The organism is Fictibacillus sp. UD, from assembly GCF_043558025.1.
GTDB lineage: Bacteria > Bacillota > Bacilli > Bacillales > Fictibacillaceae > Fictibacillus.
On sequence record NZ_JARUHH010000016.1, the window covers coordinates 1 to 56,394 of the forward strand.

A 56,394-nucleotide genomic window follows, 5' to 3' on the forward strand; every position below is an offset into this window, starting at 1 on the left:
GATTCCAAAGATTTACGAGCGATTCCAAAGATTTACGAGCGATTCCAAAGATTTACGAGCGATTCCAAAGATTTACGAGCGATTCCAAAGATTTACGCTCGTTCACGAAGATTTATGCTCGCTCCCAAAGATTAAGCTCAACAACTATCTTCCACCTTTTCATCCAAAAGAAAAAAGAAGCCCTCAAGCTTCTTTTATCATCATCGCCAATGTTATCTTCGCTTGATGCTTATTCGTTCCTGTCGTTCCCAAGCTTTTAAATAAGGATACGGATCGAATGCCCACTCGGTATATCCGTTATCGCGGTACATCCCAAAATGCAGATGAGGCGGGAATTTACCTGACGTTCCAGGAGGCCCATACCCAGTACTTCCTACATATCCGAGCACCATGCCAGGTTCAACGATTGTTCCTTTTTCAATGCTCTTGTTGAAGCTGCCTAAATGGGCGTAATAGTGATACACATTGTTGATATCTCGGACCCCAATTCTCCAGCCGCCAAAACGGTTCCAGCCTTTTACTTCTACGATTCCGTAAGAAACGGCTTTAACTGGCACGCCGTAATCTGCAAAAATATCTGTTCCTTCATGAATACGCAATCCGCCAAAACCGCGGCGGTCACCCCATGTACTTCGATAGCTGTAGTTCGATCGTAAAGGCACGATAAAGCTGTGTTTATCTAAAGAAACTGTACCGTATGTCTCATAGATCTTCGCGTTTTCCATAATAATATCAACGGCTTTATCTCGTTTATAATAGCTCCATAGTCCGATTCTGAAATTCTCCGTATCATGACCGTGTTTTTGAATGATATCAGCAAAAGTAAATAAAATATCTTCATCGTTGTTTCGGTCAGCTATCCCATCATTATTTCCATCTTTTCCAATACCGCCAAACATTGAAATCCGCTCAGGGTTCGTATCATCCATAGTTGGGTTAATTGGCCCAGACCATTGTAGGGGAGAAAAGTAAATGCCCACAAGACCTTTTCTAGCAGGCAGGTCTCTTCTTGCTTTTCTTACACTTCGTTCATATTGGTCAACCCCGGCAAAATAGTGCCATGGAATAAGTGTAACGGATTCCATTTTTTTGTAGAGGCTGAGTCTATCTACATCTTCTTTTGTAAATCGCTCTGCGGCCGCACTCCTGCTTTCCGGAAGAAAGGTTATTAGAAGGGCTGCCAGAGTGAGGAACAGGACTGTTTTCCTCATACGTCCCAATCCACTCCTTTCTTTCATTTACCTATAGTTTGTTGAAGTTAGGAAAAAACATGAAGGAAAAATGTTGGAAAAAACTCATGTTTGGAGTTTTGGCCTGTCGTATGGTAGAGTATTGATGGGACAATAATGTTTAATTAGAAACTAAATAACAAACGTTCATTATAGTGAAGACCAAGAAAATTTGGGGTGATGATGATGGCAAAGAAAGAAGAATATGTACGTAAACCCGAGTGGTTAAAAATAAAGCTAAACACGAATGAAAATTATAAAGAACTTAAGAAAATGATGCGTGAAAAAAAGCTACATACCGTTTGTGAAGAAGCGAAATGCCCGAACATTCACGAATGCTGGGCTGTTCGTAAGACCGCTACTTTCATGATATTAGGCGACATCTGTACACGCGCATGTCGTTTTTGTGCAGTGAAAACAGGATTGCCAACAGAACTGGATCTGCAAGAACCAGAACGTGTTGCTGAATCTGTTGAACAAATGGGACTAAAACACGTAGTTATTACAGCTGTAGCACGTGATGATCTTAAAGATGGGGGAGCTCATGTATTCGCTGAGACGGTTCGTGCAGTTCGTGCCCGAAACCCATTCTGTTCGATTGAAGTTCTTCCTTCTGACATGTTAGGTGACTTTGATGCACTAAAAACACTAATGGATGCAAAACCGGATATTATGAACCACAACATCGAAACAGTGAGACGACTTTCTCCAAGAGTTCGTGCACGTGCTACGTACGACAGAACGATGGAGTTCTTAAGACGTGCAAAAGAAATGAATGCAAATATTCCAACAAAATCCAGCCTTATGATTGGACTTGGAGAAACATGGGAAGAGATCATTGAAACGATGGATGATCTTCGCGCAAACAACGTAGACATCATGACCATCGGACAATATTTGCAGCCGACGAAAAAACATCTAAAAGTACAAAAGTACTATACACCTGATGAATTTAAAGAACTGCGTGATATCGCTTTCTCTAAAGGATTTAAGCACTGTGAGTCAGGACCGCTTGTGCGATCTTCTTACCATGCAGATGAGCAAGTTAATGCAGCTGCACAAAACAGCTAAATAAAAAAGAAACCAGAAGCAAACGAACTGCTTCTGGTTTTTATTTTCCTTCCATTTCACTGCGCATATTATTGGTTTCCCCGTTCATCTCACCATTTTCATTTTCCCCATAGTTCCATTTCTTGCCTTGAGGGGCTTTTTTCATTTGTTGAATCAAACGGTCCATAATACCTTCTATTTGTTCCGTATCATTATTTAATGATTGGTACTGCTCGATCTTATCAATCATGCCTTTTTCATCAGACACGTATACGTGGAAGTACCGTGGTACAACCGAGAAGGCAGTCATCTTCACTTGGTCTGCAGCAGCGTTTCGGTCCTTGTTCGTTGTTTTGTAGCCGATTAGAACCTCTTCGTCTGTAACTAATGTGCCGACATCTTTAATATCAGGCAATTGAAGAACCATATCTGAAATCATATCTGCAAGCTTTTGACGATTTAAGTATGGAACGCCGTTTCCTGATTTTACTTTATCCCCGGACATATGGCGCATATATCCAAAATCCCCATAATTCATGTTGTTGCCAATCCGATTCTCATCTTTTACATTCGTTTTTGAAAATTTATATTCCTGACCCATTTTCTTTTGGTCAGCACCTCCGCATCCAGAGAGCACGATGCTGATTAATAAAAGCATTCCTAATTTTTTCATAGGTGTTCACCTCCTTATTCATTAGAATGACCTTAAACGCAATTACTTTACAAAGAAATTGTTGGCTGTAAAAGGCACAAACATGGTAAAATAAGTATCAGGAAATGAGGTGAAGCATTTTTGATTACAGTTGGTAATTATTCCTATGAAGTGATTGAAGATGTACGTGAAGCCTTTAATGAGGAACAATTTAAAGCGCGCTACAGTGAGATTTTACATAAATACGATTATATTGTTGGTGATCTCGGATACGAACAGCTTCGACTTCGCGGCTTTTTTGAAGATAACCACGAAAAGGCTACGTTCGATACGAAAATCAGCACACTGCCGGAATACATTTATGAATATTGCAATTTCGGTTGTCCGTATTTTGTCGTAAAAAAAGTAAACCCCTGAGTTGAATTCAGGGGTTTTTCTTTGTCTAAGCGATGACAGTAAATGGCTTACTTAAGACAGCCAAGCTTTATGAGCCTCGAGAATCGTCATATGGCTGTTCTGTATGATATTCTGGGTCATCATGTGTCGGATGCGCACCAGGATCTTGTCTTTCCAGTCCAGCATGAAGGCTTTTGTTTTCATAGTTAAAGGCACTATAATATCGCTGTTCTTCTCTCCAAGGAGTGGATTTTCCTAAAGCCCTCTTTATGGGCGATCCATATGGGCCTTCAGGTAAATCCTCGGGAAGTACATAGTTACGACCGGTCTCCACATTCGAAAAATCGGTGTATTGCCTTTTTTCTTTTTCGAACAAAAAAACCATCCTCTCATAGGCCAGTGTAGGATAAGAACGTATCCTTATCTAAAGTGTGTCCCATAGAGCATGATTCTTTCTTGGTACATTTTGATTACTGCTTAAACAACATCAGATAAAAAGTCACGAAGTTCCATCGCGTCTTCTTCCGTTAGATTAAACGCATGTTCTAAATAGCCCTCTTCCTCTAAATCGTCCTGGCCGATAATGGCGTAATGACTTCCAAGCATATTTAAAACAAGGGACTTCCCGTAATGACGTGTTGTTTTTACAATCGCTAGATCAAAACGTGTATTTCTTCCCATAAAACTCACAAAACGTGTTTCAGTCGTTTCCTTATCATCGTATAAGAAAAAGGTTTCTTCACTCATTCTTTGTTCCTCCTCCAATAAATACATCACCAAATTTTCATTTGAGGCAATCATGATGGCTCCTACTTTATGTTACACTTTACTTGAGAAACTTACAAAAGGTGATGACTATGTATTTTGTTGATCGAAAGAAAATCAATGAACATTTAGTGTATATGGATGAATTGTTAAAGACATTTAAAGAAATGTCCTTACCAAAAAAGCAATTGGAAGTACTGGCATTAGAAAGAATCGGCCACTTATTGATCGAGTCGATGATGGATGTTGGAAACATGATTATCGACGGATTTATTATGCGCGACCCTGGAAGCTTTGAAGACATTCTCGATATCCTAATCGATGAAAAAGTGATCCCAAATGAAGAAGCTCTTTCTTTGAAGCAAGTCGTAAATCTCCGCAAGTCACTTGTCCAGGAATATACATTAGCAGATGTAAAAGAAATATACAGTACGCTTAATAAACATATACAAGAACTTGAGACATTTCCACTTCACATTAAACGGTATTTAGAAGAGGAACTCGGTCCTGTTTCAGCATTTCTGCCTGAATAAAATAAAGTAAAAAATAGTTTTTATACTTTTTTATTTAAAAATGTACGTTTTCTTGTATTTACGGTAAAATGGTAACAAAGGATGGTGATGACCATGAAGAATCACACCTCAACCCGTGATGAAATCATCTATCTTTTAAAGAGAAATAAACGGATGACCGTGACGGAAATGGCGAAATCCCTTGGCATAACAGAAATGGCCGTTCGGCGCCATCTTAACACATTAGAGCGGGACCATGTCATCGAAACGACTCTGGTGCGGCAAGCCATGGGAAGACCAATCCATTTTTATCATTTGACAGCGAGCGGGGACGAACAATTTCCACGAAACTATTCAGGACTTACAGTGGAATTCTTAAATGATATTGAAGAAGTGAATGGAACAGAAGCCGTAGATCTATTATTTAAAAGACGTGAAAACCGTCTGCAGGATAAATACAAAGATCGAATGAATATACTTTCTGATTTTGAACAAAAGGTAAACGAACTTGCCAACATCCAGAATGAAGCAGGATACATGGTCGATTGGAAGCCGGGAGAAGTCCCTGGTACGTATGTATTAACAGAATACAATTGCCCGATCGCTATGGTGGCAAATGAGTATCAGCAAGCCTGTTCATGTGAACTCTCACTGTTTAAGCGCATGCTTCAAACAGACGATGTAGAGCGTAAGACGTGCATGGCTAAAGGCGGAGATTATTGCTGCTATATTATAAAAGAAGAAAAGCAAACATCTGAAGTGTAGACGCTTCAGGTGTGTTTTTTTTTTTCACTATCCAGAAACTATAACTTGTTAGCATGATGTTTTTCGACGTCGTAACAAGTTTAGGTCGATAGTATAAGCGCAACTAAGTCTGACGAAAAAGATTTGGCGTCAGACAAGTTTTCTTTAGCAGTGGGCAAAATGATAAAGGTACATAAAAGGAGAGAATGTGATGAAAGCATATAAGGGATTCTTGATTGATCTAGATGGAACGATGTATCGGGGCACCGAAAGAATTTTGGAAGCCGTTGACTTTGTAAAAAAACTAAACCAACAAAATTTACCCTATCTATTTGTAACGAATAACTCTTCTAAGACGAAGAATCAAGTGGCAGATGTTCTTCAAGGATTTGATATACCAGCATCTGCTGAGCATGTTTATACAACAAGCATGGCAACGGCTAACTATATTGCAGAAATAAAAGAAAATGCGACAGTTTATTGTATCGGGGAAGATGGCATTAAAGAAGCGCTGCAGGAAAAGGGACTTCAGCTCGTTGAAGAGAATCCAGACTTTGTGGTTATTGGTATCGACCGTTCCATTACGTATGAAAAGTTAGCTAAAGCTTGCCTAGCGGTTCGAAACGGAGCACCCTTTATTTCTACGAACGGTGATATCGCTCTTCCAACAGAAAGAGGGCTTCTGCCAGGAAACGGATCTTTAACGTCTGTTATTACGGTCTCTACACAAACTGAACCCACGTTTATTGGCAAACCCGAGTCCATTATTATGGAGATGGCATTGGAAACGCTCGGAACAAAAAAGGAAGAAACACTCATGATCGGTGACAACTATCAAACCGATATTATGGCCGGTATTCGTGCAGGAATGGATACGCTGCTTGTTCACACAGGAGTGACGACGAAAGAACATCTAGAGGAAATTGAGGTGCATCCTACTTATACTGTAAACGGGTTGGATGAGTGGGAGATTAAATAAGTTGTTACGAAACATAGTTGCTCTTGAAAGTAGTTGATTTCCGTTTCAGATGCGCGCTTTCCGTGAGGCGTGCGGTGAGCCCCCTGCTGCTTTGCGCCTTAAGGGGTCTCACCTGACCGCTCGTCCCACAGGAGTCTCGCAACTTGTCAATGAAGTGAAGTAATTGAATGACTTTCAAGCAACTATCACTTAGATTAGAACTTATACTAAAAATGGTTGCTTTCAGTTTTATGATGTTTGCTTTTCCAAGTGCTTAAAATATAACAACATTATTTGATAGAAAATAAAAAAGGCTTAAGTCAAAAGAGAATTCCTCTTGTTCTTAAGCCTTATTTTTATTCTTCATTTGCTGCGCGATGTGCCAAACGGCTGGACGCAGCCGCTGCAATAGCTCCCACGATATCATCCAAAAACGTATGAACCTTGCCTGTAGATTTATCATTTAACTTTTCTAAAATGCCAGGCTTTTGTTTATCAATAAATCCGTAATTTGTAAAACCAATCGAACCATATATATTTACGATAGAAAGTGCAATCACTTCATCAATCCCATACAAACTTTCATCTCGAGCCAAAATTTCTTGAAGCGGCTGTTCAAGTTTTTTTTCTTCCGCTAACACATCAAGTGCAATGCCAGTAAGGATTGCATTTTGTACTTCACGTTTAGCAATGACTCTTTCAACATTTTCTCTGCAAACATCCATTTTTAGGTCAGGATGATAGGGGACTTGGAGAAAATAAACGAGTTCAGCTATATCGTTTACCGTAACGCCCCGTTCGTTCAGCTGTTTACGTGCTGTTTCTTCGACTTTTTCCACTTTTTTGTTTGGCATCCCTGTACTCCTTTTCTCGATTAGTCTCCTTAGCTTTGTATAGTATATGTTTTCATGATAAAGTTATGAATTTATAAAAAGTGCTAACCACTTCGCCTATATGGGCATACAATGTTGTATCCATAAATGCGGTGTTACGCTCATGATCACTTAAATTAGCCGCTGGAAAGCTGAAGGGGTGGGGGGATCGCCTTTGTTTGAAAGAGATATATTTCATCACTATCAATTGGTTTGTGAAGACAGAAGATCTGAATCTGGTTATCGAACATTCTATTGCAAGGGAAATCAATATATCGTGATTCCGCAGCAGCAAATGTCCTATGAAAAGCTGCAAGAAATGTCATATATCAGTGACTATCTACAGCATCGTGGAGAAAATTCTCTGCCCGTGCTGCAGCCGACCATTACGAACATGCCTAGCGCTTATGTTGACGGCGAGTCCGTAATCATTTTTAAAGTCGAGCACAAAAAAGGAGAACAGCGTAATATTGAACTAGGTTCTGAACTAGCAGAATTCCATAAGCGTGGTAAAGGGCTTGAGCAATATTATCCTGTTCAGCAAATTGCATACGGCCAGTGGCCAATGTTGTGGATTAATCGAGTGGATGAGATGCATAACAGGTATGCAGAAGTATCAGCAAGAAAACAAAAGAATGATTTCGACGAACTATTTCTAACTACCTTTCCGTATTATGAGGGAATGGCAGAGAACGCTATTCAATACATTACAGATTATCAGTTAGAAAGAGGACCAAAGGGAATTGGCTCAGCTGCCATCTGTTATGACAGATTCACTGAACGTTCTTGGATCAGAACTTCGAACAGTTTTGTTAAACTGCCAGTTGGCTGGGTGATTGACAGTCCAATGAGAGATGTAGCAGAATGCATCCGCGAAAAAATTTATCAGCCAGAGTTCAGAAGTCACGAAGTTTTACAATTTATCGATGAATACGAAAAAGTGAAGCCATTATCAAAAGGGGCTTGGCGGCTTCTATATGGAAGACTGCTTTTTCCTTCACAATACTTTGATACGGTTGAAGATCATTATGCTAACGAAAGAGATATTGGAAAAGAGTTATATGTACGCCGCTTTACTGACTTAATCTCGTATGAAAAACAAAATGAATACTTCCTAAAAAGTTTCTTTAGATCCATCGGTCTGCCAGTTCGTGATTTAAATATTCCAGTAGTCGACTGGCTCGTTCCGATGATTTAAAAAGAAGAGGTGACTCAAAAATGTAATTTTGAGGTCCACCTCCTTTTTTTTATTCTTTTTAATCTAAAAAGTGCTCAGTCGTTTCTGCAGCTCGGACAAAACAAGAGAGTGTTCGTCTGATGTGAACAGCCTAAATGATATCCAAGGTAATCGCTTTTATATCCGCAGATAAACTTCATAATTCCGGGTATAGACAGAATAATTCCGCGTATAAAATTATTTATCCGATTTTCGACAAAGCCTTTCTAACTGGCTCCAAAAATATTGTGTACGCAGCCCCATTTCTTTATTTTCTTACCACCACATGAGAAAATAACAACAAGGAGTGAAAGCGGATGCAAAAACCATATGTTTTTATTACACGAAAATTACCTGATGAAACACTAGTAGAATTGAATCAAATAGCAGAGGTCAATATGTGGCCATATGAAGAAGAAGCGGTTCCTCGAGATGTACTTTTAGCTGAGGCTTCAAAAGCAGATGGGCTGCTCACGATGCTTTCTGACAACATCGATGCTGAATTGCTGCAGCAGGCTTCATCACTTAAAGTAGTAGGAAATCTGGCTGTTGGATATGACAACATTGATATAAAATTAGCCAGCAATCTAGGCATTAAGGTTTGCAACACACCGGATGTTTTAACCGATTCTACGGCAGATTTGGCGTTTTCTTTAATTCTCGCAACAGCTCGCAGAATTGTCGAATCGGCCAATTATGTAAAAGAAGGAAAATGGAACAGCTGGGGACCTTTATTGCTCGCTGGAGCCGATGTTCATCACAAGACAATCGGTATCGTTGGTATGGGAAGAATCGGTGAAGCAGTAGCAAGACGAGCAAAAGGATTTGATATGAAAATTTTGTATCATAATCGAAATCGCAAGCATGAAGCTGAAGTCTCACTAGATGCCGAATACAAAGATTTTCATGAGCTCTTAAAGCAATCAGATTTTGTTGTCTCACTAGCTCCATTAACCGCAGAAACAAAGGGAATGTTCAACAGAGAAGCATTTCAAAGTATGAAGGAAAGTGCAATCTTTATCAATGCCGGCAGAGGAGCATCGGTTGATGAGGATGCCCTTGTAGAAGCACTGGAAAACAAAAGAATTGCTGGTGCGGGACTGGATGTTTTTGAAAAAGAACCAATCGATCCAAAACACCCGTTATTGTCGATGAAGCAAGTTGTAGCACTCCCGCATATCGGCAGTGCCAGTGTAGAAACAAGAATGAAAATGGCTGCACTCGCCTGCAGAAACATAGCAAATATATTGAACGGAAAAGAGCCTGAAACGCCTGTCAAATAAGGAGGAACTGTATTGATTCGTTCTTTAGAAGGAAAAACAGCCATTGTCACAGGGGCTAGCCGATTAAATGGAATCGGAGCAGAGGTTTGTTTACAGCTCGCAAAAAGAGGAGCAGACATCTTCTTTACGACATGGGGTACATATGACAAGGATATGCATGCAGGGAATCATCAAAGTGACCCAGATCGCCTAGTTGAAAAAATTGAGAGTCATGGCGTGAAGGCTGTTTATGAAGAAGTTGACTTGAGCGTTTCTAATCATATTTCACTTCTTTTTGAAAAACTAGAGCAAAAATTAGGACCATCAAGTATTCTTGTAAACAACGCTTGTTTTTCAAAAAATCATAAGTGGGAAGATACAACGAGTGAAATTCTTGATTCTCATTATGAGATCAACATTCGGGCTACGACCCTTTTAAGCGTAGAATTCGCAAAGCGTTTTACAGGAGAAAGAGGCAGCATTATTCATCTAACTTCAGGTCAGTCGAAAGGCCCGATGACAGGTGAGCTTGCCTATGCTGCAACAAAAGGAGCGATCGATGCGCTCACTGTTACGCTGGCAGCTGAAATTGGACATAAAGGTATTACGGTTAATGCGGTTAATCCAGGGCCAACAGATACGGGCTGGATGACTGAAGATGTGCAAAACGTTCTCCTGCCCAAGTTTCCGTTAGGAAGAATCGGGAAACCAGAAGATGCGGCAAAATTGATCGCTTTTTTAGCATCGCCCGAAGCAGAGTGGGTAACAGGGCAAATCATCCATTCAGAAGGCGGTTTTTTAAGACAATAATAAATAATAGTTGTAACTGGCTTTTGTGGTTTGATTCTTGAACCTAAAAAGTCAGTTTTTTTATTGGTATACTCCTTTCCAAAAGAATGTTGCTTTAATTTTCTCCTTTGAAAGTTGATTGGAGTGAAAGGTGCGAGACTCCTGCGGGACAGGCGGGCAGGTGAGACACTTAAGAGTGAAACGGTAAGAATGTGGCTCACCGCCTGCCCCGCGGAAAGCGAAGCACCTGGAAAGGAAATCAACTACTTCCAAGAACCCCGATGTTTACCTAAAGAATCAAATAAAATAAAAAATTTATAAATATACTATTGAATTAATTTTTATACAGTCCTATAATGAACCATAACTTATTTAAGGAGTGATGTGATTTGAGAGCAGGAATTATTGGCGTAACCGGATATGGTGGTATGGAGTTATTCCGGCTATTATCTGCACATCCGGAGATTACGGAAGTATTTCTCTATTCATCCTCCAAAGCAGGTCAACAGCTTTCAGATGAAGTTCAGCATGTATACCAGATCGTTAATCATCCGCTTCGTTCATTAGAACAGCTTCACATAGATGAGCTAGACATATTATTTTGCTCAGCTCCAAGCGGTGTTTCGTCAGAGCTACTTCCACCTTTAGTCAAAAACAATTTGAAGATTATTGATTTAGCAGGGGATTTTCGAATCAAGAACAACGACACCTATCGACAGTGGTATCGAAAAGAACCCCCACCAATATCACTTGTAAATCAAGCGGTTTACGGATTAACGGAATGGAACAGTGAAGATGTAAAAAAAGGTGATTTGATCGCAAATCCAGGCTGTTACCCAACCGCAGCATTGCTTGGGCTTCTGCCACTATTAAAAACAGACATGATTAAGTCCTCATCTCTAGTGATCGATGCTAAGAGCGGAATATCAGGAGCAGGTGTTTCACCTAACAAAGGAACGCATTTTTCTCAGAATAACGATAGCTTAAGTATTTACAAGATGCATCAGCATCAGCATATACCTGAGATTGAACAGACCATCCAAACAATCACGGGCATCGATACAAAAATTACGTTCAACACACATCTCGTTCCGATGACAAGAGGAATCATGGCAACCATGTACGCAGAATTAGAAGAGGATGCTAACTCTCAAACTGTAAAAGAAATCTATGAGGAATACTACAGCAAAAAACACTTTGTACGTGTTTATGATGAGAGAACAAACTTGTTTACAAAGCAAGTTTACGGATCCAATTATTGTGATCTCACTTTTGGTGTAGATGATCGTACGAATCGAATTACAGTTGTTTCTGTCATTGACAATTTGTTAAAAGGCGCAGCAGGTCAGGCCGTTCAAAATATGAACGTTATGTTTGATCTCGATGAAACAGAGGGACTAAAGCATTCACCGATGTTCCCTTAAAAAAAGGAGGCAGGATACATGCAGGCGACAAAGGCGGCTATTCAAAAGATAACAGGAATTAATATCGCAACTCCAAAAGGCTTTTATGCGAGTGGTCTTCATTGCGGTGTGAAACATAAAAAGCTCGACCTAGGATTGTTATACAGCGTCACTCCGGCAAACGCAGCTGGTGTTTATACAACAAATCAAGTACAGGCAGCTCCATTAAAAATTACGCAGAACAGCATTTCGCAAGAAGGGAAGCTTCAGGCGGTCATCGTGAATTCAGGTAATGCGAATGCGTGTACCGGAAAAAAAGGCTTAGCTGATGCACAAAACATGCAGCTTCAAACCGCAGAGAAGCTTGATATACCTTCCCATTATGTTGGAGTAGCTTCTACGGGTGTAATCGGTGAACATCTGCCAATGGATAAAATTTCAGCAGGAATTGAAAAACTAGTCCTAGATTCAGAGTTGAAAGGTTCAATAGATTTCGCTCAAGCCATTTTAACAACAGACACGGTTTCAAAAAATACAGCGTATTCTCTGAAAATCAATGATAAAACCATCACGATTGCAGGAACAGCAAAAGGATCGGGTATGATTCATCCGAACATGGCTACAATGCTTGGCTTTATTACAACAGACGCAGCGATCAATCAAAGTGACCTTCACACAGCACTCAGTTATGCGGTGGAACGAACGTTTAACTGCATCACGGTTGACGGTGACACCTCAACAAATGACATGGTGCTCATGCTGGCAAACGGAATGGGTGAGAATGAAGAGTTAAACAAGAACCACCCTGAATGGGAACTGTTCTTAGAAGCACTCGTCCTTGTTTGTGAAGATTTGGGCAAACTTATTGCGAAAGATGGAGAAGGTGCGAGTAAGCTCATTGAAGTTAACGTGTTAGGTGCGAATACAGAGAAAGAAGCTAGAATCATAGCCAAAACCGTAGTAGGTTCACCGCTTGTTAAAACAGCTGTTTTTGGATGTGATGCGAACCGGGGAAGAATCATCGCAGCAGCGGGATATAGCGGAGTGAAATTTAATCCAGATGCCGTAAAGATCTTAATCGGTGAAAATGAAGTCGTTGTAGACGGAGAACCTGTTCACTTTTCAGAAGAGAAAATTCGAAACTACTTAAAGAGCCATGAGATTCATATAACGGTAATTTTATCTGAAGGAAACGGAAGCGGCCGAGCATGGGGATGCGATTTAACGTACGACTATGTTCAAATCAATGCAAGCTATCGAACGTAAAAGGATGTGAGCGTAGTGTTTCATGTTATCAAAATTGGAGGAAGTACACTAGCTGATCTACAGCCTGCATTTTTTGCTGTTCTAAAAGAAAGAGTTCAGCAAGGTGAAAAAATCGTTATCGTTCACGGAGGCGGACCGGAGATCAACAAAAAACTTAAAGAATCAGGACTTCCTTTAGAAATGAAGAACGGGATAAGGATAACGACCGAAAAGACGCTTTCTTGCGTTAAGGCTGCATTAAAAGACATCACCAACAAAAATCTTGTACATGTGCTAAATCAAAAAGGGATCTCGGCAAGGGGTTTGTGTGGTTCAGAGCAATCCCTCATACAATGCGATTTTTTAGATAAGAAGCAATATGGATGGGTGGGACGTGTTAAGAAAGTTAAAACAGAAATCATTGAAAACGTGCTGAACTCAGGTAAGATACCTGTCATAGCATCCCTCGGTATAACAGACGACGGCGAAACGGTGAATATCAATGCAGATACAGCTGCAGGAGAAACGGCGGCAGCCTTAGCAGCTCATTCAATCTGTTTTGTGACTGACACTCCTGGCATTCAGCTTAACGGAAAATGGGCTGACTCACTAACTGTTTCTGAAATACAAAAAAATATGATTCAAGGTCACATACATGGTGGAATGGTGCCGAAAGTCGAGGCAGCTATTAAGTGTCTGGATATAAATATTCATGAAGTGTTAATTACGGATCAAACACTCTCAGGTACTGTAATTGCTTCTAAGGAGGTCATGGTTTAATGAGTTCACTTTTTCCTACGTACAAAAGAAAACATATAGAGCTTCAAAAAGGAAGCGGAACGATCGTGTTTGATCAAAACAACAAGCGCTACTTAGATTTCACAAGTGGAATTGCAGTAACAAGTCTAGGGCATTGCCACCCTGAAGTGGTTAAAGCATTAAAGGAACAGAGTGAGCGTATCTGGCATACTTCAAATCTCTTTGAAATACAGCAACAAGAACTTCTCGCTGAAACCCTGGTGAATCAAACCAATTTAGATGCTGCCTTCTTCTGCAATAGTGGCGCTGAAGCTAACGAAGCGGCGATTAAGCTTGCGAAGAAATTTACAAAACGAAACAAGATCATTACGTTTAAGAATTCATTTCATGGCCGTACATTCGGTTCCATGTCGGCAACTGGTCAGCAGAAAATAAAAGAAGGCTACGGACCGCTTCTGTCTGAATTTATCCATCTTCCTTGGAACGATAGGCAGCAGCTCAAAAATACGGTTGATTCTGACACAGCTGCCATCATGATGGAAGTGATTCAAGGTGAAGGCGGCGTAAAGGTTGCTGATCCGTCATTTTATAAAGAAGTCCAAGAAATGTGTAAGCAACACGATATTCTCCTAATCATAGATGAAGTTCAGACAGGTATCGGCCGAACTGGAAAAAGGTATGCTTATGAACATTTTGATTTGGATCCTGACATCGTGACTCTCGCAAAAGGGTTAGGGAACGGCTTTCCAATAGGGGCAATGCTCGGTAAAAGCAAGTTAAAAGAAGCATTTGGGCCAGGCAGTCATGGAACGACGTTTGGAGGAAATCCGTTAGCTTGTGCAGTAAGCCAAACGGTTTTAAATATTATTTTTAGCGATAACTTCTTAAGCGAGGTAAAAAGAAAAGGTATAGATTTTATAAACAGATTAGTAGATAGTTTGATGAAACTGCCATTCGTAAATGAAATTCGAGGAGAAGGATTATTAATAGGTATTGAGTGTGATCAGGCTGCTGAATTAATAAAAGCTCTTGAAGAGAACGGTTTATTGACGGTTCCGGCAGGTGAGAAGGTAATCCGGTTATTGCCGCCTTTGACCGTAACAGATGAAGAATTAGAAACGGCATTGCGAATTATCAACGAAGCGTTTAACAATATTTATACAAAAGCCATTTAAGGACGAATAATCCTTATTTTTTATACGTAAATATGAATAAAAATACAATGTAATATATGTTTTATACAAGGAGTGGAACTCATCATGAAAGGCTGTATTACTTTATCAAATGATATTTCTTTTGAAGGTGACTGGGTTGGAAATCATCATTATGGTTCGGGAGAAGTTGTATTTTATACAGGAATGACAGGGTATGAACAAGTGTTGACAGACCCTTCTTACCAAGGGCAGATTGTTGTTTTTTCGTATCCCTTTATTGGGAACTATGGCTTTGATTCTGCAAGTATGGAATCTTCAAAAATTCAAGTAGCCGGTGTTGTAATGGCAGAGTGTTTCTCATTCGATGTAAAAGGCAGCCGCCAATCAATAATTGACCTACTCAACAATCACAATATTCCTGCCCTAACAAATGTGGATACAAGGTCTCTTATTCAAGAGATCAGAAATAAAGGGTCTTTACCTGCTGTTATGCATCTGCCAAATACACAGCCAGAATCTTTTTCTCTAGGAGAATATTGGCCAGCAACATCCATAACAAAAGCAGGATCAGGAAACACGCATATCGTTTTAATAGATTTTGGATTCAAAAAGTCTATCGTTGACGCTCTTGTAAACGAGGGCTGCACCGTTACTGTTGTTCCTTTTGATCAAGACTTAGCTGACATTGAGAAACTCAATCCAGACGGTTTCGTTTTTTCAAACGGTTCAGGTGACCCTATGAGGTTTTCAAACTATTTTCATCGTTATAAAAATATTGCCATACGCTATCCCGTGCTCGGCATCTGTCTTGGACATCAAATATTAGCGCTAGCATTTGGCGGTGAAACTCGAAAGCTGAAGTTCGGTCATCGCGGAGCGAATCATCCTGTTATGAACCTGAAGACTGGAAAAGTGTCGATGAGTTCTCAAAATCATAGTTATGTTGTGAAAAAAGAGAGTTTAGCAGCTACTGGATTTTCTATTTGGTTTGAAAATGTGAACGATCAGAGTGTTGAGGGGCTGTGGCATAGCACATATAACATTGCCAGTGTCCAATTCCACCCAGAAGCAGCACCTGGTCCGAATGAACATAAAGAAATCTTTCAAAACTTCATTCAAACAGTACAACATAAAGAGAAGGTGAGAAGTTATGCCTAAACATCAAGACATTCAGAAAGTACTCGTTATCGGATCTGGACCAATCGTAATCGGGCAGGCAGCTGAATTTGACTATTCCGGTACCCAGGCGTGCAAAGCGCTAAAAGAAGAAGGGATAGAGGTTGTTCTGATCAACAATAATCCTGCAACAATCATGACAGACAACACGTTTGCAGACGTTATTTACTTTGAGCCGTTAACGGCAGAATACGCAGAACAGATTATTCAAAAAGAGAAGCCTGACGGACTGTTAGCAACCGTTGGCGGTCAGACAGGGCTTAACTTAGCGATGGAACTTCATGATAAAGGCATTCTAAAAAAACATGGGGTTAAACTTTTAGGCACAGACATTCACTCCATTCGAAAAGCAGAAGATCGAGATGAGTTTCGTTCATTGATGAAAAGGCTTGGAGAACCTGTGCCCGAAAGTGAAATCGTTACATCTCCTCATGAAGCCATTGAATTTGCCGAAGTCACTGGCTATCCCGTTATTGTACGGCCAGCTTATACACTTGGAGGATTTGGCGGAGGGATTGCACCATCGAAAGAGAAGCTCACCTCACTTGTTAAACAAGGTCTATCAGCCAGTCCGATCAACCAGTGCTTAATTGAAAAAAGCATTGCCGGCTACAAAGAGATCGAATATGAAGTGATGCGCGATAAAAATGGAACGTGTATTACCGTTTGCAACATGGAGAACGTTGATCCTGTTGGTATACATACAGGCGATTCGGTTGTTGTTGCTCCAAGCCAAACGTTAACAGATGATGAGTATCAGTCTTTAAGAAAAGCGTCTTTAACGATAATTAACGCGCTAGAAATAGTGGGAGGGTGCAACATTCAGTTCGCTCTTCATCCTCATACATCTGAATATTACTTGATTGAAGTAAACCCGCGTGTGAGCAGGTCTTCCGCTCTTGCATCAAAAGCAACAGGATACCCGATCGCCAAAATAGCAGCAAAACTAGCACTGGGATATAACCTTCATGAGCTGAAAAATCCTGTAACAGGAACGACTTTTGCAAGTTTTGAACCTGCATTGGATTATGTTGCTGTAAAGATGCCAAGATGGCCGTTCGATAAGTTTTATCATGCTGACCGAAATCTTGGAACACAGATGAAAGCAACGGGAGAAGTAATGGCATTAGAGAGAAATATGGCTTCAGCGTTTCAAAAAGCAATCAGGTCTCTGGAGCTTAAAACGAACGGCATGTACTTAAAAGAACTATCTTCTATGAATGAAGAGACGTTACTTGATTTGGTTGTTGCTGCAGATGACCGCCGCTTTTTTGTTGTAATGGAACTTTTGCGAAGAGGAATTTCGACAGACAAAATTCATGAATTAACACAGATCACACCTTATTTTTTAACCATCTTTAACGAGTTGGTTTCCATGGACCACGGCCTGCAACAAACGAACTTGCAAACCGTGGATAAAAATCAGCTGCATCAAGCTAAAAAGTTTGGTTTCTCCGATCATTATTTGTCTGACATATGGTCTGTAACAAAATCAGAAGTACGTGAAAAGAGGGAGAAGTTGGACATCATTCCAACGTACAAAATGGTGGATACGTGTGCAGCGGAATTCGAAGCAAAAACGACTTATTTTTATTCGAGTTGGAGCGGAAAAAGTGATAAGGTTCCGGAACAAAAGAAGAAAGTGGCCATTATCGGATCAGGTCCAATTCGCATCGGGCAAGGTGTTGAGTTCGACTATTGCTGTGTGCATAGTGCGATTGCTCTAAAAGATAATGGATATGAAGCTATTCTGATCAACAACAATCCTGAGACGGTCAGTACTGATTATGAAGTATCCGACTCTTTATATTTTGAGCCGTTAACCTTTGAAGACATTTATCACGTTTTGCAGTTTGAGGGTATTTCTGACGTGATTCTGCAGTTTGGCGGCCAAACGTCCATTAATTTGGCAAAGGAATTAGAAGATGCAGGCTTTTCGGTACTGGGAAGTCCGGCAGACACGGTTGATCAAATGGAGGATAGAGACCGTTTTTATGAATTCCTAGACTCTATACAAATCCCTAAAGTGGCTGGATACACGGCTCAAAATGAAGCAGAAATAAAGAGTTATGCTGAGAAGTTAGGGTTTCCAGTTCTGCTTCGCCCATCCTATGTAATCGGGGGAAGCGGCATGAAAGTTCTTTATTCTAAAAGTGAGTTGATAAGCTTTTTGAAAAGTGAACCCGTAAGCTTTCCTGTCCTAATTGATACTTTTTTAGAAGGAACAGAAGCAGAAGTAGATGTGTTGACTGATGGTACAGACATCTTTGTACCAGGAATCTTTGAACATATTGAAGGAACTGGCGTTCATTCAGGAGACAGCTTGACAGTTACGCCTCCACAGAATCTTTCAGAGAGTATTACGAAGCAAATTTTAGCACAGTCAAAAAAAATTGCAGCGAATATGAACTACAAAGGTCTTTTCAATATTCAATTTGCAATTAAAGATCAAACGGTATATGTGATTGAGGTTAATCCTAGAGCATCTCGAACAGCACCGATCATGAGTAAGATTACAGGTGTAAATCTGCTTCAAAAGGCAACACAATTACTGCTTGGATCACCATTAAGCTCTTTAAACCTTGAAGCGGAGCATAACGGACAGCCGTTTATCACAGTGAAAGCACCTGTTTTTTCAACGATTAAACTCCCAGGTGTTTCACCTGTTTTAAGCCCGATGATGATTTCAACAGGAGAAGTGATCGGTACAGATACAGAGTATGATTCAGCTTTAGTTAAGGCCTTAAAAGGTTCTAGCCTGCAGCTTGCCGATCTTTGGAATACAAAGGGCAGCATTTTTGCACAAGGAGAGTTAGCGGAAGAGGAAGCTGAAAAATGGTCAAAATTCGGCTATAACATAAAAAACCAAAAAGAAATATCTTTTGATGAGTGGCTAAAAACAGAGGACAAAGCAGTCTATATGAACTTTTCAAATGATAGTCAATGCCAGGATGCCAAACGTGCGGTACTAGAACGATTACACGTTCTGACTAGAAAAGAAACAACAAACGCTTATTATAGCGCGCTGCATGCAGTAAACGATTCAAGAAAGGAAGTGCTGATCTGATGTCAATTGTACACCCCCTTCGCACAACACGAACAAAGAAAGATTTTCTTACGCTAATGGATTATTCTACATCTGAAATTATCGATCTGTTGAATCTGGCCCGAGAATTGAAGAAGCAAGGTTCATCGGCACCACCACTATTAAAAGGGAAAATTTTAGGGATGATCTTTGAAAAGTCATCCACTCGTACCCGTGTTTCATTTGAAGCTGCCATGCTGCAGCTCGGCGGTCATGCGATCCATCTTTCCACTCGTGACATTCAGATGGGAAGAGGAGAATCGATTTCAGATACAGCTAAAGTATTGTCAGGATATCTAGATGCACTGATGATTCGTACATTTCATCAATCTACCGTTGAAGAGCTTGCTTATAACGGCTCGATCCCTGTAATTAACGGACTTACGGACGATTTTCATCCATGCCAAGTGCTTGCCGATCTGTTAACAATTCTTGAATATAAAGGTTCTTTTAAAGGGAAGAAGCTCGCATATATTGGAGATGGCAATAACATGGCGCACTCGTTGATGATCGGTGCTGCCAAAGTTGGGATGGATTGTACGATTATTGCTCCGAAAAATTACGAGCCAAATCAAAAAATTGTTTCTTATGCGAAAGAAGTCGCACAACAAAATGGGTCCGTTATTGAGGTTACAGATAATCCGATTGAAGGTATAAAAAATAGTGACGTCATTTATACAGACGTTTGGGCGAGCATGGGGCAGGAAGATGAAGCAGAAGTGCGTATGAGTCATTTTAAAGGGTATCAAGTGAATGCAGAGCTTGTTTCACATGCAAAAAAAGATTATATTTTCATGCATTGCTTGCCTGCGCATCGTGAAGAAGAGGTGACAGCAGAAATCATTGATGGTCATCATTCGGTCGTCTTCCCAGAAGCTGAGAACCGACTTCATGCACAAAAAGCACTGCTAGTTCATTTGATGTCTTGATAAAAGATAGTTCCTTTTAAGTAATTCTTTGTTGCTTGTTGAAGAGGTTGATTTCCGCTCCAGGTTGCTCCCTTTCCACGGGGCGTACGGTGAGCCTCCTGCCGCTATGCGCCATTAGGAGTCTCCACCTGACCGCTCGTCCCGTAGGAGTCTCGCAACCTTGCACTACAATCAACTTGCAAATGATGAGAATAGAAAAACAAAAGCAACGCTCTGTAGAAAAGAGCTTTCAAATGGTGGTTCATGGGGTTCAGATCACCCCCATGCTTGTCGTGACGTCACTTCAGTATTTAATGTCCTTATTTGTCCCGCAGGAGTCAGCACCCTTCCGCTCCAATCCCTACATGTTTGCTTCATAAACAACAAAAAAAGGTCAAATCACTAGGCATTGGCGAGGTGGTTTGATCTCTTTTAGTAATTTTTCGTATGGAATTCGTAAAGCAAGACAAAGAAACCACCAAAGGCTTCAATTGAAAATGCACGGAAAGCCCTTTGTTTTTATTTAATAATGTACCTAGAAAGTTCCCCTTTGACAGTGGTCTGGCTTTCAAGAATTTTTTTAGACTTCATTGTAAAGTTGATTGGAGTGGAAGGTGGGAGACTCCTGCGGGACAGGCGGGCTGGTGAGACACTTAAGAGTGAAACGTACGAATGTGGCTCACCACCTGCCCCGCGGAAAGCGAGCACCTGAAACGGAAATCAACTACTTTCAATAGCATCATAGCTATGCAAAAACATCCCCCAAAAACATCTCACAAAAAAAGCCGCTCTTCAAAAAGAGCGGCTTCTTCATTAAAATACTTGTTCTAATTCAACAACACCAGGTACTTCTTCAAGAAGTGCACGTTCGATACCTGCTTTTAGTGTAATTGTAGAACTTGGGCAGCTTCCGCAAGCACCCATAAGGCGTACTTTTACTACACCTTCTTCAATATCCACTAATTCCACGTCTCCTCCGTCACGAAGAAGGAACGGGCGTAATTTATCAAGAACTTCTTCAACTTGTTCACGCATTTCTAAGTTTTGAGTTTCAGCCATAACTATCAAGGCTCCTTTCTTAAAAAGAACTTACTCTTAGTATACGGGATATGGAATAAAAAATCCATGAGCAAGCATCATGATATTTGTGCCTTTTTCTTTTATACAAAATAAGGTATGATGAAAGCAAATAAGCGCATACATTGAGGTGATTCTGCATGAGTAACTCACTTATAATTAAAGTATATGGCGCAGAACAGAAATGTGCCAGCTGTGTTCATCTTCCATCAGCCAAAGAAACGGCTGAATGGCTAGAAGCGGCAATCTCAAGAAAGTTTCAGAACTTACTGTTTACGGTTCTTTATATTGATATGGAGAAGCCTGAAAACGAGATCGATCAGGCATTTTCAGAAAGAATATATGAAGAAGACCTGTTTTATCCTGTTGTTGTGATTGACGGAGAAGTTGTTGCAGAAGGAAATCCCAACCTAAAGACGATCTATAGCATAATTGAACAAAACGGTTACGGCGCTGTAAGTTAAGCGCCTATTTTTTTATATTGGGTTTGTACACATGCTTTGCCTTCCTTAAGAGAATATGATGTATGGAAAAAAAGGAGGCAAATCGTATTGTTAAACCCTTTAAAAGGTAAAAGTCATAAAGATGAGTCATCCACATTTGCAGGACACCATCACCATCATTATCATGATCTTTGTCTCAAGTATATGGGTCAGAACGTCACGATCGAAATGAATGATGGAAATGTATATCATGGTCAGCTGCACAGCTTCGATCAGGATAACATGTATATGGTTATGCCAGGTGAGACGGCAGAGAGAAATAGCCGTATTATTTTTGTTGGACCGTTTTTTCCTGGTTTCGGAGTTTTCGGTTTTCCTTTCTACCGAATTCGTCGATTCCGCCCATATTGGTGGTAAAAACAAGAAAGGGCCCATGCTGTTGGCATGGGCCTTTTCTTATACTTGATATTTATACAACCAGAGGATTCCTGATTTTAATAAACGAGGTACTCGTCCGATAAGAGCTGTGCTTCCCATCGTACCGAAACCACTCTTCTTACCAAGTGATCCCATAACACCTTTTAATTTAATCTCGTTCATCTCCGGCAGTGGCTGTTCATTCCAACGGGCTAAGAGAACTTGTGAGATCTGCTCAGCTTGTTCCTCTGCGAGCTGTGCGCTAGGTGCGTAAGGAAGACTTGCGCAATCTCCTACTACATAGACATGTTCGTCAGAAGGAAGGTGATGATGCTCACTTAGAACCACTCGTCCTTGACTATCTTTTTCAACATCCAAATCACGTACGATGCGGCTAGGCTGAATACCCGCAGTCCAAACGATAGCATCGCATTCAACTTTCTCATCGTGATTATACAATGCGCCTTGTTCTACTTTTGTAACATTAGAGTTGTTAATGACTTCAACCCCATGTTCAACGAACCAATTTTGTACATAATTGCTTAATCTCTTCTTATACGCAGATAATATCATGTCACCACGATCGAAAAGCTTAATCGTCAGATCCGGGCGGCTTTCGCGAAGCTCGGATGCAAGTTCAACACCAGAAAGGCCTGCACCAACAACGGCAACAACCGCGTTTGCATGCAGGTTGTTCAGTACTTGATAAGTATGACGCGATTTATCGATTGTCTGAATGCTTAGTGTATATTGGTCTGCACCTGGAACATTATGATACTTGTCCTCACAGCCAAGGCCAATTACTAAATCATCATACGAAACAGCATCTTGATCTTTTAACAGTACTTTCTTTTCTTTAACATCAATTTCTGTAACTTCACCGTATTTAATGTTTAAGCGTGGGTGATCAGGGAACGTTACGCGAACATGATGATCTGAAATGGTTCCTGCAGCCAGCGCATAATATTCGGTTTTCAAACAATGATAAGGTACACGGTCAATAAGCGTAAGCTGAATATCTTCAGGGAGGTCTGAGGAATTAAGAAGTCTCTTCAACACACGCATATTTCCATATCCTCCGCCAAGTAAAACGAGGTGTTTCATTTGTCATTTCCCCTTTTCTATCAAGACAATTCGTATCTGTTTTTGTATTGCTTTATATAAGTAAATATCCGTAACTTGAAATAAGTAAACGATTTCACGTTTTTGACATGTTTAAGTATAGCACTTTGCAACAAATTCACAACTCTTTTATGGAAAAAACACAGGAAGAATGAGTGTTTACATTGACTAGCTCACAAGAAAGAGTTAGGATGAATTCATCAAGAGGTGAAAGAAAAAATGAGACCGATTATAGAGTTTTGTGTAAGTAATTTAGCAAGCGGTGCACAAAAAGCGCTCGAAGAACTCGAGAAAGACTATGATCTTGATGTAATTGAGTATGGATGTCTAGGCTACTGCGGACACTGTGCCAAATCGCTTTTTGCTCTCGTGAACGGAGATATCGTGCACGGAGAAACATCAGATGAACTTGTTAAAAATATCTACAATCATATAGAAGAAAATGATATGTTCTAAAAGGCAGCTTCTCCTAAAAAAAGAGATAGCTGTCTTTTTATTTGGATAAGGAACGCTTCATTGGGAAAAATATCTAGCATGAAATTTATTAAAAAACGATTGCATTTTTGTCGAAATTTGTTACATTAGAAAAGGGTCAGTCATTCGATGTCTGACAACTAACGTGTAAAAAAAGAAAGCGTTTTCTTCTAAATTACAAAAGGGGTGTAATTATGCAAATTTTATGGGGATTAGGCGGTATGCTGGTTCTTCTTGTAATCGCATTCTTGCTTTCTCAAAATAAGAAAGCGATTAACTGGCGAACAGTACTAGGCGCTCTTGCGATTCAAGTTGCCTTCGCATTAATCGTATTAAAATGGGATGCGGGTAAGAAAGCTTTGCAAGGTGTTTCTGAAAAAGTTTCTAACGTTGTTGCTTATGCGAACGAAGGAATTACTTTCTTGTTTGGAAGTATGATTCCAGCAGAAGGAAAAGGATTTATTTTTGCATTTCAAGTTTTAACAGTAATCATTTTCTTTTCTTCTTTAATCTCAGTTCTTTACTATCTAGGTATCATGCAATGGGTTGTAAGAATTTTGGGTGGAGCTCTATCCAAGCTATTAAAAACAAGTAAAGCTGAATCTATGAGTGCTACAGCAAACATTTTCTTAGGTCAAACTGAAGCACCTCTTGTAATTCGTCCATATATGAATCGTTTAACACAATCGGAGCTTTTCGCAGTAATGGTCGGTGGACTTGCATCGGTAGCAGGTTCTGTACTAATTGGTTACTACCTATTAGGTGTACCTCTAGAGTACTTGATCGCAGCTAGCTTTATGTGTGCTCCTGCAGGACTTGCGATTGCGAAAATCATTGTTCCTGAAACAGAAGAGCCTGAAACAATGGGTGAGATCAAATTAGAGCGTGACAAAGATACAGTAAACGTAATCGACGCTGCAGCAAAAGGTGCTGGAGATGGACTTCAAATTGCACTAAACGTTGGGGCAATGCTACTTGCTTTTATCGCACTTATCGCACTAGTTAACGGTATCCTTGGCGGAATCGGTGGCTGGTTTGGCTATGAGATCACACTTCAGCAAATCTTGGGCTATCTATTTGCTCCAATTGCATTCGTAATTGGTGTACCTTGGGAAGAAGCAGTTAAAGCCGGTACTTTTATCGGTCAAAAAATTGTATTGAATGAGTTTGTTGCTTATTCTTCATTTGCACCTCAAATTCCTGACTTAATGCCGAAAACGGTAGCGGTTGTAAGTTTCGCACTTTGTGGTTTCGCGAACCTTTCTTCGATCGCAATCCTTTTAGGTGGTCTTGGAGCTATGGCGCCAAACCGTCGTCCAGACATCGCAAGACTTGGAATGCGTGCTGTTATCGCAGCTACAATTGCTAACTTACTAAGCGGTGCAATTGCAGGTATGTTTATTCTATAAGAATTGTTTAACTTCAAGATGCTCAAGCCTATGCTTGAGCATCTTTTTGTGTGTTGGGGGTATCCATGGTCCTTGAAGAATACCAGTCGTGGTACCTCCCCATAATTAAGTCTAGATGAACAAAATTAGTTGAAATGAGAGCTAATTAGGTCGTACCAAACTTCAATTAAGTCTAAATTCTATATAAAGGCCATTCGCTAAATATCGACAACTGATCTCAGCTCGTGACAGCCTTTATACCCCTATGTTGGAACACAAAAAAACCGCAACGGGAATCTCTCGCTGCGGTTTATTTCATCTATTTAAGCCTGCTGAGCAATCTGTTTCATTACCCATGGCTGCATTCGATTATATAGTGCTATGAATAGCAAAGTAATAATCGTTCCTTTTATCAAGTTAAACGGTGTAATCCCTTTTAGAATAAGATCCATCATCATTTGGCTAGACATCGGGTCAGCACCTAGGAACCACGTATATGCTGGCAAGATGATCAGATAGTTCAGTAATCCCATCATAAAAGTCATCAAAACTGTTCCTAGAATTAAGCCAGTTGAAAGACGTTTAACCGTATGCTTTTTGCGGAATAGGTAGGATACTGGAAGAATGAAAAGGATCCCGGCAACAAAGTTTGCTAATTGACCAACGGGTACACCTGTAAAACTTCCAACAATTCCGTAATGAAGTACATTTTTAATTGCTTCAACCATTATTCCTGCTGCTGGTCCGAATATGATGGCAGCTAGCAGTGCAGGCACCTCACTAAAATCAATTTTTAGAAATGGAGGCAGTCCTGGAAACGGAAAGTCGAGCATCATCAGTACATATGCAATCGTACTGAGCATCGATACCGCTACCATTTGTTTGATTTTTCCCTTTTGCATTGAAATCTCTCCTCTTTTGTGTTGCGCCATCTCATGATTTCGAATGCAGCACAGCCTGTTTCATACAAAAAAACCTTAGTCAAAGAACGGACTAAGGGAGGTTGTCTGATAAACAGCATGTAGAAGAAGCATTTACATAAATGGTAAAATGCGCACTTAAACAAAGGCTCATTTACATGAACCGCTGTACCAACATCTTCTCCCATCCAGACTATACTGTCGGCTCTGGAGTTACACCAGATCAGCAAAATGGTGACATCGAAGTCTTTAGCCTAAACGTTTGTTTTGGCATTTCCAAATCGCTCACGGGCTGATGAAGAGGGAATCTTCAATTACCGCCGGTCGGGAATTTCACCCTGCCCCGAAGATGGATCGCTATTGTATTTTGTTACATCACCTATTATACTTTAAAAAATGTAAGTTGTGAACGAATATGCTACAACCATACCTTCCAAATAGAGGATGAACTCACATGAAATTAACCTTTGAATATACATGGCCGTATGAAAGAATGATGAATGATATCTATATTTCGGAGTGTCCGTTCTGTAAACAAGATAATGTGTTAACTTCTTTTAAAGAGGATCAGATGAATCTTGCCAAAGAAGCGATTAAACAGATTTTAATCATGCCGTGCTGTCATGGCAAGATAACTATTCTAAATGCGGATGACGATTATTTTTATACAGATGAAAAATTAAGAGGGCAATCTTAAGGAGCTGGGTTATAGATTATGGATACTTTGAAATTCACGAAGATGCATGGACTTGGCAATAATTATATTTACGTCAATATGTTTGAAGAAACAATCGCTGAAGCTGACATGCCTCAACTAGCAGTAGCTGTTTCAAATCCCTACACTGGAATTGGATCAGACGGTATGATCTTAATCTGCCCAAGTGATGTGGCACCCGTTAAGATGCGGATCTTTAACAACGATGGATCGGAAGCTAAGAACTGTGGTAATGGACTTCGCTGCGTAGCTAAATATGCGTACGAACACGCACTAGTGAAAGAAACAGAATTTCAGATTGAAACTCTTGGCGGATTAGTAACTGCAAAAGTAACACCAGATCACAACAATAAAGTATCGTTCGTTACCGTTAATATGGGGAAGCCGATCCTACAACCCCGACAAATTCCATTGAATGGCTTTAACAATCTTGATCAAGTAATAAATGAGGCTGTATCTTTTAATGGATACTCTTTAAATATGACAGCAGTATCAATGGGAAATCCGCATGCTGTGTTCTTTGTGGACAACATTCAGAAAGCACCATTGCATTCACTTGGACCAATAATTGAAAAAGACCCTATGTTTCCGGATTGGGTAAACGCAGAGTTTGTAGAGGTGGTATCAAAAAGTGAAATGCACTTTAGAGTTTGGGAAAGAGGTTCGGGTATTACTCAAGCTTGTGGTACTGGGGCATGTGCAGCAGCTGTTGCAGCAGTCCTAAATGAAAAAGCAGAAAGAAATACGGATATTACCGTTCATTTAGCAGGTGGAGATCTTATAATAAATTGGCAAGATAACGGTGATGTGCTTATGAGTGGTCCAGCAGAAGTAATCTGTACAGGTGAATATCATATAAAATAAACAAAAGTGCAGGCTTCGATGCCTGCACTTTACTTTTAATATTTTTGAATAATGTTATAAAACGTATCACGTTCAACGGGAACTTTGTTTGCCGTTTTGATTAAGTGGACAAGTTCCTTTCGAGTGATACCTGATGATGTTAGTGCACCAACTGCGTGTGAGATGCGCTCTTCAATTAATGTTCCGTGGATATCACTAGATCCAAATGTTAATGCCATCTGAGTAAGCTGAACACCTATGTTAATCCAGTAGGCTTTCACGTGATCAAAGTTATCAAGCATCAAACGGCTGATCGCGATTGTTCTCATATCGTCAAATGCAGAAGTTCTTCTCATCAGCCCCATTGATTGGGTACGCGGCTGCATAGCAAGTGGAATGAATACCATGAAGCCATTCGTAGCATCTTGCAGCTGACGGAGGCGATCCATATGAATCAAACGTTCTTCTTTCGTTTCAATCGAGCCATATAACATCGTTGCATGAGTTTTTAATCCTAATCCGTGTGCAATTTCGTGTGCCTCTAACCACTGATCAGTTGAAGCTTTATCAGGACTCATCTTCAAGCGATAGCGTTCTGTAAGAATTTCGGCACCGCCGCCAGGCATCGTATCCAAGCCTGCTTTAATCAGCTCTTCTAAAACTTCTTTCATCGAAAGTCCAGAAATTCTGGAGAAGAACTCGATCTCAGCCCCTGTATAAGCTTTTATCGTAACTTGTGGATAGTGCTTTTTCAACGTACGGATCGTATCTAAATAATAATCAAACGGTACTTCATGATTGTGGCCGCCTACAATATGAAACTCACGAATGTTATCGTTCCAGCGTTTTTGTACATAATCTAAAAGCTGCTCATCGTTCATGGTATATGCGCCTTCTTCACCAGGCTTGCGCTTAAAACCACAGAAGCTGCATGTCGCTTCACATACGTTTGTCGGATTAATATACAGATTTTCAATGAAATAAACGTGGTCCCCATTCTTGCGGGTATTCACTTCATTCGCTAACGATGCAACGCTCAAAAGATCATTCGTTTCATATAAATATAAACCGTCTTCAATTGACAGACGCTCGCCATGAGTTACTTTTTCAGCAATTGCAGCCATGCGTGTATCAAGAGTCAATATATTTGCCATTTTTTATCCCCCTAAATTTTCTAATGAAATGTTCGGATGATGTAAACATTTTTTAAAGAAAAGAGTATATATCGACACTCTCTCTTTACCAATTTTATACGAATACCTATGTATTATCAGAATTAAATACATGTGCTTTAAGTGCATTATAATTATAATCCTAATCAAACATTCCGACAAGGGAAGCCGCTTTTGGTAAATTCTTTGAAATTTGAAAAATATAGTTTTTTTATTAAAGTGATGATTGTCTAATAATTGAAGAAAATGTAAAATAAAAGGAAGGCATATGTTTAAAACGAAGAGTGGAGTGACGAAAATGAAAGCCACATCAGCAACCGCTAGATTAGAAAAAATTGAACAATTAGAAACTCTGCGAAATAAAATGATACAGACCGCAAATGCATTAGGAATACATCATCCAATGGTTTTAAATTATAGTAGAAAAATTGACGAGACACATAATAAAATTATGGAGATGCAGCAAAAAGGCAATTGACCGAAAGCCGATTTCTTGAGAGAGGCTTTTGCAGCCGTTATACTATACCTATAGATCCTTATTAAAGGAGTGAAAAATAATGATCGTTGAGATAACAGAGAGTGCGGCAAGCAGAATCAAAGAAATGCTAGCTGACGAAGAGGACAAAAATCAATTTCTGCGGGTAGCTGTAAAAGGCGGAGGATGTACAGGTCTATCTTATGGAATGGGCTTTGATAGTGATAAGAGTGATTCCGATCACGAAGAGAATATTGAAGGAATACAAGTCGTTGTAGATGAAGAAAGTGCTAAAGTTTTAAAAGGAACGGTTATAGACTTTAAGCAAAATATGATGGGCGGAGGATTTACGATTACAAATCCGAATGCCATCGCATCTTGTGGATGTGGATCTTCATTTAAAACAGCAACAAATGCTGGAACACCTGAAGAATGCTAATAGCAGAATACGTTAAAAGCTCTTGCCCCATTTTTGGGGCAAGAGCTTTTTATGTGTTTAAAATTTATTGAAGATGAAAAGTACTCCGATGATATCTGACAAAATAGAAGCACCGATAAGTATGAATTTCTTTTGCTTGTTTTGCTCTTTTATACCAAGCGGCATTAAAAAAGTGCCAAGTATGAAGAAAATAATGCCAAAAATCAAGTTGAACTCCATTTTTGTTCAATCTCCTTATCTAAAAAAGGGTAAAAGAAAACCCGGCGCGCCAACACCGGGTAAGATTGCTATTAAGTCAGCGGCACTTGTCCGCCTCACAAATAATAATAACAAAGACAGTGCGCACTTTCCACAAGCAATTTATTCCACGGCGTATTTTTCCAGTTCGCTTAAAAGTTCTTTTAAGCGCGGAAGTTCTTTTTTAGTATCCTCTAAAAAGGATTCATCCGTGATATGAAGCTGATTAATGACCTTCTGAATCTCTTGCAGGCAATCAGCAGCATGCATTTCTTCTTCGGAAAATTGTCGGTTCATAACTTAGCTATTCCTCTCTTAAAATCAATTGTTATAAAAATATGCTCTTTTCTAATGGAATGTTGCTTTTTATCCCTTGTTTATCCTCTTCATTGACAAGTTGATTGGAGCGCAAGGTTGCCGACTCCTACGGGACGAGCGGTCAGGTGGAGACTCCTAATGGCGCAAAGCGGTAGGAGGCTCACCGCACGCCCCGTGGAAAGCGAGCAACCTGGAGCGGAAATCAACTACATTCAGGAGCAACAATATATACGAAAACAGCCTAAAATAAAAAGACGCCAGAAGATAACATCTGGCGCCACAGAAACTTTAGAATAAGCTCGTGCTGTGCAAAGGCTGTGTCTTCGCGTTTGGATCGATGTAGGATTTTGCATTGTTAATCGCGGTTGGTGCTTCACCGAAGCCAGATGCGATCAATTTTACTTTACCATCATACGTACACACATCACCTGCAGCATAAATGCCTTTAATATTCGTTTCCATTCTAGAGTTTACAACGATTGAATTTTTTTGAATGTCTAATCCCCAGGTTTTAATAGGACCTAAAGAGGAAATAAAGCCATAGTTTACGATAACGGCATCCACTTCAACCGTTTCCTTAATATCTCCGTTCTCAAGCACTACAGCAGAAATGTTCTCTCCATCACCAATCAGCTCAGTAATTTGGTAAGGTGTTTTAACGGCTACTTTTGAATTCATTAGCTGTTCCACACTATGTTCGTGAGCACGGAACTTATCACGTCGATGCGTTAACGTTACCTGTGGTGAGATCGGCTCTAACATCAATGACCAGTCAAGAGCAGAATCCCCTCCACCGCAAACTAAGACACGCTTCCCTGCGAATGTATTAAGGTCGTTAACAAAATAATGAAGATTCTTACCTTCATATTGTTGCGCTGCAGCCAGCTCTAATCTGCGAGGCTGAAAAGCACCAACACCTGCAGTAATCAGCACAGCTTTGCTGTAATGCACAGCTTTATCTGTTGTTAATTCAAAAACGTCTTCATTCTTCTCCACGTTTTGAACGGATTGTTCCAAAACAACTGTCGGATTGAACTGCATCGCTTGCTCTTTTAAGTTATTAACAAGGTCCTGTGCAAGAACCTTTGGAAATCCAGCAACATCATATATGTATTTTTCAGGATATAGTGCAGATAGTTGCCCCCCAAGCTGAGGCATACTTTCAATAATCTTCACTTTCATCTGGCGCATACCACCATAGAACGCAGCAAATAAACCTGAAGGACCGCCGCCAATAATCGTAATATCGTAAATTTCTTTTGCCATCACTTTCACCTCTTCTGTATTTATGACTGATGAACATGAAAAATGTTCTAACCAGAACTTGCTATCTCACATTTAGATTCTTGAGAGAAGCGAAAAGTCCTCTTTTTGATTTGTATAAATTGCCATTAAACCGAAAGCATGCATATAAAAAAGGAAGCATGAATTTGAAACATTATCATAACGAAAAAAAGGTTGAAAAAACAAGAAAAAAGGAATAAAATGTGTATGTATGATTAAAAAATGTCGATATTTCGAACATTTTTTGCACTTATTCATGTCTTATTACGTGAAATATATCACAATCTATTCCTTTCCATCATATTTAATGAGTGAAAAGGTCAAACTAAAAAAAATGAGAACTGGAAGTGAATGAAATGAGTAAGCCAAAAATTCTAATATTAGGCGGCGGCTACGGCGGGATTATGTCAGCTGTACGTTTACAAAAAGAACTAGGATCTGACGAAGCTGAAATCACATTGGTAAATAAGCACAACTACCATTACCAAACTACATGGCTTCATGAAAATGCAGCAGGTACTTTACATCACGACAAAACACGTATCATGATTGATAACATTATCGATATGAACAAAGTGAACTTTGTACAAGATACAGTTAAAGAAATTAAAAAAGACGAAAAACGTGTTCTATTAGAAAATCAAGAACTAACATATGACTACTTAATTATTGCACTTGGATCTGACCCTGAAACGTTCGGTATCCAAGGACTTAAAGAGAATGCATTCAGCATCCGCAGCATTAACTCTGTTCGTAAAATCCGTGAGCACATTGATTATTCATTTGCTCGTTACAACAACGAAGGACAGCCAGATGAACTAATCACAATCGTAGTTGGTGGTGCTGGATTTACTGGAATTGAGTTTGTTGGTGAACTAGCTGACCGTGTTCCAGAATTATGCCGTGAATACGATATTCCTCGTGAAAAAGTTCGTATCGTAAATATTGAAGCTGCACCGACAGTACTTCCTGGATTTGATGAAGAACTAGTTGAGTATGCGATCAATAACTTAGAACGTCGCGGAATTGAGTTCCTTGTTAACACACCAATTAAAGAATGTAATACAGATGGTGTAGTACTTGCGAATGGTGAAGAGATTAAGGCTTCTACAATTGTTTGGACAGGTGGAGTTCGCGGAAACCACTTAGTGGAGGAAGCTGGATTCGAAACAATGCGCGGACGTGTTAAAGTTGACAAAGATCTTCGTATGCCAGGGTTTGACTATATTTTCGTTGCTGGAGACTGTGCACTTATCATTGATGAGGAAGCAAACCGTCCTTATCCTCCAACAGCTCAAATCGCAATTCAACAAGCTTACACGATCGGCCGTAACATCAAAGCATTAATGAATGGCGGTAAGCTAGAAGAATTTAAGCCAGACATTAAAGGTACTGTTGCATCCCTTGGTAAAGGTGAAGCAATCGGTAAAGTAGGAAACAAGAAGTTGTTTGGTGCTACAGCATCTGCAATGAAAAAAGTAATCGACAACCGTTACTTATTCTTACTTGGCGGAGTGCCGATGGTTATTAAAAAAGGTAAATTAAAACTTTTCTAAATCGAATAGTGTAAAATAAGAACAGGAGCGTATGCTTCTGTTCTTTTTTATGGCATTATTAATTTAATTTTTAAAAGGCGGGCATGCTGATGACGAAAAAAGACAGAGGAAATGTATGGCTGGCTGCAGCTGGCTTATTAATAGATGATGACGGCAGATGGCTCGTTGTTAAGAAGAGTTATGGTGGATTAAAAGGTAAATGGTCCATTCCAGCCGGTTTTGTAGATCCAGGAGAAACGGTTGATGAAGCAGCAGTGAGAGAAGTCTTTGAAGAAACAGGAATTAAAGGGGAAGTATGCACTATTCTTGGAATCCGCTCGGGTGTTATTAAAGGGACAATAAGTGATAATATGATCGTTTTTTTATTGAGAAAAAAGAGTGGGAATCTTTCGCAACATTCAAGTGAGATTGAACTTGCTGCATTTATGACACCTGAAGAACTAAGAGTTGATCCTGCCACATCATTAATGATTCATTACTTTATGAACAAAAAACAAAGCTTTATGGAGGATAAAATAAATCCTGGCGATGTTTTTGGCTATACCACTTATAAAATTATTGATTGCAGATAAAAATGTACGAAATATTCTGATAATTAAAGAAAGTAAACGATGATTACGCTTACATGGGCTTATTTCACGTTAAAATCGGTTTTTCAATCCCTCAAATCCTTGTTATTATTATCTGAAAATTTAAACAAAAAAAGAGGGAGTGTTACAACATGAGAAAACATGCGATTCAGAAAAAACATGATCAGTGTCCATATTGTGAAGGGAAGGGTTATTTCCAGCTCTTGCTTGGAGGTTCTGAAACGTGTGTAGAATGCTGCGGAAGCGGTAAGAAACGAGCTTAAACACGTAACGCTCTCAAACACGATTGACGTATATGCCCCCGTTTAGTAAACTAACCTCAGATATATGGGGGTGTCTACATCATGGATTTGCTTTTGCCACAAGTCATTATTTCAATGCTATTGTTCATGGTCCTGTTCTTTGGAATCGGTTTCTTGTTCAACATGCTTCTGCGTGCTACATGGTTTATGGTTATTTTATATCCTATAGTTGTCATTATGATTGTTGATGACGTTCGATTCTTTGAGTATTTTACGAAGCCAAGTGCAAGTTTTCAATTGCTTTGGAGTCATCTCCTCAATTTATCGGCATCAGACATTACTATACTAACATGTGGGTTGATCGGAGCAATACTAGCCGGTTTAGCCATTAAGATGCTGCGAGTTCGCGGATATCAGATGTTTTAAAAAAGTCCCTTTCATAAGGGTCTTTTTTTATTTCCACTTTTCTCCTTCTTCCAAAGACGAGTATACATCTACTTAGCTCTGGGAAGGAATAGATAGGAGAGGAGTGGACAATTTTTGCTGATGTTAAGAAAAATTGTAAAGAGAACCACCATTACGATTCTATTTGTTTTCGCGATTTTTACAACATTTCGATCAATTTCTGGTGTACAGGCCGATGATCTAGCAACTTGGCTCGATCAGCAACAGTCTGATAACGTAATAGTTGACACTGCTTTGAGCGTAATAACCCATTCTTTAAAGACATTGCCCGCAATTTATAGACCAAACATGATGCTTTCTTCTGCCGAGGTGAAACAGACTAGAACCATTGAAGAAGCGATTGATTTTACACAATATCCAGTCGTACATGTAACGGCTACAGGATACACCGCAGGACAAGAGAGTACCGGCAAAACAAAAAGTCACCCTGCTTATGGAATTACAAAGTCAGGATTAAAGGTAAAGCGAGATCTTTATTCCACAATCGCAGCGGATACTTCAATCTTTCCGATTGGAACCGTTCTATGGATTCCAGGTTACGGTTATGGAGTTGTTGCAGATACGGGTTCTGCCATCAAAGGGAACAAAATAGATCTCTATTACAATACTGTAGAAGAAGTGTATGAAAAATGGGGCAAAAAGAAGATTGGTGTGTATGTTGTAGAGCGCGGTGACGGAAAGATTACGGAAACAGAATTGAATACCTTAAACGAAGATAAATCGATGCAAGTATTTAGGCAGCAATATTTATATTAATAAAAAAAGAGCTTCAGGTTAGCGAATAGCCTGAAGCTTCTTTATGTAGGTTTCTTCTTCTTTCGGTAAAAAAGGGGGGAAATCATTTGGATGTATAAGTGCGGCAAGTCGTTTTAGCCCGAAAATCAACCTGGGAGAAGGCCGGCAAAAAAGATTTTCCTCCAGTTTTACAATCTCTGTCTGATAGGATTCTAAAACTTCCCATCCATCTCTTTTTTTGATGTGGGAAGGCTGCATCTTATCTGTTTTAACACCTACCCAAACCATTCCGATCATATCGGGTTTTCGGTTCACAACATCGTCCCACGTAGTCTGTACACTAGCCAGCTCCACGTCTTCAAAGAGGTTCTGTCCTCCAGCAAGATAGGCGATTTCTGTGAGCCAATTCACCTTTCCTGGTGTAAAAACAGGCTTTGGCCACCATTCGAAATAAACTTTTCTTCTGTTTTTTATCGATCTGCTAATCTTTTCATATGATCTTACTTCTTTTATCATCCAATCCACCATGTGACGGGCTGTTAACATTTTGTTTGTTCGTTGACCCAGATCAAGCAGATCGTTTTGAATATCTGTAAGACTTTGAGGATTATATACAACATGCGGGATGTCCCGCCTCTTTAGTTCTTCAACGTTCTTTTCCATACCAGGTACACTCAAGCTAGCTAATACGAGATCAGGTTCTAATGATTGAAGCTTATCCATATTGATGGATAAATCAGGACCTAAACGTGTAAGCTTTTCTATCTCTGCCGGCCAATCAGAAAAATCATCGACCCCGACTAGCTGAGATGTTATTCCTAAAAAGTGCACCAGTTCTGTATTGCTTGGACAAATTGAAATTAATCTCAAAGAGAATAACCCCCTATGATATAAACAACCACGATAGCAGCAGGGTCTGTAGAATACCAAGAAGTCCGCCAAAGAACACTTCACTTGGACGGTGTCCGAGAAGTTCTTTTAATTCTTTTCTTTGTTCTTCCACTTTCTTTTGCTGGAATGATTCAGATTCTCTAACGTGATTTCTGAACTCTTCTACTAAGTCATTCAATACGGCTGCTTGTTCTCCTGCATGCCAGCGGATTCCTTTTGCATCATACATCACAATAATGGCAAACATGGCAGCGATGGCAAAAAGGGTTGAACCTAATCCATGGAGAGCTCCAACCGCAGTTGCTAATGAAGTAACAGAAGCAGAATGTGAGCTTGGCATTCCACCTGTACTAATAAATAAATCCCATCTTATTTTTTTAGTATGATAAAAATGAATAGGAATTTTTAAGAATTGTGCAGAAAATACACCTAGTAGTGCTGCGATTAATGGAAAGTTAAAAAGTATATCAGGCATTAGGAGCTTCCTTTCAATAGGGTGGTTTATAGTATGGCTGTTTTAGATAGTTGTTACCCGATTTCTACACAGTTCAATCTCTGATAACATAAAGAAAGAGGGAGGGTTACATAGGTGGAATTTTTTCCTCAAGAATATTACGAGTTTTTTGTTGTCTTTAACGATGGTGATTATTATACAGGACATGATTTATTAGAAGCGATCTGGTTAACAGATCGGAGCAATCTTTTTATTAAGGGGCTTCTGCAGATGACAGTTGCTCTTTATCATTATGAATATGGAAACGTAAAAGGGGCTCGGAAAATGTTAATAGTCGCTAATCACTATCTAACTCCTTATAAGCCTATACATTGGCAATTAAACGTGGAAGAAGTGTTAGCGTATATTAATCTGTGCCTGAATAGCATTCCGAAGAATATCGATAAGCTGGATTTTGAGCAGGTTCATCTATTACCTGTTATTCCAAAACTCTATTTAAATTTAGAGTAATAAAGTATTATGAATTCGAAATATTCTAAAAGAAAGAGTATAATAAATTGTAGAGTGTTAAAAAGAATAAGGGGGAACTTTAACGTGTTTACGATTAAACAGCTTTGGAGTACACAAGAACAAGAAGAAGTCCTACTGGTCGGTTTATTTCAAGAACCGAAACTTACTGGTGTAATGGCTGATATGGATAAAGAATTAAAAGGAAATATTACTGAACTTATAAAAGATGGAGATCTTTCGAATCGTTTGAAAAGTATAAAAAAATTAAACACATTAGGTCAGCTTGGAACAAAGCGTATCTATTTTGCTGGATTAGGTAAGCGTGAAGATTTTACTTATGAAAAAGCTAGAAGTACGTTTGGAAGAGCTGTACAAGAAATTACGAAAGAAAAAAGAACTCATTTTTCCGTTCTTCTCGATACCTTTCATACAGAAAATGTTTCAATGGAAAAACTTGCACATGCATTTAGTGAAGCGGCAGGCACTTCTGTTTATCGCTTTGAAGATTATAAAAAGAAAACAAATGAACCTCAAAAGCGTTTAGAATCGGTTACTGTTTACACAGAAAATAGTGAAGCTGAAGCAGGACTAACAAGTGGGTATGCTTATGCAAAAGGAATTAATCTTGCTCGTGACCTTGTGAATACACCAGGCAATCTTCTTACGCCAACTGATTTAGCAGCAGAAGCAATTGATGTGGCGCTTGAATATGGCATGGAATACGAAATTCTTGAAAAAGAAGACATGGAAAAGCTCGGTATGGGAGCAATACTTGCAGTAAGTAAAGGCTCTGATCAGCCGCCAAAATTAATAACAGTAAAGTATCAAGGCGGAAAAAAAGAAGATTCTTATGTGGCATTAGTAGGTAAAGGCTTAACTTTTGATGCAGGCGGTTACTCAATCAAACCAGCAGCTAACATGCATGAAATGAAGAGCGACATGGGTGGAAGCGCGGCTGTATTAGGAGCTATGGAAGCGATTGGACGCTTAAAGCCGGAGATCAATGTGATGTTTGTTATTCCTTCTTCTGAGAATCTGATCAATGGAACGGCTATGAAGCCAGGCGATGTGATTACTTCATTGAGCGGAAAAACCATTGAAGTACGAAATACGGATGCAGAGGGACGTCTCATTCTAGCCGATGCAATTACGTACGCAAAAGAACAAGGAGCTAAATACATTGTGGATGTAGCAACGCTGACAGGAGGCGTGTTAGTGGCACTCGGTGACTGCACAACGGGCGCACTAACAAACGATGAAGACTTTTATGAGCATATCAAGCAATCTGCTGCAGATGAATCGGAATTATTATGGCTGCTTCCAAGTTTTCAGCCATTTAAAGATATGCTGAAGACGAGTGATGTTGCCGATCTTAACAATTCAACTGGAAGACTTGGTCACGCGATTACTGGCGGCTTGTTCGTTGGGGAGTTTGCTGAAAACACACCGTGGGTTCACTTGGATATCGCAGGTACAGCTTATTCTGGAAAATCATCAGAGTTAGGCCCTAAAGGTGCAACAGGTGTAATGGTGCGCACGCTGACTAACTTTGTACGGAACTTTAAAGCATAATAAAACCCTGAACCTCAACTGAGGTTCAGGGTTTTTTGTATTTGACACATTCGTATATACATGTTAATTTGTTAAAGGTTTAACAAATTAGTGATTTAGCGAAATAAAGCAATAAAGCTTTTGATGCTTTTATTTAAGGAGGAAACAAAATGAATGCTGTAGTATTAGCCGTAGCAGTAATGCTAGTACTTAGCCTTTTGCGTATACATGTTGTAGTAGCCTTGCTTGTAGGTGCTTTAACAGGCGGAGTTTTAGCAGGGATGGGCTTAACAGAAACAATTACGGTATTTACTGAAGGGCTAGGATCGAATGCAGTGATTGCATTAAGCTATGCGTTATTAGGAAGTTTTGCAGTTGCATTATCTCGAACGGGACTTCCTAAATTGATGGTGAACAAAGCCATCGCTCTTGTTGGAAAAGAAGGAGAAACAAGAAAGAAATCATTGTCTAAAGTTCTTATATTATTTGTTATTTTAATGATTTCTTCTTTTTCACAAAATTTGATTCCCGTTCATATTGCAATCATCCCAATCTTTATACCGCCGCTTTTACATGTATTAAATGAACTGCAGCTCGACCGCAGACTAGTAGCGACGGTCATAACTTTCGGCCTAATTACGCCTTACATGTGGTTCCCTGTAGGATTCGGTGGAATCTTCCATGAGATTCTTCAAACGAATATGAAAGACAGCGGATTAACCGTAAAAATGGATCAAATCCCGACAGCGATGACGATTCCTTCTTTAGGAATGATCGTGGGTCTATTGATCGCCGTATTTATTACGTATCGTAAACCGCGCAAATATGAAAATAAAACGATCGGTGTTTCAAGTGATAATGAAGTGAAGTACACGACTCGCTCAATCATTGTAGCTGTTATATCCATTGCTGCAACATTGGTTGTACAGCTTCAAACAGACTCTATGATCTTTGGTGCACTATCAGGAATAATCGTTTTGTATTTTAGCGGTCAGCTAAAATTAAATGCTTCAGATACCATTTTAACTGAAGGTATGAAAATGATGTCTTACATTGGTTTTGTTATGATCTCAGCAGCTGGTTTTGCAGCGGTAATGCGTGAGACAGGTGAAGTAGAAACCTTAGTAAAAGACAGTGCTGCATTAATCGGAAACTCCACAGCACTAGGTGTTCTGCTTATGTTAGTGATTGGCTTGCTCGTAACGATGGGAATTGGTTCATCGTTCTCAACCATTCCGATTATAACAACGATTTTCGTACCATTAGCTGGAGAATTAGGATTAAGTGTTATGGCGACTATTGCGCTGATCGGTACAGCAGCAGCTTTAGGTGATGCGGGTTCTCCTGCTTCTGACAGTACACTCGGACCAACTTCTGGTCTGAACGTAGACAATCAGCATAATCACATCTGGGATACATGTGTTCCAACGTTCTTGCACTACAACTTGCCATTAATCGCGTTCGGATTTATTGCCGCGATGGTATTATAGCTTGAAAACATGAGGTTTGATTCAAAAGATACAGCTTTTGAGTCGGGCCTCTTTCTATTTGTTGGATGAATTAGGAGGGAGATAATGCTAATTCGATGTGTGTGTTTGGGGAAAAAACAAATGAAAGATAGCGTCCGCATGGAAAGAACACAAATTAATAAATCCACGTTAAATTGAATAATTCCACAATAATTCAAATATAACCACATTAATTTGAATAATTCCACGTTATTTTAAAAATATCCACGTTAGGACCAATTTAACTTTATTTGTTGTCATCAATTTTTTCTGCAAAAATACACATCCTATCTGTAAGGAGGGATCTGCAATGACAAAACGTAAACATTCTTGGGATGCAGCAGCAAAAAACAATTCAACACCGACAGAAAGCATGGCAAACGTTGAGTTTTCTGATGAAAAATTCTCAGACGAAATTCCGAAAAGAGATACACAAAGCCCAAAATCAAAAGGAAAATAAAAGAAGCTGGCTCCTCAAAAAGAAGAGGAGTCAGCTTTTGTGTTTTTATTCAAAAAAAGTCAATTCCGGCATCCACTGTTTCATGTGTGCTTTGATCTCTTCATACGATTTTTTCATAGCAGGAAGATCCTTCATCGGATGAATCACAAAAGGACGATCTACATATGTTGGCAGAAATTTTGGATCTGTTAAATTAATACTCGTTTCATCCCCCTTTTGATGCTTCGTTACAGTAAGCTGAACAATCCCGCCAATGTCTTTATACTCACGGCGTTGACCAGATAAGAAGTTCCCTAACGAATAGGCCACAAATGTTTTGCTGCCGTCGCTTGCTGTCTCCCATTTTACGGGTTGAAGTACATGAGGATGGTGTCCGATGATAATGTCACCACCTGCTTCAGTTACCACTTTTACGATTTCCTTTTGAAAATCATTTGGCAATCTTTCATACTCATTTCCAAAATGCAAAGATACAACATTGACGTCGGAAAGTTTTCTAGCCTCAGCAATATCACGTTTGATGCGCTCAACTTCAATCAAGTTAACAAGGTGATCTTTTCCTGTAGGTACGGGTATTCCGTTCGTTCCATATGTATAGCTTAAAAAAGAAACCGTAATGTCCTTCTTTTTTATCAGTCGAATATTCTGCCTGTCCTGATCATTTAGATAAGCCCCGGTGTACTCCACGTCTATTTGGTTCCAATAGTTCAGTGCACTCACAATTACTTTTTCTCCGCGGTCAAGCGTATGATTATTGGCTAGCGTAACAAGATCCACCCCATTCGCTTTTAACGCGTCTCCAACTTCATGCGGAGAATTAAATGATGGATAGGAAGAAAGACCATGCTGTGTTCCGCCTATCATTGTTTCTTGATTAGCCATTGTAATATCAGGCTGTGATAAATAGGGCTTAACGGGGAGAAAGTTACGATTGAAATTATATCCAGAAGCTGTTTTGGCGCTATTATAAACCGTATCATGAATTAAAATGTCGCCTACTGCTCCAAGAGTCAAACTTGTCGTTTTTTCGACAGGCTTTTGCACGATTGGTTCCGTCTTTATCTCTTTTGGTAACTCAGCATTTTCTTGTTTGAGTTCCTTTTTTTCTTCAACAGTCTTTAAATCTGCGTTATGATACATATATATAAGTCCAATTGTCGAAAAGAAAACGATTACAATTCCTGCAAACCACCATAGCCGTTTCAATACAATTCCCCCTTTTTCTCTATCATAATGGAAAAAGAGGGCATATGTATATGTCGAATTACTTAGTATTGAAAACGGTTCCAATCATGACATTCAGGAGGAAAGTACAAAATGAGACAAATTACAGCAGAAACAGTAGAACTTTTAGACCAGAATGACGAACTGGCTTCCTTTAAAAATGAGTTTTACGTAAAAAATGATTCTATTTATCTAGATGGCAACTCTTTAGGGCTTCTTTCTAAGCGTGCAGAACAATCATTATTTGATGTTTTAAATGATTGGAAAGAGCATGGAATCGATGGATGGATGGGTGGAAAATATCCTTGGTTCACATTGAGCGAGCAGTTAGCTGAAAAACTCTCTGTACTTGTAGGAGCAGAAGCTCAAGAAGTAATTGTTACAGGATCAACGACAGTGAACCTTCATCAGTTGGTAGCTACCTTTTTTGAACCGCAAGAAGGGAAAACAAAAATACTCGCAGATGAACTGACATTCCCTTCAGACATCTATGGCTTGCAAAGTCAGTTGAAATTAAAAGGCTTAAATCCTGATACTGAATTGATTCAGGTTAAAAGCAAGAACGGTTTAACACTTGATGAAGAAGACATTATAGAAATGATGACAGATGATATCGCGCTCATTCTTTTACCTTCTGTTCTTTATAGAAGCGGTCAGCTACTCGATATTGAGCGATTAACGAAAGAGGCGCACAAACGGAACATACCGATTGGATTTGATCTATGTCACTCAATCGGAGCTCTTCCGCATGAATTAAGTAAATGGAATGTTGATTTTGCGTTTTGGTGCAACTATAAATACGTAAATGCTGGACCAGGTGGAGTTGGCGGACTATATGTGAACAAAAAGCATTTTTCAAAAACTCCTGGTCTGTCCGGCTGGTTCGGCAGCAAGAAAGAAACCCAATTCGATATGGATCACCATTTTGATTCGGAAAATTCTGCGGGAGGCTACCAGATCGGTACGCCTCATATGCTGAGCACCGCACCGCTAATCGGCTCATTGTCTATCTTTGAAGAAGCGAAGATCGAAAGAATCCGCAGCAAATCTTTAAAGTTGACTACCCTTTTGATGAATTTATTAAATCAAGAACTTGAAAATGAGTTTAAAATCGTTAACCCGCTTGACGATAAGAGACGAGGGGGGCATGTAGCACTAATGCACAGTGACGCAGCTCGAATCTGCAAGGCGTTAAAAGATAATGGGATTGTTCCAGACTTTAGAGCTCCGAACATTATTCGTTTAGCACCTGTAGCGCTTTATAATTCTTTTGAAGATGTATTTAAAGCTGTAGAAATACTGAGCAAAATTATGAAAAATCGCGAATATGAAAAGTATGAAAACAAGAGGGAAGTTATTGCTTAAGGAGAGATACAAGTGAAGCTATTCGATATTTCGATGCCCCTTTATAACGGGGTTCCAGGGTGGCCAGGTGACACTCCGTATTCATTTGGTCTTGCTTGGACAAAAGAACAATCTGGGTCTGTGAATGTCGGGAAAGTGGAAATGAGTACACATACAGGTACACATGTTGATGCTCCCTTTCATTTTGATAATGACGGGGAAAAAGTGATTGGATTGCCCCTTGAATTATATATTGGACGAGCATTTGTCATGGATGTTACGAGTGTTAAGGAAATCACACTAGAACATATCAAAAACAAATTGCCAAACGGTACGAAACGAGTTCTTTTCAAAACAAACTGCTGGCAAGATCGAACGGTGTTTCCAAAACAAATCGTCCCTGTTTCATCTGAAGCTGTACCCTATTTAAAGAATAGCGGTGTGGGGCTCATCGGTGTTGATATGCCTTCGGTTGATACATTGGACAGCAAAGAGTTGAGCGCACATCACGCTCTTTATGAACATAACATTCATATCTTAGAAGGGTTGGTGCTTGATGAGGTACCTGAGGGAGAGTACGAGTTGATTGCTCTGCCGCTGCCACTTCAGGATGCTGACGGAAGCCCAGTTCGAGCCGTACTTAAAGAATTGTCCAAATAAATAAACAAACATTGTGAGAAACAAACACCATAAGCTGTGTTTGTTTTTTCTTTTGCCTCTTATTTAAAGGCTGTTTATAAATGACAGTTACATACGTGTCAAATTAAAAACGCTCTTTTTCTAAATGATATTCGCTTACAAATATTATCTTCTTTGAAACAGTTGATTGTAGTGGAAGGTGCGAGACTCCTGCGGGACAGGCGGGCAGGTGAGACACTTAAGAGTGAAACGTACGAATGTGGCTCACCGCCTGCCCCGCGGAAAGCGAGCACCTGGAACGGAAATCAACCAGTTCCTAGAGCAACAAAGTTTTTTTCTTAACAGTACCTTAACTAAAAAGAAAACGGCATTTTTGAGATTTCATGTATTGTTCCTTATAATAGGTAAGAGATGTTTTATTGGAGGCAAGCCATGTACAAGTATGGATTTACGAATTATTTTGAAGGAAACTTACAATTTACGAGTTATGATGTGGTACAGGTTGGGCCGTGGACAAATGTATATATATCGTTTGAGATAAACAATGTTGAAATTTTTCCTGAAGGACTAAGTGAACCAAGTGCGTTAGCTGTTTACAACGAAGAGGGTGAATTACAAGAGATTATTGCCCACGATGAAGGCATTGATTGTGAATATAAGTTCACGGATAAAGAAAAAGAACAGATAACAAACTATTTGTTAGAAGTTGATCTGAAACACGGAATCGAAAAGGAGTGATTGGAAGAATGAAAATTACAGGCATTGAACCAACTCCAAGCCCTAATTCAATGAAGATTAATCTGACGGAAACATTACCTGGAACAGAGCGTTACAATTATACAAAAAATGATGCACAAAAAGCTCCTGAGTTTATTCAAGAAATTCTAAAGGTGGATGGAGTTAAAAGCATCTATCATGTTGCAGATTTTATTGCGCTCGAACGGAACCCGCGCGCTAAGTGGGAAGATGTTCTTTCAGGAGTTAGAAAAGTGTTTGGTCAGGAAGAAGATTCAGACACATTAGATCAAGAAACTCAAAAAGAAGATGAAATTACTGAAATTACAGTCCTCGTTCAAATGTTCAGAGGTCTTCCGATGCAGATCAAACTTAGAACGGAGCAAGAGGAAAGACGTGTTGGATTACCTGAACGTTTTGCAAAAGCAGCCCTTGAGGCCCAAGATTCTTCAGATAATCTTGTAATGGAACGTCAATGGGAAGAACAAGGAGTTCGCTATGGAACTTTCGAACAAGTAGGAAATGAGGTAGCTGAAGAGCTGTCAGCCGTCTATCCTCAAGAGCGTTTGGAGCAGTTAGTTAAACAAGCTTACAGCTCTAATGGAATTCCAGTGGAGGAGACAGCATCTGTTTCTACTTCAGAAGTGGCAGAAAAGCTTCGCGACACGGACTGGCAGACGCGTTATGCGGCATTAGAGCGAATGAACCCATCGATAGAAGACGTGATGGTTCTTAAACAAGCACTAAAAGATGAAAAGCCTTCTATACGTCGTTTGGCTGTTGTCTACTTGGGAATGATTGAAGACGAAGCGGTCCTTCCTCTTTTATACCTAGCGCTTCAGGATAAAAATGTTTCTGTTAGACGAACGGCTGGAGACGCATTGTCAGACTTAGGTAATCCAAAAGCAATCCCTGTTATGTGTGATGCCTTATCTGATAAAAACAAACTTGTAAGGTGGCGTGCAGCTCGTTTTCTATTTGAAGTGGGTGACGAGACTGCACTTCCAGCATTAAAATCCGCTCAGGAAGATCCAGAATTTGAAGTGGCACTTCAAGTTAAAATTGCAATTGAACGTATTCAAAGCGGAGAAGAAGCAGCCGGTACCGTATGGCAGCAGATGACGAAAAGCCGTGAAAAGTAAAAGATAAAGACCCGCTGAAATGTTTTAGCGGGTCTTATTTTGTATCATGTTTTATGTTCAAAGCTGCATGCTCATCTTGCTCAATAAAACGCGTTATCTCATGGCAAATTTCTTGAGGCTTTTCCTCCATTAATAAATGGCCGCATTTTTCATAGACAATTAGTTCAGCATTAGGAAGATCATGCTTTAAGCGGTATCCCGTTTTTACAGGCATAACTTGATCTTCTTTTCCCCAAATCATGAGAACAGGCTGTTGAATGTCTTTCAGCTCTTGTGAACACATATCGCCCTCACGATGCCTTAAAAGCCGAATCAAGGAATCGATAAAAGCAGCCTCACTGATCGGCTTTTTATAACTTTCGATCATCTCTTCTGTAACCAGCTTAGTGTCATGTAATACGGATAATAAATTCTGTTTCACATCTTTTCTTTGTATCCAGCTTCTCATTCCCCATGTAAACAGCGGTAAGTAGGAACAAGCGATCAATGACCGGCTTGCTCGCTTAACATACGAACAGCAACCAAGCAATATTAGCTTCTCAATCCGTTTAGGAGAATTTTTTGCAGCATGCATGCAAATTTGTCCACCCATCGAATGACCAATTAATATTACATCTTGAATATGAAGCTGATCCAAGAAATCAAGAATTAACTGTCCATAGTTCGTCAGTTTATAGATGAAACTAGTGGACTTTTCACTTTGCCCAAACCCAGGAAGGTCTAGAGCAATCACTTTGTACTTTTTTGTTAAGTAAGGAAGCAGCTGTCTAAAGCTGACTGTGGAGGATAAAAATCCGTGAACTAGAACAACTACTTTTGCATCCGGATCTTCGTGATCATAATATTCATAATAAATTTGAACGTTGTTAACAGTTAAACGATATCCTGGAGAATAAATATGCTCTTCATTAACGGCCATGATTGTCCTACCTCCGTACACAGAATTCTATGGATAGTTTCACCAAAGTACTTGAAAGATAAAAGGTGCAATAATTTCCTCTTTAAACGTCTAACTATTGTTTATTAGTTATTTACCCATTTCTATGGAAGGATCATTGAAAAAACATTTTTTGACTAAAAGTGTCTCAGCTTTTGCATTGTCGAGCTTCGGCGTTTAATTCGTTATCAATTCAGATTACTGCCCTGTTGCTACCGTAAATTCCTTGCTTCCTCTTGAAAAAACATAAATGATGACTTAGGGAATTATAGCTCTTGCTTTATCTTATTTACATCGTTGAAAAGTTGATTGGAGTGTAAGGTGTGAGACTCCTACGGGACAGGCGGGCAGGTGAGACACTTAAAAGTGAAACGTGCGAATGTGGCTCACCGCCTGCCCCGCGGAAAGCGAAGCACCTGAAACGGAAATCAACCGCTTCTGGGTTTTGATATTGCGTCTAAGCTTGTCCCTGCTTTTCTAATCAAAATTTGTGCGTTTGTCTCTATTCCTCTTTACCCACTTCGTACATATTTTAATAAGGAGTAAGAACGCATAAAGATGAAGGAGGTAGCAGGATGGCATTTCCATATTATCCTTACTATTATCCATATGCATATGGTGCATATGGCGGCTATGGCGGCTATGGTTACGGTTGGATCTGGGCTGTAATAATAATCTTGTTTATTCTCATATTAATTTTCGGTGGCTGGTGGTGGTGGAACACTAGAGACTAAAAAAAAGGGGCTTGGAGGTAGGGTCTTCAGGCCTTTTTTTGCTTGAGTATGAATGAATTGTTATGCGGGGATAATGAAAGAAAAAAATGGAGAGATGTTATGCATAGTCGGCAAACAGTCCGCTATATTTGCGAAGAATACGTCAGCGGCAACTGTTATTATTACAAAAGTGAAATCATTACACACGATAATTGGAAAAATCTTGACTCCCTTTCCTGGTCAAGGCCCCGTCCAATATCTGAAAAGACCTTTCTGAAACAGAAGAAAGCAGGGTACAAAACAGAACATAAGTTTATAAAAAAAGAGCCTGCTGTGGTCGTTTCATTGCACAGAACAAAAACCGTCTAATTCAATAGGCGGTTTTTTTGGGGAAAAAAGACAGATCATCAATGACCTGTCTAAAAAGGGGATTAACTCAAATCAATTTCAGTAAGCAGTATAATTTTACATAAAATAAACGGTTTTTATTGGAAAAGGATTACATCTATTTTGAGAAGGGGATACAAAGTTTATAGGGATTTTAAAGGAGGGAACTTAAGTGGGAAAATTTCGAATTGCAAAAGACACTCTAGGCGAAGTTCGTGTACCAGAAGAAGCTTATTATGGAGCTCAAACACAAAGAGCGGTTGAAAATTTTCCGATCAGCGGAATTCAATTGCCTTTTTCTTTTATAAAAGCACAGGCAATTATTAAAGCAAGTGCAGCATATGCCAATAAAGAATGCAACGGATTGGATCATAAAAAAGCAGAGGCCATTATTTCAGCAGCTGAAGAAGTCGTAAATGGAAAATGGAATGAGCACTTTGTTGTAGACGCTTATCAAGCAGGAGCAGGAACATCTCAAAATATGAACATGAATGAAGTATTAGCATCGCGAGCTGCAGAAATACTCGGAGGGGTAAAAGGAGACTATTCGCTTATTCACCCCAATGATGATGTGAACATGTCCCAATCTACCAACGATACGATTCCGACTGCCATTCAACTATCTGTTGCAGCTGAACTTCAAGAAACTCTATATCCAGCACTAAACCGGTTGCTCCATGTTTTAGAAGAAAAAGAACAAGAATTTCACAACATCATTAAGGCAGGAAGAACGCATTTACAGGATGCTGTACCTATTCGGTTAGGCAGTGAGTTTAAAGGCTATAGAGGCACGCTCGAATCAGTAAAACGTGCAATGGAACATACGGAGAAATCTTTGTACTTGTTAGGTCTTGGAGGAAACGCTGTAGGGACAGGCATCAACGCACACCCCGATTATGCAGCGCTTGCTATTCAAGAGATTGCTAAACGTACGGGTCTGCCGTTTTCGAAGAGCGAAAACACATACGCCTTTATGCAGAATACGAATGCAGCTATTTCTGTAAGCGGACATTTAAAAGAATTGGCAATCCATTTAATAAAAATTTCCAGTGATCTCAGACTCTTAAGCAGTGGGCCACGTACAGGTCTCGCTGAAATCACATTGCCTGCTGTCCAGCCAGGTTCGTCGATTATGCCTGGTAAGATCAATCCTGTTATCTTAGAAAATTTGTACATGATCTGTTCGCAAGTAGTCGGTAACGATAGTTGTGTAACTACAGCTGCAATCGGCAGCCAGCTTGAAATAAATCCTATGATGCCAGTTATCGGCTTAAATGTACTTCAATCCATTACGATTTTAAGTAATGGAATAACCATTTTCACAGAAAGATGCCTAAAAGACATTACAGCCAATCAAGAAAATATAAAAAATTGGCTTGATCAAAGCCTATCTCTTGTGACAGCCCTCAATCCTCATATCGGATATGAAAAAGCGGCAGCTTTAGCAAAAGAAAGCTTTGAAACCGGCAAAACATTAAAAGAAATAGTAACCGAGAAAAAGATTTTTACAATCGAAGAAGCAGAACGTATTTTAGATCCGAATTCCATGATTTAGAGTCAAGGAGTGTAACTTTTATTTTGCTTTTCTCGACAAATATAGTACAGATTTCTTGTTTTTCATTTTATTAACAAAAATGTAGTGAAGATTGGGGATTACGGATGTATAATAAAGAAGTTCATTCACATATAAAGGGATTTAATTAATATTCTGGAAAACCAATTAAATAACTTGGTTTAATAAATGAAAAGTGGACATTTGAACTGTTTTGGGGAGGAACTTGAAAATGTGCGGTTTTATTGGGTATATGCTAAATACACCTGAGACGGTAGAACAGAAAGAAACAGAACAATTAATAAATATGACGAATATAATTACTCATCGTGGTCCTGATGACAGTGGTCATTTTGTTGATCAGTATGTTCGCTTTGGTTTTCGCCGACTCAGCATCATAGATATAGAAAGCGGCAAACAGCCATTATCCTATGAGGATGATCGTTATTGGATTATTTTTAACGGTGAAATATATAATTATGTTGAAATAAGAAAAGAACTTGAGGAAAAAGGATTCGAATTCAAAACCCATTCAGATACTGAGGTTATTTTGGCACTTTTCAGCGAAAGAAGAGAAAATGCTTTCACTGAACTCCGAGGTATGTTTGGATTTTTGATTTGGGACAAAGAAACAAAAGAACTCTTTGGAGCTAGAGATCCATTCGGTATCAAACCTTTCTTCTACCTAGAAGATGAAGATGGTTTATTCTGTGCATCTGAAAAGAAGAGTATTACCCTAGTAAAAGAAAAACAAGAAGTTGATGCAGAAGCACTTCACCATTATTTAACCTATCAGTTTGTACCTGAGCCGATGACGATAACAAAGAACATTAAAAAGCTAGAGCCAGGACATTATTTTGTGAAAAAAGCGGGAAGACCATTAGCGATCAAACCTTTTTGGAGACCCAATTTCACACCAAGAAACATGCCGCTTGAAGAAGCAAAAGATATGATACGCTCAGTAATGCGTGATTCTGTAAGAGTTCATATGCGTTCTGACGTACCTGTAGGTGCTTTTCTTTCTGGTGGTATTGATTCAAGCACGATCGTAGCACTAGCCAGTGAACTTCATCCTTCTTTAAAAACGTTTACAGTAGGATTTGAAAGAGAAGGTTTTAGTGAAATCGATGTCGCAGTTCAGACTGCTGCTGCATTGAACGTTGAGAATATCCATTATCTTGTTAAGCCAGAAGAATTTATGAGAGAACTCCCAAAAATCATCTGGCATATGGATGACCCTGTAGCAGATCCTGCTGCTGTACCGCTATATTTTGTTGCGCGAGAAGCCGCAAAACATGTTACTGTCGTTCTATCTGGTGAAGGAGCAGATGAGCTTTTTGGAGGCTACAATATATACCATGAGCCCCATTCATTAAGACATCTTTCTTCGTTGCCAAAAGGGATTTCAAAAGGATTGGCTGCGATTGCTGGTATGCTTCCTGAAGGAGTTAAAGGGAAGAGCTTTATGGAACGTGGAAGCATGACCATTGAAGAACGTTATATCGGAAATGCTAAAATGTTTTCAGAAACAGAGAAGAGCAGGCTATTAAAGCAGTATCGTTCTGCTTATAACTATAAAAATGTCACAAAACCACTATACGAGCAAGCAAGGCAATTTCATGATGTCCACAAAATGCAATATATCGACCTGCATACATGGATGAGAGGCGATATCCTTGTGAAAGCAGATAAGATGACGATGGCACATTCATTAGAACTTCGTGTACCATTTCTTGATAAAGAAGTGTTCTCTGTGGCTTCACAATTGCATCCAAATCTTACCGTTACAAACGGCACTACCAAATATGCATTGAGAGAATCGATGAAAGGTATTGTACCTGATTCTGTACTGCATCGCCGGAAATTAGGATTCCCTGTACCCATCCGTCATTGGCTTAAAAACGAGATGTATGATTGGGCTAAGCAGTTGATTCATACAAGCGCTACAGACCAATATCTAAATAAGGGTATTGTTTTAGATCTTTTAGAAGGACACCGTTCTGGCCGAGGAGATTACAGCAGAAAGATCTGGACTGTGCTTATGTTCATGTTATGGCATCAGATTAATATTGAGAAAACGTATAGTTTTGGCGATGACCTTTTAATCAAACCTAATCAAGCTCATGAAATGACGGTTACTAACCAATAAAACCCTCCTTTTATTAGTTTTGCTTGTATGATTTACTTATGTTATACTTAACAGGTTAAAAAATAGTTAGGAGTGTTTTCATGAATTTTGAAGTAGGTAGCATTGTTGAAGGTAAAGTTACAGGCATTAAGCCTTTTGGTGCGTTCGTTGCATTAAATGATAATGTACAAGGTCTTGTACACATTTCTGAAGTTTCTCATGGTTTCGTTAAAGACATTAACGATGCACTAAGTGTTGGGGACGTTGTGTCAGTAAAAATTCTTTCTGTTGACGAAGACAGCAAGAAGATTTCACTGTCCATCCGACAAACACAGGAAGCTCCAGCTCCTGCACCTAAAAAAGAACGCCGCCCAGGTGGATTTAATAACAACAACAAAAAGAGCAGCACAAACAATCAAGACGCTAACAAAGGTTTCAACACTCTTGAAGCGAAACTTAAAGATTGGTTGAAAGAGTCTACAGACCGTCAGGCTCAACTTAACAAGCGCCTTAAAAAATAATGTAAAAAAACCTCTCATTTGAGAGGTTTTTTTTTGTATCCATTATTAAACGCGGTTATGTTCGGTATGACCTTCACGGCTAAGTTCTTCAGAAGGTTTAAATAACAATGTTAAACAATACAAACCGGAAAGCCCTACAAGACCATAAACGATACGGGCAAGAGCTGCGTCTTGGCCGCCAAAAATAGCAGCAACTAAATCAAACTGAAAAAATCCGATAAGACCCCAGTTAATCGCTCCGATAATCACTAATGCTAAGGCAAAGCGTTGTAATCCACTCATGTTACATCCTCCAATCAATAATATGAATAGAACGCACTTTTAGGGTGTCAATATTTTACTTTATTTATACATTCCCTAAATTCATGGCATGAAACAAAGCTGAAAAACACATCCTAGTATTCGGTAAGCTTATTGCTTTACATTGCCTTTCCTGTCCCACATAATACGTGTTAAACCATGCAAGAAGGAGAGATTATGATGAACGAATATATATATTACAATCCAACTCGATTGGTATTTGGAAAAAATCAAATTCAAACTTTACAAGATGAATTAGGGAAGTATGGCAAGAAAGTACTTGTTGTTTATGGTGGAGGTAGCATCAAGCGTAATGGTTTGTACGATGAAGTGATGAATGAATTAGAAAAAATGGATGCAGATGTAAGTGAGCTCTCAGGAGTTGAACCGAATCCTAGAGTTTCTACAGTCCGTAAAGGTGTAGAAATCTGTAAAGAAAAAGGAATTGACGTATTGTTAGCCGTTGGTGGAGGCAGTGTTATCGACTGTACAAAAGCAATTGCAGCAGGAGCGAAATACGATGGCGATGTTTGGGATCTTATTACGCTAAAAGCTCAACCTCAGGAAGCTCTTCCATTTGGAACTGTTCTAACTTTAGCTGCAACAGGATCTGAAATGAACTCAGGATCGGTTATTACAAATTGGGAGACCCAGGAAAAGTATGGATGGGGCAGCCCTCTCGTATTTCCTAAGTTCTCAATATTAGATCCGAAGAACACATTCTCAGTACCGAAAGATCAAACGATTTATGGAATTGTAGACATGATGTCTCACGTTTTTGAACAATACTTCCATAACGCTAAAAATACACCATTGCAAGATCGTTTTGCTGAATCGATTCTTTTAACCGTGATGGAAGCTGCACCTAAGCTTTTGGAAGATCTTGAAAACTATGAGTTACGTGAGACCATTTTATACAGTGGAACTATGGCGTTAAATGGTACACTTCAAATGGGTCTGCGCGGTGATTGGGGCAGTCATAACATTGAACATGCTGTTTCAGCTGTTTACGATATTCCGCATGCAGGCGGATTAGCAATTCTTTTCCCGAATTGGATGAGACACAACGTGGATACTGATGTATCACGATTCAAACAGCTTGCTGTTCGCGTTTTTGATGTTGATCCTGAGGGCAAATCGGATAAAGAAGTTGCTCTTGAAGGAATTGACCGCTTATCGGCTTTCTGGACTTCATTAGGGGCACCAAATGCATTGAAAGATTATGATATAGATGACTCCAAGCTTGACCTCATTGCAGATAAAGCAATAGCTAGAGGAGAGTTCGGTAATTTCAACAGCCAGAATAAAGAAGATGTATTAAACATCTTAAGAATGTCATTATAAAAAGCCTTTTTGTAAATCTTTGTTGCTTTTGGAAGTGTTTGATTTCCGTTTCAGATGCTCGCTTTCCGCGGGGCAGGCGGTGAGCCACATTCGAACGTTTTACTTTTAAGTGTCTCACCTGTCTAGTTGCAGTGGCTAGCCCCTCGAGGTCAAAAGTTAAACGGTCAAAAAGGCAAAGTGCGCCTTCCTTGCCCATTCACCTTTTGCTTGTCGGGACTGAACGAGCCACTTCCACTTTTCGGACTGCCCGCCTGTCCCGCAGGACAAGGAAGGCTTCGGCAGCGACACATCGCACGAAGAAAATTTGAAGTTCAATTTTCGAGGAGTCTCGCATCTTACACTCCAATCAACATTCATAGAAGACAGAAATTGAAAGCAACGATCAATAAGGAAAGAGCTTTATAAAAGCCTTTTTCGTAATAATTTTGTTTATCTCTGAAGTGGTTGATTGTTCCAAGTTGCTTGCTTATAACTTTTCATTGAAGGAACAGAGTAAATTCAATGACGCAAGGGTTTAGAAGAGTAAGCCATATAATAAGAGGGGATTAGTCCTTCTTTTTATATGGCTGCTTTTTGAATATTTCGTCTTTTGTCAAGAAACCGATTACATTTACATGGTTTCTTGATTTGAATGTTGTACTTGTATAAAGTGAAAGAATAATGATTGTTTTAGGAGGCTTACATATGACAAAAAAGCTAAGTTTTGATTATAGCAAGGCACTGTCTTTTATTGGTCAGCATGAAGTAGATTATCTTACAGGTGCTGTAGAAGCTGCTCATAACGCTATCCATGAAAAAACAGGTGCAGGTAATGACTTTTTGGGGTGGGTTGACCTTCCTGAGAATTACGACCGTGAAGAGTTTAGCCGCATCGTAAAAAGTGCTGAAAAGATTAAAGATGACTCTGATGTTTTGATCGTTGTCGGAATTGGTGGCTCCTATTTAGGAGCACGCGCAGCTATTGAGATGCTAAACCATTCTTTTTATAACCTTTTATCAAAAGAAGACCGCAAGACGCCACAAGTGTTCTTTGCAGGCCAAAACATCTCATCCACTTATGTTAAAGAGCTTTTTGATGTACTAAAAGACAAAGATGTATCCGTTAATGTGATCTCTAAGTCAGGTACAACAACTGAACCTGCTATTGCGTTCCGTATCTTTAGAAAGTTCCTAGAAGAAAAGTATGGAAAAGAAGAAGCTCGTAAGCGCATCTATGCGACTACAGACAAAGCTCAAGGAGCACTTAAAACATTAGCGAACGAAGAGGGCTATGAGTCATTCATTATTCCTGATGATGTGGGTGGACGCTACTCCGTTCTTACGGCTGTAGGCCTTCTGCCGATTGCAGTAAGCGGAGTTAATATTGAAGAGATGATGAATGGGGCTAAAGAAGCTGCAGCAGACTTCAATAACCCTAAGCTTGCAGAAAACCAAGCATATCAGTATGCTGCTGTTCGAAATGCGCTTTATAACAAAGGGAAGACGATCGAACTAATGGTTAACTACGAGCCAGGACTGCACTATGTGTCTGAATGGTGGAAACAGCTATACGGTGAGAGTGAAGGGAAAGACTACAAGGGAATTTATCCTGCGTCTGTAGACTTCACTACCGATCTTCATTCAATGGGGCAATATGTACAAGAGGGACGCCGGGATCTTTTTGAAACGGTTCTATATGTAGATCAAGCACGTGAGGAAATCAAGATCGAAGAAGATGATCAAAACCTAGATAAGCTTAATTTCCTTGCTGGGCAAACGATGGACTTTGTAAACAAAAAAGCGTTCCAAGGAACATTGCTTGCACACACTGATGGCGGAGTGCCAAACTTAATCGTAAGTCTCCCTGAGATGACGCCGTATCACTTCGGGTATATGGTTTATTTCTTTGAAAAAGCATGTGCGGTGAGTGGATACTTGTTAGGAGTTAACCCATTCGATCAACCAGGTGTAGAAGCATACAAGAAAAACATGTTTGCTCTTCTTGGTAAGCCTGGGTTTGAAAAAGAAAAAGAAGAACTAGAAAAACGCCTATAAGTTTAAAAACCTGACTCTTTATTCTTTAGAGTCAGGTTTTTTCTATGCCTTTTTTTCATTTTTTGAAAGTTCTTTTTTATAAGATTGTTGCTTTCAAACCTCATTTTTAATTTACTTCTGTGACAGTTGAGTGGAGTGTAAGGTGCGTGCCTACCATATGAAAATCTTCTCGCAAGGCATGCGACGAGGAAGCATACTACGGTAGCATGAACATGTAGACGCAGGAGCAAGATTACTTCCTTGATGCGGGCAGGTGAGACACTTTAGAGTGAAACGTACGAATGTGGCTCACCGCCTGCCCCGCGGAAAGCGAGCACCTGGAACGGAAATCAACCCCTTCCATATAGAAACGTTCAAATAATCTATACAAGATTTGGATACGCTAAACAGTAGAATATGTAGGAGGGACCATTATGAAACCTATAAAAAGCAGACTTGAGAATGAATTATGTGCTTTAAACGAAGCAGAGGAAGTAATGAAAGGAATGGGCTTTTCATACGGAGGAAACTGGGATTATGATCATGGATATTTTGATTATAAACTCGATGATGAAGTTGGATACACGTTTTTAAGAATTCCTTTTAAAGCGGTAGATGGGGAATTGGACAAAAAGGATACAGTCATTCAATTAGGGGAACCTTTTCTATTGGCTCATAAATACCAGGTTGGATTAGATGATAACGCTGAAACTGGTAACATATCGGGTAGTTTTAATCAGTTTTCAGAGCCGCAAGATCCAGATGCGACCATCGATAAGAAATGGATTGGTATTGGTAAAGACTTGGTGCAAAAAATAGAAACAGCTCTATTGAATTAATAAAACAGATAGGCGCCTTGTCCTATCTGTTTTTATATGAGCTCTCTTTCAAGACTTAACACCATCTCATGTGAAGCAAGATTTGATGTTTGAATAATATGATTGGCACCCGCAC

At 39.6% G+C, this 56,394-nt stretch carries 65 protein-coding genes and 1 riboswitch (1 of these 66 only partly in view); of the genes, 46 read left to right on the top strand and 19 right to left on the bottom strand.

What is annotated here, in order from left to right; genetic code table 11:
- Positions 1-226: hypothetical protein (locus tag P8610_RS17225; protein ID WP_394605536.1), on the top strand; the 226-nt coding region annotated here is incomplete at its 5' end.
- Here P8610_RS17225 and P8610_RS17230 read toward each other — a convergent pair.
- Positions 213-1,211, bottom strand: a complete 999-nt coding sequence (locus tag P8610_RS17230) for a M23 family metallopeptidase (protein WP_394605538.1) — start codon at positions 1,209-1,211, stop codon at positions 213-215. The genes P8610_RS17225 and P8610_RS17230 overlap by 14 nt on opposite strands.
- Before the next feature lie 204 nt (positions 1,212-1,415).
- Here P8610_RS17230 and lipA point away from each other — a divergent pair, with 204 nt between their 5' ends.
- A complete protein-coding gene (lipA, locus tag P8610_RS17235) occupies positions 1,416-2,300 on the top strand; it encodes a lipoyl synthase (RefSeq protein ID WP_289494632.1) in 885 nt (294 codons plus the stop codon).
- Between the two features lie 40 nt (positions 2,301-2,340).
- Here lipA and P8610_RS17240 read toward each other — a convergent pair whose 3' ends face one another.
- Positions 2,341-2,952: a YhcN/YlaJ family sporulation lipoprotein gene (locus P8610_RS17240; RefSeq protein WP_394605540.1), complete on the bottom strand. Its 612-nt coding sequence runs from the start codon at positions 2,950-2,952 to the stop codon at positions 2,341-2,343.
- Between the two features lie 120 nt (positions 2,953-3,072).
- Here P8610_RS17240 and P8610_RS17245 point away from each other — a divergent pair, with 120 nt between their 5' ends.
- On the top strand, positions 3,073-3,348 hold the full coding sequence (locus P8610_RS17245; protein ID WP_066238928.1) for a YutD family protein: 276 nt from the start codon (positions 3,073-3,075) through the stop codon (positions 3,346-3,348).
- Positions 3,349-3,415: 67 nt separating this feature from the next.
- On the opposite strand, the gene P8610_RS17250 is transcribed toward P8610_RS17245, so the two are convergent.
- Together P8610_RS17250 and P8610_RS17255 are read right to left on the bottom strand one after the other, a co-directional pair.
- Positions 3,416-3,712, bottom strand: coding sequence for a hypothetical protein (locus P8610_RS17250; protein WP_289494634.1), 297 nt, complete (start codon positions 3,710-3,712; stop codon positions 3,416-3,418).
- A 92-nt stretch (positions 3,713-3,804) separates the two neighbouring features.
- Complete coding sequence (locus tag P8610_RS17255) at positions 3,805-4,074, bottom strand: DUF3055 domain-containing protein (RefSeq protein WP_289494635.1); 270 nt, start codon at positions 4,072-4,074, stop codon at positions 3,805-3,807.
- A gap of 110 nt (positions 4,075-4,184) precedes the next feature.
- Here P8610_RS17255 and P8610_RS17260 point away from each other — a divergent pair, with 110 nt between their 5' ends.
- From P8610_RS17260 to P8610_RS17270, 3 genes are all read left to right on the top strand, one after another.
- Positions 4,185-4,625 carry a DUF86 domain-containing protein gene (locus P8610_RS17260; protein ID WP_394605542.1) on the top strand — a complete coding sequence of 147 codons (441 nt, stop codon included), beginning with the start codon at positions 4,185-4,187 and terminating at the stop codon, positions 4,623-4,625.
- A 93-nt stretch (positions 4,626-4,718) separates the two neighbouring features.
- A complete protein-coding gene (locus tag P8610_RS17265; protein ID WP_394605543.1) occupies positions 4,719-5,369 on the top strand; it encodes a helix-turn-helix transcriptional regulator in 651 nt (216 codons plus the stop codon).
- Between the two features lie 190 nt (positions 5,370-5,559).
- On the top strand, positions 5,560-6,327 hold the full coding sequence (locus P8610_RS17270; protein ID WP_394605545.1) for a TIGR01457 family HAD-type hydrolase: 768 nt from the start codon (positions 5,560-5,562) through the stop codon (positions 6,325-6,327).
- A gap of 335 nt (positions 6,328-6,662) precedes the next feature.
- Here P8610_RS17270 and P8610_RS17275 read toward each other — a convergent pair whose 3' ends face one another.
- Positions 6,663-7,160 carry a phosphatidylglycerophosphatase A family protein gene (locus tag P8610_RS17275; protein ID WP_289494639.1) on the bottom strand — a complete coding sequence of 166 codons (498 nt, stop codon included), beginning with the start codon at positions 7,158-7,160 and terminating at the stop codon, positions 6,663-6,665.
- Positions 7,161-7,353: 193 nt separating this feature from the next.
- Here P8610_RS17275 and yutH point away from each other — a divergent pair, with 193 nt between their 5' ends.
- The 11 genes from yutH (at position 7,354) to P8610_RS17330 (ending at position 20,912) form a co-directional block, all read left to right on the top strand.
- The gene (gene yutH, locus P8610_RS17280) at positions 7,354-8,376 is read left to right on the top strand and encodes a spore coat putative kinase YutH (protein WP_394605548.1); all 1,023 of its coding nucleotides are present in this window, start codon (positions 7,354-7,356) and stop codon (positions 8,374-8,376) included.
- Between the two features lie 335 nt (positions 8,377-8,711).
- A complete protein-coding gene (locus tag P8610_RS17285; protein WP_394605549.1) occupies positions 8,712-9,677 on the top strand; it encodes a 2-hydroxyacid dehydrogenase in 966 nt (321 codons plus the stop codon).
- 12 nt (positions 9,678-9,689) lie between these two features.
- Positions 9,690-10,466, top strand: coding sequence for an SDR family oxidoreductase (locus tag P8610_RS17290; protein ID WP_394605551.1), 777 nt, complete (start codon positions 9,690-9,692; stop codon positions 10,464-10,466).
- A gap of 368 nt (positions 10,467-10,834) precedes the next feature.
- A complete protein-coding gene (gene argC, locus P8610_RS17295; RefSeq protein ID WP_394605553.1) occupies positions 10,835-11,869 on the top strand; it encodes an N-acetyl-gamma-glutamyl-phosphate reductase in 1,035 nt (344 codons plus the stop codon).
- Positions 11,870-11,887: 18 nt separating this feature from the next.
- Positions 11,888-13,114: a bifunctional ornithine acetyltransferase/N-acetylglutamate synthase gene (gene argJ, locus P8610_RS17300; protein WP_394605554.1), complete on the top strand. Its 1,227-nt coding sequence runs from the start codon at positions 11,888-11,890 to the stop codon at positions 13,112-13,114.
- A 15-nt stretch (positions 13,115-13,129) separates the two neighbouring features.
- Positions 13,130-13,873, top strand: coding sequence for an acetylglutamate kinase (gene argB / locus P8610_RS17305; RefSeq protein ID WP_394605555.1), 744 nt, complete (start codon positions 13,130-13,132; stop codon positions 13,871-13,873).
- On the top strand, positions 13,873-15,027 hold the full coding sequence (locus P8610_RS17310) for an acetylornithine transaminase (RefSeq protein WP_394605557.1): 1,155 nt from the start codon (positions 13,873-13,875) through the stop codon (positions 15,025-15,027). The genes argB and P8610_RS17310 overlap by 1 nt, the downstream gene beginning before the upstream one ends.
- 84 nt (positions 15,028-15,111) lie before the next feature.
- The gene (locus P8610_RS17315; RefSeq protein WP_394605559.1) at positions 15,112-16,164 is read left to right on the top strand and encodes a carbamoyl phosphate synthase small subunit; all 1,053 of its coding nucleotides are present in this window, start codon (positions 15,112-15,114) and stop codon (positions 16,162-16,164) included.
- Positions 16,157-19,249: a carbamoyl phosphate synthase large subunit gene (locus P8610_RS17320; protein WP_394605560.1), complete on the top strand. Its 3,093-nt coding sequence runs from the start codon at positions 16,157-16,159 to the stop codon at positions 19,247-19,249. Before P8610_RS17315 ends, P8610_RS17320 begins: the two co-directional genes overlap by 8 nt.
- A complete protein-coding gene (gene argF, locus P8610_RS17325) occupies positions 19,249-20,196 on the top strand; it encodes an ornithine carbamoyltransferase (protein ID WP_394605562.1) in 948 nt (315 codons plus the stop codon). The genes P8610_RS17320 and argF overlap by 1 nt, the downstream gene beginning before the upstream one ends.
- 593 nt (positions 20,197-20,789) lie before the next feature.
- Positions 20,790-20,912: a hypothetical protein gene (locus P8610_RS17330; protein WP_394605564.1), complete on the top strand. Its 123-nt coding sequence runs from the start codon at positions 20,790-20,792 to the stop codon at positions 20,910-20,912.
- A 76-nt stretch (positions 20,913-20,988) separates the two neighbouring features.
- Here the strand turns inward: P8610_RS17330 and P8610_RS17335 are convergent, their stop codons facing one another.
- A complete protein-coding gene (locus P8610_RS17335; protein ID WP_066238880.1) occupies positions 20,989-21,234 on the bottom strand; it encodes a NifU family protein in 246 nt (81 codons plus the stop codon).
- A 158-nt stretch (positions 21,235-21,392) separates the two neighbouring features.
- Here P8610_RS17335 and P8610_RS17340 point away from each other — a divergent pair, with 158 nt between their 5' ends.
- Entirely contained in the window at positions 21,393-21,716 is a 324-nt protein-coding gene (locus P8610_RS17340; RefSeq protein WP_289494653.1) for a YuzD family protein, read from the top strand.
- 87 nt (positions 21,717-21,803) lie between these two features.
- Positions 21,804-22,112: an LSM domain-containing protein gene (locus P8610_RS17345; protein WP_289494654.1), complete on the top strand. Its 309-nt coding sequence runs from the start codon at positions 21,804-21,806 to the stop codon at positions 22,110-22,112.
- 39 nt (positions 22,113-22,151) lie between these two features.
- Here the strand turns inward: P8610_RS17345 and P8610_RS17350 are convergent, their stop codons facing one another.
- Positions 22,152-23,216 carry an NAD(P)/FAD-dependent oxidoreductase gene (locus P8610_RS17350; RefSeq protein WP_289494655.1) on the bottom strand — a complete coding sequence of 355 codons (1,065 nt, stop codon included), beginning with the start codon at positions 23,214-23,216 and terminating at the stop codon, positions 22,152-22,154.
- 237 nt (positions 23,217-23,453) lie between these two features.
- Here P8610_RS17350 and P8610_RS17355 point away from each other — a divergent pair, with 237 nt between their 5' ends.
- The gene (locus P8610_RS17355; RefSeq protein WP_394605567.1) at positions 23,454-23,690 is read left to right on the top strand and encodes a YuzB family protein; all 237 of its coding nucleotides are present in this window, start codon (positions 23,454-23,456) and stop codon (positions 23,688-23,690) included.
- A gap of 212 nt (positions 23,691-23,902) precedes the next feature.
- Positions 23,903-25,117 (top strand): NupC/NupG family nucleoside CNT transporter, encoded by a 1,215-nt coding sequence (locus tag P8610_RS17360; RefSeq protein ID WP_394605569.1) that lies wholly within the window; start codon positions 23,903-23,905, stop codon positions 25,115-25,117.
- A 302-nt stretch (positions 25,118-25,419) separates the two neighbouring features.
- Here the strand turns inward: P8610_RS17360 and P8610_RS17365 are convergent, their stop codons facing one another.
- Positions 25,420-25,998, bottom strand: coding sequence for an ECF transporter S component (locus P8610_RS17365; protein ID WP_394605571.1), 579 nt, complete (start codon positions 25,996-25,998; stop codon positions 25,420-25,422).
- A 190-nt stretch (positions 25,999-26,188) separates the two neighbouring features.
- Positions 26,189-26,371: riboswitch (FMN riboswitch) on the bottom strand.
- A 99-nt stretch (positions 26,372-26,470) separates the two neighbouring features.
- Between P8610_RS17365 and P8610_RS17370 the strand changes: the two genes are divergently transcribed.
- Together P8610_RS17370 and dapF are read left to right on the top strand one after the other, a co-directional pair.
- Positions 26,471-26,713: a hypothetical protein gene (locus tag P8610_RS17370; protein ID WP_289494658.1), complete on the top strand. Its 243-nt coding sequence runs from the start codon at positions 26,471-26,473 to the stop codon at positions 26,711-26,713.
- Between the two features lie 18 nt (positions 26,714-26,731).
- The gene (gene dapF, locus P8610_RS17375) at positions 26,732-27,595 is read left to right on the top strand and encodes a diaminopimelate epimerase (protein WP_394605573.1); all 864 of its coding nucleotides are present in this window, start codon (positions 26,732-26,734) and stop codon (positions 27,593-27,595) included.
- A 35-nt stretch (positions 27,596-27,630) separates the two neighbouring features.
- Here the strand turns inward: dapF and mqnE are convergent, their stop codons facing one another.
- Positions 27,631-28,728 carry an aminofutalosine synthase MqnE gene (mqnE, locus tag P8610_RS17380; protein ID WP_289494660.1) on the bottom strand — a complete coding sequence of 366 codons (1,098 nt, stop codon included), beginning with the start codon at positions 28,726-28,728 and terminating at the stop codon, positions 27,631-27,633.
- A 316-nt stretch (positions 28,729-29,044) separates the two neighbouring features.
- Between mqnE and P8610_RS17385 the strand changes: the two genes are divergently transcribed.
- A complete protein-coding gene (locus P8610_RS17385; protein ID WP_289494661.1) occupies positions 29,045-29,224 on the top strand; it encodes an aspartyl-phosphate phosphatase Spo0E family protein in 180 nt (59 codons plus the stop codon).
- Between the two features lie 79 nt (positions 29,225-29,303).
- The gene (locus tag P8610_RS17390; protein WP_289494662.1) at positions 29,304-29,660 is read left to right on the top strand and encodes a HesB/IscA family protein; all 357 of its coding nucleotides are present in this window, start codon (positions 29,304-29,306) and stop codon (positions 29,658-29,660) included.
- Positions 29,661-29,717: 57 nt separating this feature from the next.
- Here the strand turns inward: P8610_RS17390 and P8610_RS17395 are convergent, their stop codons facing one another.
- The 3 genes from P8610_RS17395 to P8610_RS17405 all read right to left on the bottom strand — a co-directional run bounded on the left by P8610_RS17395 (position 29,718) and on the right by P8610_RS17405 (position 31,481).
- The gene (locus tag P8610_RS17395) at positions 29,718-29,879 is read right to left on the bottom strand and encodes a hypothetical protein (RefSeq protein WP_394605577.1); all 162 of its coding nucleotides are present in this window, start codon (positions 29,877-29,879) and stop codon (positions 29,718-29,720) included.
- Positions 29,880-30,020: 141 nt separating this feature from the next.
- Positions 30,021-30,194 carry a hypothetical protein gene (locus P8610_RS17400; RefSeq protein ID WP_394605579.1) on the bottom strand — a complete coding sequence of 58 codons (174 nt, stop codon included), beginning with the start codon at positions 30,192-30,194 and terminating at the stop codon, positions 30,021-30,023.
- A 309-nt stretch (positions 30,195-30,503) separates the two neighbouring features.
- On the bottom strand, positions 30,504-31,481 hold the full coding sequence (locus P8610_RS17405) for an NAD(P)/FAD-dependent oxidoreductase (RefSeq protein ID WP_394605581.1): 978 nt from the start codon (positions 31,479-31,481) through the stop codon (positions 30,504-30,506).
- Between the two features lie 374 nt (positions 31,482-31,855).
- Between P8610_RS17405 and P8610_RS17410 the strand changes: the two genes are divergently transcribed.
- From P8610_RS17410 to P8610_RS17430, 5 genes are all read left to right on the top strand, one after another.
- Complete coding sequence (locus P8610_RS17410; RefSeq protein ID WP_066238843.1) at positions 31,856-33,055, top strand: NAD(P)/FAD-dependent oxidoreductase; 1,200 nt, start codon at positions 31,856-31,858, stop codon at positions 33,053-33,055.
- A gap of 89 nt (positions 33,056-33,144) precedes the next feature.
- A complete protein-coding gene (locus P8610_RS17415) occupies positions 33,145-33,627 on the top strand; it encodes an NUDIX hydrolase (RefSeq protein WP_394605583.1) in 483 nt (160 codons plus the stop codon).
- A gap of 149 nt (positions 33,628-33,776) precedes the next feature.
- Positions 33,777-33,908: a YuiA family protein gene (locus P8610_RS17420; RefSeq protein WP_171005383.1), complete on the top strand. Its 132-nt coding sequence runs from the start codon at positions 33,777-33,779 to the stop codon at positions 33,906-33,908.
- Between the two features lie 81 nt (positions 33,909-33,989).
- Complete coding sequence (locus P8610_RS17425) at positions 33,990-34,313, top strand: YuiB family protein (RefSeq protein WP_289494668.1); 324 nt, start codon at positions 33,990-33,992, stop codon at positions 34,311-34,313.
- A 120-nt stretch (positions 34,314-34,433) separates the two neighbouring features.
- Positions 34,434-35,108 (top strand): 3D domain-containing protein, encoded by a 675-nt coding sequence (locus tag P8610_RS17430; RefSeq protein ID WP_394605624.1) that lies wholly within the window; start codon positions 34,434-34,436, stop codon positions 35,106-35,108.
- Positions 35,109-35,126: 18 nt separating this feature from the next.
- Here the strand turns inward: P8610_RS17430 and P8610_RS17435 are convergent, their stop codons facing one another.
- Complete coding sequence (locus P8610_RS17435) at positions 35,127-35,957, bottom strand: cobalamin-binding protein (protein ID WP_394605586.1); 831 nt, start codon at positions 35,955-35,957, stop codon at positions 35,127-35,129.
- A 13-nt stretch (positions 35,958-35,970) separates the two neighbouring features.
- The gene (locus P8610_RS17440; protein WP_289494670.1) at positions 35,971-36,453 is read right to left on the bottom strand and encodes a divergent PAP2 family protein; all 483 of its coding nucleotides are present in this window, start codon (positions 36,451-36,453) and stop codon (positions 35,971-35,973) included.
- 114 nt (positions 36,454-36,567) lie between these two features.
- Between P8610_RS17440 and P8610_RS17445 the strand changes: the two genes are divergently transcribed.
- From P8610_RS17445 to P8610_RS17460, 4 genes are all read left to right on the top strand, one after another.
- Positions 36,568-36,942 (top strand): DUF309 domain-containing protein, encoded by a 375-nt coding sequence (locus tag P8610_RS17445; protein ID WP_394605587.1) that lies wholly within the window; start codon positions 36,568-36,570, stop codon positions 36,940-36,942.
- Between the two features lie 84 nt (positions 36,943-37,026).
- A complete protein-coding gene (locus P8610_RS17450) occupies positions 37,027-38,514 on the top strand; it encodes a leucyl aminopeptidase (protein WP_394605588.1) in 1,488 nt (495 codons plus the stop codon).
- 149 nt (positions 38,515-38,663) lie between these two features.
- Positions 38,664-39,983, top strand: a complete 1,320-nt coding sequence (locus P8610_RS17455) for a Na+/H+ antiporter family protein (protein WP_394605589.1) — start codon at positions 38,664-38,666, stop codon at positions 39,981-39,983.
- Between the two features lie 328 nt (positions 39,984-40,311).
- Entirely contained in the window at positions 40,312-40,461 is a 150-nt protein-coding gene (locus tag P8610_RS17460) for a hypothetical protein (RefSeq protein WP_394605590.1), read from the top strand.
- Between the two features lie 45 nt (positions 40,462-40,506).
- Here the strand turns inward: P8610_RS17460 and P8610_RS17465 are convergent, their stop codons facing one another.
- Positions 40,507-41,667 (bottom strand): CapA family protein, encoded by a 1,161-nt coding sequence (locus P8610_RS17465; protein ID WP_394605591.1) that lies wholly within the window; start codon positions 41,665-41,667, stop codon positions 40,507-40,509.
- A 111-nt stretch (positions 41,668-41,778) separates the two neighbouring features.
- Between P8610_RS17465 and kynU the strand changes: the two genes are divergently transcribed.
- The 5 genes from kynU (at position 41,779) to P8610_RS17490 (ending at position 45,545) form a co-directional block, all read left to right on the top strand.
- On the top strand, positions 41,779-43,050 hold the full coding sequence (gene kynU, locus P8610_RS17470; protein WP_394605592.1) for a kynureninase: 1,272 nt from the start codon (positions 41,779-41,781) through the stop codon (positions 43,048-43,050).
- Between the two features lie 12 nt (positions 43,051-43,062).
- Positions 43,063-43,689 (top strand): arylformamidase, encoded by a 627-nt coding sequence (gene kynB / locus P8610_RS17475; RefSeq protein ID WP_394605593.1) that lies wholly within the window; start codon positions 43,063-43,065, stop codon positions 43,687-43,689.
- A gap of 178 nt (positions 43,690-43,867) precedes the next feature.
- Complete coding sequence (locus P8610_RS17480; protein WP_394605594.1) at positions 43,868-44,209, top strand: hypothetical protein; 342 nt, start codon at positions 43,868-43,870, stop codon at positions 44,207-44,209.
- Positions 44,161-44,406 (top strand): hypothetical protein, encoded by a 246-nt coding sequence (locus P8610_RS17485; protein WP_394605595.1) that lies wholly within the window; start codon positions 44,161-44,163, stop codon positions 44,404-44,406. Before P8610_RS17480 ends, P8610_RS17485 begins: the two co-directional genes overlap by 49 nt.
- 8 nt (positions 44,407-44,414) lie before the next feature.
- Positions 44,415-45,545, top strand: a complete 1,131-nt coding sequence (locus tag P8610_RS17490; RefSeq protein WP_394605596.1) for a conserved virulence factor C family protein — start codon at positions 44,415-44,417, stop codon at positions 45,543-45,545.
- A 34-nt stretch (positions 45,546-45,579) separates the two neighbouring features.
- On the opposite strand, the gene P8610_RS17495 is transcribed toward P8610_RS17490, so the two are convergent.
- Positions 45,580-46,464, bottom strand: coding sequence for an alpha/beta fold hydrolase (locus tag P8610_RS17495; RefSeq protein ID WP_394605597.1), 885 nt, complete (start codon positions 46,462-46,464; stop codon positions 45,580-45,582).
- A 593-nt stretch (positions 46,465-47,057) separates the two neighbouring features.
- Here P8610_RS17495 and P8610_RS17500 point away from each other — a divergent pair.
- The 4 genes from P8610_RS17500 (at position 47,058) to yugI (ending at position 51,783) form a co-directional block, all read left to right on the top strand.
- Positions 47,058-47,216 carry a sporulation protein YjcZ gene (locus P8610_RS17500; protein WP_289494683.1) on the top strand — a complete coding sequence of 53 codons (159 nt, stop codon included), beginning with the start codon at positions 47,058-47,060 and terminating at the stop codon, positions 47,214-47,216.
- A gap of 538 nt (positions 47,217-47,754) precedes the next feature.
- On the top strand, positions 47,755-49,137 hold the full coding sequence (locus P8610_RS17505; protein WP_394605598.1) for a class II fumarate hydratase: 1,383 nt from the start codon (positions 47,755-47,757) through the stop codon (positions 49,135-49,137).
- A gap of 229 nt (positions 49,138-49,366) precedes the next feature.
- Positions 49,367-51,283, top strand: coding sequence for an asparagine synthase (glutamine-hydrolyzing) (asnB, locus tag P8610_RS17510; RefSeq protein WP_394605599.1), 1,917 nt, complete (start codon positions 49,367-49,369; stop codon positions 51,281-51,283).
- Positions 51,284-51,363: 80 nt separating this feature from the next.
- Positions 51,364-51,783: a S1 domain-containing post-transcriptional regulator GSP13 gene (gene yugI, locus P8610_RS17515; protein ID WP_289494686.1), complete on the top strand. Its 420-nt coding sequence runs from the start codon at positions 51,364-51,366 to the stop codon at positions 51,781-51,783.
- A gap of 45 nt (positions 51,784-51,828) precedes the next feature.
- Here the strand turns inward: yugI and P8610_RS17520 are convergent, their stop codons facing one another.
- On the bottom strand, positions 51,829-52,065 hold the full coding sequence (locus tag P8610_RS17520) for a DUF378 domain-containing protein (protein WP_289494687.1): 237 nt from the start codon (positions 52,063-52,065) through the stop codon (positions 51,829-51,831).
- 198 nt (positions 52,066-52,263) lie between these two features.
- On the opposite strand from P8610_RS17520, the gene P8610_RS17525 reads away from it, so the two are divergent.
- Positions 52,264-53,427, top strand: coding sequence for an iron-containing alcohol dehydrogenase (locus P8610_RS17525; protein ID WP_394605600.1), 1,164 nt, complete (start codon positions 52,264-52,266; stop codon positions 53,425-53,427).
- On the opposite strand, the gene P8610_RS17530 is transcribed toward P8610_RS17525, so the two are convergent.
- Positions 53,375-53,623, bottom strand: a complete 249-nt coding sequence (locus P8610_RS17530) for a hypothetical protein (protein ID WP_394605601.1) — start codon at positions 53,621-53,623, stop codon at positions 53,375-53,377. The two genes, P8610_RS17525 and P8610_RS17530, sit on opposite strands and share 53 nt — an antisense overlap.
- Before the next feature lie 488 nt (positions 53,624-54,111).
- On the opposite strand from P8610_RS17530, the gene P8610_RS17535 reads away from it, so the two are divergent.
- Both P8610_RS17535 and P8610_RS17540 read left to right on the top strand, forming a co-directional pair.
- Complete coding sequence (locus tag P8610_RS17535; RefSeq protein WP_394605602.1) at positions 54,112-55,461, top strand: glucose-6-phosphate isomerase; 1,350 nt, start codon at positions 54,112-54,114, stop codon at positions 55,459-55,461.
- 413 nt (positions 55,462-55,874) lie between these two features.
- A complete protein-coding gene (locus P8610_RS17540) occupies positions 55,875-56,279 on the top strand; it encodes a YugN-like family protein (protein WP_289494690.1) in 405 nt (134 codons plus the stop codon).
- A gap of 32 nt (positions 56,280-56,311) precedes the next feature.
- On the opposite strand, the gene P8610_RS17545 is transcribed toward P8610_RS17540, so the two are convergent.
- Positions 56,312-56,394, bottom strand: partial view of an ion channel gene (locus P8610_RS17545; RefSeq protein ID WP_394605603.1) — the 3' end only. Its footprint extends 685 nt past the window's final position; the window shows 83 of its 768 coding nt (coding positions 686-768); the start codon falls outside the window, past its right edge — the gene reads right to left on this strand; its stop codon occupies positions 56,312-56,314.

What these genes read in the sequence shown, in the direction of transcription:
- P8610_RS17230 (WP_394605538.1), bottom strand. Translation starts at nt 1,211, where the DNA reads ATGAGGAAAACAGTCCTGTTCCTCACTCTGGCAGCCCTTCTAATAACC.
- lipA (WP_289494632.1), top strand. Translation starts at nt 1,416, where the DNA reads ATGGCAAAGAAAGAAGAATATGTACGTAAACCCGAGTGGTTAAAAATA.
- P8610_RS17240 (WP_394605540.1), bottom strand. Translation starts at nt 2,952, where the DNA reads ATGAAAAAATTAGGAATGCTTTTATTAATCAGCATCGTGCTCTCTGGA.
- P8610_RS17250 (WP_289494634.1), bottom strand. Translation starts at nt 3,712, where the DNA reads ATGGTTTTTTTGTTCGAAAAAGAAAAAAGGCAATACACCGATTTTTCG.
- P8610_RS17255 (WP_289494635.1), bottom strand. Translation starts at nt 4,074, where the DNA reads ATGAGTGAAGAAACCTTTTTCTTATACGATGATAAGGAAACGACTGAA.
- P8610_RS17260 (WP_394605542.1), top strand. Translation starts at nt 4,185, where the DNA reads ATGTATTTTGTTGATCGAAAGAAAATCAATGAACATTTAGTGTATATG.
- P8610_RS17265 (WP_394605543.1), top strand. Translation starts at nt 4,719, where the DNA reads ATGAAGAATCACACCTCAACCCGTGATGAAATCATCTATCTTTTAAAG.
- P8610_RS17270 (WP_394605545.1), top strand. Translation starts at nt 5,560, where the DNA reads ATGAAAGCATATAAGGGATTCTTGATTGATCTAGATGGAACGATGTAT.
- P8610_RS17275 (WP_289494639.1), bottom strand. Translation starts at nt 7,160, where the DNA reads ATGCCAAACAAAAAAGTGGAAAAAGTCGAAGAAACAGCACGTAAACAG.
- P8610_RS17285 (WP_394605549.1), top strand. Translation starts at nt 8,712, where the DNA reads ATGCAAAAACCATATGTTTTTATTACACGAAAATTACCTGATGAAACA.
- argJ (WP_394605554.1), top strand. Translation starts at nt 11,888, where the DNA reads ATGCAGGCGACAAAGGCGGCTATTCAAAAGATAACAGGAATTAATATC.
- P8610_RS17310 (WP_394605557.1), top strand. Translation starts at nt 13,873, where the DNA reads ATGAGTTCACTTTTTCCTACGTACAAAAGAAAACATATAGAGCTTCAA.
- P8610_RS17315 (WP_394605559.1), top strand. Translation starts at nt 15,112, where the DNA reads ATGAAAGGCTGTATTACTTTATCAAATGATATTTCTTTTGAAGGTGAC.
- P8610_RS17320 (WP_394605560.1), top strand. Translation starts at nt 16,157, where the DNA reads ATGCCTAAACATCAAGACATTCAGAAAGTACTCGTTATCGGATCTGGA.
- argF (WP_394605562.1), top strand. Translation starts at nt 19,249, where the DNA reads ATGTCAATTGTACACCCCCTTCGCACAACACGAACAAAGAAAGATTTT.
- P8610_RS17335 (WP_066238880.1), bottom strand. Translation starts at nt 21,234, where the DNA reads ATGGCTGAAACTCAAAACTTAGAAATGCGTGAACAAGTTGAAGAAGTT.
- P8610_RS17340 (WP_289494653.1), top strand. Translation starts at nt 21,393, where the DNA reads ATGAGTAACTCACTTATAATTAAAGTATATGGCGCAGAACAGAAATGT.
- P8610_RS17350 (WP_289494655.1), bottom strand. Translation starts at nt 23,216, where the DNA reads ATGAAACACCTCGTTTTACTTGGCGGAGGATATGGAAATATGCGTGTG.
- P8610_RS17355 (WP_394605567.1), top strand. Translation starts at nt 23,454, where the DNA reads ATGAGACCGATTATAGAGTTTTGTGTAAGTAATTTAGCAAGCGGTGCA.
- P8610_RS17360 (WP_394605569.1), top strand. Translation starts at nt 23,903, where the DNA reads ATGCAAATTTTATGGGGATTAGGCGGTATGCTGGTTCTTCTTGTAATC.
- P8610_RS17365 (WP_394605571.1), bottom strand. Translation starts at nt 25,998, where the DNA reads ATGCAAAAGGGAAAAATCAAACAAATGGTAGCGGTATCGATGCTCAGT.
- P8610_RS17370 (WP_289494658.1), top strand. Translation starts at nt 26,471, where the DNA reads ATGAAATTAACCTTTGAATATACATGGCCGTATGAAAGAATGATGAAT.
- dapF (WP_394605573.1), top strand. Translation starts at nt 26,732, where the DNA reads ATGGATACTTTGAAATTCACGAAGATGCATGGACTTGGCAATAATTAT.
- mqnE (WP_289494660.1), bottom strand. Translation starts at nt 28,728, where the DNA reads ATGGCAAATATATTGACTCTTGATACACGCATGGCTGCAATTGCTGAA.
- P8610_RS17385 (WP_289494661.1), top strand. Translation starts at nt 29,045, where the DNA reads ATGAAAGCCACATCAGCAACCGCTAGATTAGAAAAAATTGAACAATTA.
- P8610_RS17390 (WP_289494662.1), top strand. Translation starts at nt 29,304, where the DNA reads ATGATCGTTGAGATAACAGAGAGTGCGGCAAGCAGAATCAAAGAAATG.
- P8610_RS17395 (WP_394605577.1), bottom strand. Translation starts at nt 29,879, where the DNA reads ATGGAGTTCAACTTGATTTTTGGCATTATTTTCTTCATACTTGGCACT.
- P8610_RS17400 (WP_394605579.1), bottom strand. Translation starts at nt 30,194, where the DNA reads ATGAACCGACAATTTTCCGAAGAAGAAATGCATGCTGCTGATTGCCTG.
- P8610_RS17405 (WP_394605581.1), bottom strand. Translation starts at nt 31,481, where the DNA reads ATGGCAAAAGAAATTTACGATATTACGATTATTGGCGGCGGTCCTTCA.
- P8610_RS17410 (WP_066238843.1), top strand. Translation starts at nt 31,856, where the DNA reads ATGAGTAAGCCAAAAATTCTAATATTAGGCGGCGGCTACGGCGGGATT.
- P8610_RS17415 (WP_394605583.1), top strand. Translation starts at nt 33,145, where the DNA reads ATGACGAAAAAAGACAGAGGAAATGTATGGCTGGCTGCAGCTGGCTTA.
- P8610_RS17420 (WP_171005383.1), top strand. Translation starts at nt 33,777, where the DNA reads ATGAGAAAACATGCGATTCAGAAAAAACATGATCAGTGTCCATATTGT.
- P8610_RS17425 (WP_289494668.1), top strand. Translation starts at nt 33,990, where the DNA reads ATGGATTTGCTTTTGCCACAAGTCATTATTTCAATGCTATTGTTCATG.
- P8610_RS17430 (WP_394605624.1), top strand. Translation starts at nt 34,434, where the DNA reads ATGTTAAGAAAAATTGTAAAGAGAACCACCATTACGATTCTATTTGTT.
- P8610_RS17440 (WP_289494670.1), bottom strand. Translation starts at nt 36,453, where the DNA reads ATGCCTGATATACTTTTTAACTTTCCATTAATCGCAGCACTACTAGGT.
- P8610_RS17455 (WP_394605589.1), top strand. Translation starts at nt 38,664, where the DNA reads ATGAATGCTGTAGTATTAGCCGTAGCAGTAATGCTAGTACTTAGCCTT.
- P8610_RS17460 (WP_394605590.1), top strand. Translation starts at nt 40,312, where the DNA reads ATGACAAAACGTAAACATTCTTGGGATGCAGCAGCAAAAAACAATTCA.
- kynU (WP_394605592.1), top strand. Translation starts at nt 41,779, where the DNA reads ATGAGACAAATTACAGCAGAAACAGTAGAACTTTTAGACCAGAATGAC.
- P8610_RS17490 (WP_394605596.1), top strand. Translation starts at nt 44,415, where the DNA reads ATGAAAATTACAGGCATTGAACCAACTCCAAGCCCTAATTCAATGAAG.
- P8610_RS17495 (WP_394605597.1), bottom strand. Translation starts at nt 46,464, where the DNA reads ATGGCCGTTAATGAAGAGCATATTTATTCTCCAGGATATCGTTTAACT.
- P8610_RS17500 (WP_289494683.1), top strand. Translation starts at nt 47,058, where the DNA reads ATGGCATTTCCATATTATCCTTACTATTATCCATATGCATATGGTGCA.
- asnB (WP_394605599.1), top strand. Translation starts at nt 49,367, where the DNA reads ATGTGCGGTTTTATTGGGTATATGCTAAATACACCTGAGACGGTAGAA.
- yugI (WP_289494686.1), top strand. Translation starts at nt 51,364, where the DNA reads ATGAATTTTGAAGTAGGTAGCATTGTTGAAGGTAAAGTTACAGGCATT.
- P8610_RS17520 (WP_289494687.1), bottom strand. Translation starts at nt 52,065, where the DNA reads ATGAGTGGATTACAACGCTTTGCCTTAGCATTAGTGATTATCGGAGCG.
- P8610_RS17525 (WP_394605600.1), top strand. Translation starts at nt 52,264, where the DNA reads ATGAACGAATATATATATTACAATCCAACTCGATTGGTATTTGGAAAA.
- P8610_RS17530 (WP_394605601.1), bottom strand. Translation starts at nt 53,623, where the DNA reads ATGGGCAAGGAAGGCGCACTTTGCCTTTTTGACCGTTTAACTTTTGAC.
- P8610_RS17535 (WP_394605602.1), top strand. Translation starts at nt 54,112, where the DNA reads ATGACAAAAAAGCTAAGTTTTGATTATAGCAAGGCACTGTCTTTTATT.
- P8610_RS17540 (WP_289494690.1), top strand. Translation starts at nt 55,875, where the DNA reads ATGAAACCTATAAAAAGCAGACTTGAGAATGAATTATGTGCTTTAAAC.